General features: G+C 58.7%; 58 protein-coding genes (1 of these 58 only partly in view). 44 read left to right on the forward strand and 14 right to left on the reverse strand.

Features of this window, described 5'->3' with window-relative positions:
* From BMX75_RS15295 to BMX75_RS15345, 11 genes are all read left to right on the forward strand, one after another.
* Positions 1–1,082: phage protease (locus BMX75_RS15295; protein ID WP_092829397.1), on the forward strand; the 1,082-nt coding region annotated here is incomplete at its 5' end.
* Positions 1,083–1,118: 36 nt separating this feature from the next.
* Positions 1,119–1,556 (forward strand): hypothetical protein, encoded by a 438-nt coding sequence (locus BMX75_RS15300; protein WP_092829399.1) that lies wholly within the window; start codon positions 1,119–1,121, stop codon positions 1,554–1,556.
* Between the two features lie 15 nt (positions 1,557–1,571).
* Positions 1,572–2,474 (forward strand): Mu-like prophage major head subunit gpT family protein, encoded by a 903-nt coding sequence (locus tag BMX75_RS15305; RefSeq protein WP_092829401.1) that lies wholly within the window; start codon positions 1,572–1,574, stop codon positions 2,472–2,474.
* Between the two features lie 68 nt (positions 2,475–2,542).
* Positions 2,543–3,007 carry an HI1506-related protein gene (locus tag BMX75_RS15310; RefSeq protein WP_092829403.1) on the forward strand — a complete coding sequence of 155 codons (465 nt, stop codon included), beginning with the start codon at positions 2,543–2,545 and terminating at the stop codon, positions 3,005–3,007.
* A gap of 3 nt (positions 3,008–3,010) precedes the next feature.
* Entirely contained in the window at positions 3,011–3,424 is a 414-nt protein-coding gene (locus BMX75_RS15315) for a gp436 family protein (RefSeq protein WP_092829405.1), read from the forward strand.
* Positions 3,424–3,987 carry a phage protein Gp37 gene (locus tag BMX75_RS15320; RefSeq protein ID WP_092829407.1) on the forward strand — a complete coding sequence of 188 codons (564 nt, stop codon included), beginning with the start codon at positions 3,424–3,426 and terminating at the stop codon, positions 3,985–3,987. The genes BMX75_RS15315 and BMX75_RS15320 overlap by 1 nt, the downstream gene beginning before the upstream one ends.
* A 2-nt stretch (positions 3,988–3,989) precedes the next feature.
* Positions 3,990–4,232, forward strand: a complete 243-nt coding sequence (locus BMX75_RS15325; protein WP_092829409.1) for a DUF2635 domain-containing protein — start codon at positions 3,990–3,992, stop codon at positions 4,230–4,232.
* 3 nt (positions 4,233–4,235) lie between these two features.
* On the forward strand, positions 4,236–5,717 hold the full coding sequence (locus tag BMX75_RS15330; RefSeq protein WP_092829411.1) for a phage tail sheath subtilisin-like domain-containing protein: 1,482 nt from the start codon (positions 4,236–4,238) through the stop codon (positions 5,715–5,717).
* A gap of 36 nt (positions 5,718–5,753) precedes the next feature.
* Positions 5,754–6,104: a phage tail tube protein gene (locus BMX75_RS15335; protein WP_092829412.1), complete on the forward strand. Its 351-nt coding sequence runs from the start codon at positions 5,754–5,756 to the stop codon at positions 6,102–6,104.
* Positions 6,104–6,544 (forward strand): phage tail assembly protein, encoded by a 441-nt coding sequence (locus tag BMX75_RS15340; protein ID WP_092829413.1) that lies wholly within the window; start codon positions 6,104–6,106, stop codon positions 6,542–6,544. Before BMX75_RS15335 ends, BMX75_RS15340 begins: the two co-directional genes overlap by 1 nt.
* A 65-nt stretch (positions 6,545–6,609) precedes the next feature.
* The gene (locus BMX75_RS15345; protein WP_092829414.1) at positions 6,610–8,460 is read left to right on the forward strand and encodes a phage tail tape measure protein; all 1,851 of its coding nucleotides are present in this window, start codon (positions 6,610–6,612) and stop codon (positions 8,458–8,460) included.
* A 2-nt stretch (positions 8,461–8,462) separates the two neighbouring features.
* Here BMX75_RS15345 and BMX75_RS15350 read toward each other — a convergent pair whose 3' ends face one another.
* Entirely contained in the window at positions 8,463–8,936 is a 474-nt protein-coding gene (locus BMX75_RS15350; protein ID WP_092829415.1) for a hypothetical protein, read from the reverse strand.
* 35 nt (positions 8,937–8,971) lie between these two features.
* Here BMX75_RS15350 and BMX75_RS15355 point away from each other — a divergent pair, with 35 nt between their 5' ends.
* The 16 genes from BMX75_RS15355 (at position 8,972) to BMX75_RS15430 (ending at position 22,837) form a co-directional block, all read left to right on the forward strand.
* Entirely contained in the window at positions 8,972–10,129 is a 1,158-nt protein-coding gene (locus tag BMX75_RS15355; RefSeq protein ID WP_092829416.1) for a DNA circularization protein, read from the forward strand.
* Positions 10,122–11,174, forward strand: coding sequence for a phage baseplate assembly protein (locus tag BMX75_RS15360; protein ID WP_092829417.1), 1,053 nt, complete (start codon positions 10,122–10,124; stop codon positions 11,172–11,174). Before BMX75_RS15355 ends, BMX75_RS15360 begins: the two co-directional genes overlap by 8 nt.
* Positions 11,168–11,758 (forward strand): phage baseplate assembly protein V, encoded by a 591-nt coding sequence (locus BMX75_RS15365; RefSeq protein ID WP_092829418.1) that lies wholly within the window; start codon positions 11,168–11,170, stop codon positions 11,756–11,758. Before BMX75_RS15360 ends, BMX75_RS15365 begins: the two co-directional genes overlap by 7 nt.
* A complete protein-coding gene (locus BMX75_RS15370; protein ID WP_092829419.1) occupies positions 11,758–12,195 on the forward strand; it encodes a phage GP46 family protein in 438 nt (145 codons plus the stop codon). Before BMX75_RS15365 ends, BMX75_RS15370 begins: the two co-directional genes overlap by 1 nt.
* Before the next feature lies 1 nt (position 12,196).
* The gene (locus BMX75_RS15375) at positions 12,197–13,258 is read left to right on the forward strand and encodes a baseplate J/gp47 family protein (protein ID WP_092829420.1); all 1,062 of its coding nucleotides are present in this window, start codon (positions 12,197–12,199) and stop codon (positions 13,256–13,258) included.
* The gene (locus tag BMX75_RS15380; protein ID WP_092829421.1) at positions 13,249–13,848 is read left to right on the forward strand and encodes a YmfQ family protein; all 600 of its coding nucleotides are present in this window, start codon (positions 13,249–13,251) and stop codon (positions 13,846–13,848) included. The genes BMX75_RS15375 and BMX75_RS15380 overlap by 10 nt, the downstream gene beginning before the upstream one ends.
* Positions 13,849–13,975: 127 nt before the next feature.
* Positions 13,976–14,776: a gp53-like domain-containing protein gene (locus BMX75_RS15385; RefSeq protein ID WP_139197173.1), complete on the forward strand. Its 801-nt coding sequence runs from the start codon at positions 13,976–13,978 to the stop codon at positions 14,774–14,776.
* A gap of 121 nt (positions 14,777–14,897) precedes the next feature.
* Positions 14,898–15,350 carry a DUF4376 domain-containing protein gene (locus BMX75_RS15390; RefSeq protein WP_175474755.1) on the forward strand — a complete coding sequence of 151 codons (453 nt, stop codon included), beginning with the start codon at positions 14,898–14,900 and terminating at the stop codon, positions 15,348–15,350.
* Between the two features lie 156 nt (positions 15,351–15,506).
* The gene (locus tag BMX75_RS18445; RefSeq protein WP_422822079.1) at positions 15,507–15,695 is read left to right on the forward strand and encodes a Com family DNA-binding transcriptional regulator; all 189 of its coding nucleotides are present in this window, start codon (positions 15,507–15,509) and stop codon (positions 15,693–15,695) included.
* On the forward strand, positions 15,646–16,437 hold the full coding sequence (locus BMX75_RS15400; RefSeq protein ID WP_092829424.1) for a DNA adenine methylase: 792 nt from the start codon (positions 15,646–15,648) through the stop codon (positions 16,435–16,437). The genes BMX75_RS18445 and BMX75_RS15400 overlap by 50 nt, the downstream gene beginning before the upstream one ends.
* Before the next feature lie 725 nt (positions 16,438–17,162).
* Positions 17,163–18,920 carry a type IV-A pilus assembly ATPase PilB gene (gene pilB, locus BMX75_RS15405; RefSeq protein ID WP_092829425.1) on the forward strand — a complete coding sequence of 586 codons (1,758 nt, stop codon included), beginning with the start codon at positions 17,163–17,165 and terminating at the stop codon, positions 18,918–18,920.
* 3 nt (positions 18,921–18,923) lie between these two features.
* Positions 18,924–20,156, forward strand: coding sequence for a type II secretion system F family protein (locus BMX75_RS15410; RefSeq protein WP_092829426.1), 1,233 nt, complete (start codon positions 18,924–18,926; stop codon positions 20,154–20,156).
* 21 nt (positions 20,157–20,177) lie between these two features.
* Entirely contained in the window at positions 20,178–21,023 is an 846-nt protein-coding gene (locus tag BMX75_RS15415; protein ID WP_092829427.1) for a prepilin peptidase, read from the forward strand.
* Positions 21,024–21,062: 39 nt separating this feature from the next.
* Positions 21,063–21,665 (forward strand): dephospho-CoA kinase, encoded by a 603-nt coding sequence (gene coaE, locus BMX75_RS15420; protein WP_092829428.1) that lies wholly within the window; start codon positions 21,063–21,065, stop codon positions 21,663–21,665.
* 62 nt (positions 21,666–21,727) lie between these two features.
* Positions 21,728–21,961, forward strand: a complete 234-nt coding sequence (gene yacG, locus BMX75_RS15425) for a DNA gyrase inhibitor YacG (protein WP_092829429.1) — start codon at positions 21,728–21,730, stop codon at positions 21,959–21,961.
* Positions 21,962–22,837: a ubiquitin family protein gene (locus BMX75_RS15430; protein ID WP_092829430.1), complete on the forward strand. Its 876-nt coding sequence runs from the start codon at positions 21,962–21,964 to the stop codon at positions 22,835–22,837.
* A 39-nt stretch (positions 22,838–22,876) separates the two neighbouring features.
* Here BMX75_RS15430 and BMX75_RS15435 read toward each other — a convergent pair whose 3' ends face one another.
* Positions 22,877–23,203 (reverse strand): hypothetical protein, encoded by a 327-nt coding sequence (locus BMX75_RS15435; RefSeq protein WP_092829431.1) that lies wholly within the window; start codon positions 23,201–23,203, stop codon positions 22,877–22,879.
* A 374-nt stretch (positions 23,204–23,577) separates the two neighbouring features.
* On the opposite strand from BMX75_RS15435, the gene BMX75_RS15440 reads away from it, so the two are divergent.
* Entirely contained in the window at positions 23,578–24,408 is an 831-nt protein-coding gene (locus BMX75_RS15440) for a helix-turn-helix transcriptional regulator (protein WP_092829432.1), read from the forward strand.
* A gap of 65 nt (positions 24,409–24,473) precedes the next feature.
* Here the strand turns inward: BMX75_RS15440 and BMX75_RS15445 are convergent, their stop codons facing one another.
* The 8 genes from BMX75_RS15445 to BMX75_RS15480 form a co-directional block, all read right to left on the reverse strand.
* Entirely contained in the window at positions 24,474–24,848 is a 375-nt protein-coding gene (locus BMX75_RS15445) for a histone-like nucleoid-structuring protein, MvaT/MvaU family (RefSeq protein ID WP_092829435.1), read from the reverse strand.
* Positions 24,849–25,124: 276 nt separating this feature from the next.
* Positions 25,125–26,804, reverse strand: a complete 1,680-nt coding sequence (gene rpsA / locus BMX75_RS15450; RefSeq protein ID WP_066320448.1) for a 30S ribosomal protein S1 — start codon at positions 26,802–26,804, stop codon at positions 25,125–25,127.
* 183 nt (positions 26,805–26,987) lie between these two features.
* The gene (gene cmk, locus BMX75_RS15455) at positions 26,988–27,677 is read right to left on the reverse strand and encodes a (d)CMP kinase (RefSeq protein WP_092829437.1); all 690 of its coding nucleotides are present in this window, start codon (positions 27,675–27,677) and stop codon (positions 26,988–26,990) included.
* On the reverse strand, positions 27,670–29,937 hold the full coding sequence (locus tag BMX75_RS15460; protein WP_092829439.1) for a bifunctional prephenate dehydrogenase/3-phosphoshikimate 1-carboxyvinyltransferase: 2,268 nt from the start codon (positions 29,935–29,937) through the stop codon (positions 27,670–27,672). Before BMX75_RS15460 ends, cmk begins: the two co-directional genes overlap by 8 nt.
* A gap of 17 nt (positions 29,938–29,954) precedes the next feature.
* A complete protein-coding gene (pheA, locus tag BMX75_RS15465; protein WP_066320446.1) occupies positions 29,955–31,046 on the reverse strand; it encodes a prephenate dehydratase in 1,092 nt (363 codons plus the stop codon).
* Between the two features lie 5 nt (positions 31,047–31,051).
* Complete coding sequence (gene serC / locus BMX75_RS15470) at positions 31,052–32,155, reverse strand: 3-phosphoserine/phosphohydroxythreonine transaminase (RefSeq protein WP_092829441.1); 1,104 nt, start codon at positions 32,153–32,155, stop codon at positions 31,052–31,054.
* Positions 32,139–34,832, reverse strand: coding sequence for a DNA gyrase subunit A (gyrA, locus tag BMX75_RS15475; RefSeq protein ID WP_092829443.1), 2,694 nt, complete (start codon positions 34,830–34,832; stop codon positions 32,139–32,141). Before gyrA ends, serC begins: the two co-directional genes overlap by 17 nt.
* Before the next feature lie 153 nt (positions 34,833–34,985).
* Complete coding sequence (locus tag BMX75_RS15480) at positions 34,986–35,423, reverse strand: acyl-CoA thioesterase (RefSeq protein WP_092829445.1); 438 nt, start codon at positions 35,421–35,423, stop codon at positions 34,986–34,988.
* Between the two features lie 179 nt (positions 35,424–35,602).
* Here BMX75_RS15480 and BMX75_RS15485 point away from each other — a divergent pair, with 179 nt between their 5' ends.
* The 12 genes from BMX75_RS15485 to nth all read left to right on the forward strand — a co-directional run bounded on the left by BMX75_RS15485 (position 35,603) and on the right by nth (position 47,830).
* Positions 35,603–36,547 carry a recombination-associated protein RdgC gene (locus BMX75_RS15485; protein WP_092829447.1) on the forward strand — a complete coding sequence of 315 codons (945 nt, stop codon included), beginning with the start codon at positions 35,603–35,605 and terminating at the stop codon, positions 36,545–36,547.
* A gap of 71 nt (positions 36,548–36,618) precedes the next feature.
* The gene (locus BMX75_RS15490; RefSeq protein WP_066320438.1) at positions 36,619–37,800 is read left to right on the forward strand and encodes a 1-acyl-sn-glycerol-3-phosphate acyltransferase; all 1,182 of its coding nucleotides are present in this window, start codon (positions 36,619–36,621) and stop codon (positions 37,798–37,800) included.
* 98 nt (positions 37,801–37,898) lie between these two features.
* The gene (locus tag BMX75_RS15495) at positions 37,899–38,180 is read left to right on the forward strand and encodes a hypothetical protein (RefSeq protein ID WP_066320437.1); all 282 of its coding nucleotides are present in this window, start codon (positions 37,899–37,901) and stop codon (positions 38,178–38,180) included.
* A 66-nt stretch (positions 38,181–38,246) separates the two neighbouring features.
* The gene (gene metG / locus BMX75_RS15500; protein WP_092829449.1) at positions 38,247–40,283 is read left to right on the forward strand and encodes a methionine--tRNA ligase; all 2,037 of its coding nucleotides are present in this window, start codon (positions 38,247–38,249) and stop codon (positions 40,281–40,283) included.
* Between the two features lie 92 nt (positions 40,284–40,375).
* Complete coding sequence (locus tag BMX75_RS15505) at positions 40,376–41,977, forward strand: sensor domain-containing diguanylate cyclase (RefSeq protein ID WP_092829451.1); 1,602 nt, start codon at positions 40,376–40,378, stop codon at positions 41,975–41,977.
* On the forward strand, positions 41,974–42,555 hold the full coding sequence (gene rsxA, locus BMX75_RS15510) for an electron transport complex subunit RsxA (RefSeq protein ID WP_066320431.1): 582 nt from the start codon (positions 41,974–41,976) through the stop codon (positions 42,553–42,555). Before BMX75_RS15505 ends, rsxA begins: the two co-directional genes overlap by 4 nt.
* A 9-nt stretch (positions 42,556–42,564) precedes the next feature.
* Complete coding sequence (gene rsxB / locus BMX75_RS15515) at positions 42,565–43,173, forward strand: electron transport complex subunit RsxB (RefSeq protein WP_092829453.1); 609 nt, start codon at positions 42,565–42,567, stop codon at positions 43,171–43,173.
* Positions 43,157–44,809 carry an electron transport complex subunit RsxC gene (gene rsxC, locus BMX75_RS15520; protein WP_092829455.1) on the forward strand — a complete coding sequence of 551 codons (1,653 nt, stop codon included), beginning with the start codon at positions 43,157–43,159 and terminating at the stop codon, positions 44,807–44,809. Before rsxB ends, rsxC begins: the two co-directional genes overlap by 17 nt.
* The gene (locus tag BMX75_RS15525; RefSeq protein ID WP_092829457.1) at positions 44,806–45,843 is read left to right on the forward strand and encodes an RnfABCDGE type electron transport complex subunit D; all 1,038 of its coding nucleotides are present in this window, start codon (positions 44,806–44,808) and stop codon (positions 45,841–45,843) included. The genes rsxC and BMX75_RS15525 overlap by 4 nt, the downstream gene beginning before the upstream one ends.
* Positions 45,840–46,478 carry an electron transport complex subunit RsxG gene (gene rsxG, locus BMX75_RS15530; RefSeq protein WP_092829459.1) on the forward strand — a complete coding sequence of 213 codons (639 nt, stop codon included), beginning with the start codon at positions 45,840–45,842 and terminating at the stop codon, positions 46,476–46,478. Before BMX75_RS15525 ends, rsxG begins: the two co-directional genes overlap by 4 nt.
* Positions 46,475–47,176, forward strand: a complete 702-nt coding sequence (locus BMX75_RS15535) for an electron transport complex subunit E (protein ID WP_092829461.1) — start codon at positions 46,475–46,477, stop codon at positions 47,174–47,176. The genes rsxG and BMX75_RS15535 overlap by 4 nt, the downstream gene beginning before the upstream one ends.
* A gap of 15 nt (positions 47,177–47,191) precedes the next feature.
* Positions 47,192–47,830 (forward strand): endonuclease III, encoded by a 639-nt coding sequence (gene nth / locus BMX75_RS15540; RefSeq protein ID WP_092829463.1) that lies wholly within the window; start codon positions 47,192–47,194, stop codon positions 47,828–47,830.
* On the opposite strand, the gene BMX75_RS15545 is transcribed toward nth, so the two are convergent.
* A complete protein-coding gene (locus BMX75_RS15545) occupies positions 47,831–48,922 on the reverse strand; it encodes a tRNA-queuosine alpha-mannosyltransferase domain-containing protein (protein WP_092829465.1) in 1,092 nt (363 codons plus the stop codon). It lies immediately after the preceding gene.
* A 202-nt stretch (positions 48,923–49,124) separates the two neighbouring features.
* Here BMX75_RS15545 and BMX75_RS15550 point away from each other — a divergent pair, with 202 nt between their 5' ends.
* The 4 genes from BMX75_RS15550 to BMX75_RS15565 are packed head-to-tail and all read left to right on the forward strand — an operon-like array spanning position 49,125 to position 54,539.
* A complete protein-coding gene (locus tag BMX75_RS15550; protein WP_092829467.1) occupies positions 49,125–49,499 on the forward strand; it encodes a response regulator transcription factor in 375 nt (124 codons plus the stop codon).
* Positions 49,496–51,559, forward strand: a complete 2,064-nt coding sequence (locus tag BMX75_RS15555; RefSeq protein ID WP_092829469.1) for a 3'-5' exonuclease — start codon at positions 49,496–49,498, stop codon at positions 51,557–51,559. The genes BMX75_RS15550 and BMX75_RS15555 overlap by 4 nt, the downstream gene beginning before the upstream one ends.
* Positions 51,556–51,765 carry a hypothetical protein gene (locus BMX75_RS15560; protein WP_092829471.1) on the forward strand — a complete coding sequence of 70 codons (210 nt, stop codon included), beginning with the start codon at positions 51,556–51,558 and terminating at the stop codon, positions 51,763–51,765. Before BMX75_RS15555 ends, BMX75_RS15560 begins: the two co-directional genes overlap by 4 nt.
* A 2-nt stretch (positions 51,766–51,767) precedes the next feature.
* Complete coding sequence (locus BMX75_RS15565; protein ID WP_092829473.1) at positions 51,768–54,539, forward strand: sensor histidine kinase; 2,772 nt, start codon at positions 51,768–51,770, stop codon at positions 54,537–54,539.
* A 13-nt stretch (positions 54,540–54,552) separates the two neighbouring features.
* Here BMX75_RS15565 and BMX75_RS15570 read toward each other — a convergent pair whose 3' ends face one another.
* The 3 genes in view from BMX75_RS15570 to BMX75_RS15580 are tightly spaced (at most 55 nt apart) and all read right to left on the reverse strand, a layout consistent with a single transcriptional unit that may run on beyond the window.
* The gene (locus BMX75_RS15570) at positions 54,553–55,677 is read right to left on the reverse strand and encodes a DUF294 nucleotidyltransferase-like domain-containing protein (RefSeq protein ID WP_092829475.1); all 1,125 of its coding nucleotides are present in this window, start codon (positions 55,675–55,677) and stop codon (positions 54,553–54,555) included.
* A gap of 33 nt (positions 55,678–55,710) precedes the next feature.
* Positions 55,711–56,034 (reverse strand): HlyU family transcriptional regulator, encoded by a 324-nt coding sequence (locus BMX75_RS15575; RefSeq protein ID WP_092829477.1) that lies wholly within the window; start codon positions 56,032–56,034, stop codon positions 55,711–55,713.
* Positions 56,035–56,089: 55 nt separating this feature from the next.
* On the reverse strand, positions 56,090–57,162 hold the 3' portion of the coding sequence (locus BMX75_RS15580) for an argininosuccinate synthase (protein ID WP_066320407.1). Its footprint extends 148 nt past the window's final position; only the last 1,073 of its 1,221 coding nucleotides appear in the window; its start codon lies beyond the right edge, outside the window; the stop codon is at positions 56,090–56,092.

Genomic DNA, 57,162 nt, shown 5'->3' on the forward strand with positions numbered 1-57,162 from the left:
TCGCCGTCTGCGCCCTCCGCGTGCAGATCACCGACGACAAAACGCGCCTGATGCCCGCTGGCACCTTTCACGCACCGCGTGGGGCTGCTGAGGGCTCTGGACCGTGGCACCTGTCTGCCGAAGCTGCTCAAGCGATCATCCGCTTGGCCGCTGCGCGCAGTACTGACATCGCCATCGACTACGAACACCAAACCCTTTACAGCGAACAGAACGGCAAGCCTGCGCCTGCCGCTGGCTGGGTCGACCCGCGCTCGCTTGAGTTTCGAGACGACGGCCTTTACGGCGCGATTGCCTGGACCGCCAAAGCCCGCGCGGCTATCACACCGGGGCCAAACGGCGAGCCGCCTGAATATCTCTATCTCTCCCCTGTTTTCCCGTACGACGCCAACGGTGTGCCGCTCGACCTCCTGCACCTGGCGTTAACCAACACCCCCGCCATCGACGAAGGTGCCGCGCAGCTTGCCGCTGCGCGCATGTCGGTAACGCACGAACCCCCCGAGGAGACTGACACCGTGGACCGTGAACAACTGATTGCTGCGCTCGGCCTAGCTGCCGATACCACCGACGAACAGATCAACAGCGCCATTGCCGCGCTGAAAGCCGCCGCTGCTGATGCCGAGGCGTTCCGCCAGGCGTTGGGTGCCAAAGACGACGCAAAGCCGGATGAAGCCGTAGCCGCACTGAAGGCAAAAAGCGGTACTGCCCCGCCGTACATGACCCAGTACGTGCCCATTGCGGTGTTCAAAGAGACCACCGAACAGCTGGCCGCGCTGAAAGCCAACAGCAACTCCGCCGAGCTGGACGCGCTGATCAAGGAAGGCCTGGACGATGGCCGAATTCCTGGAAAGGCCACCGCCGATTGGCTGCGCGAGCAAGGCATTGCCGCGTGCAAAGCCCACCTGGAAGGCGCGCCGAGCATCGCCGCGCTGAAAACCGGCCAGACCCAAACCCAGGGCAAACCGCCCGAGGGTCGCAAGGGCGGCGATGAAGACAAGCTCAACGAATCAGAGCTTGCCGTCTGCAAAGCCATGGGCCTTACGCCTGAACAGTACCGCAAGGCGAACCCGGCCACGGCTGAATAAGCCAGCGCCTAACCCACCAGGAGAGAGGATCACACCGTGACCGCTGCCACCAAGAACCGAAACACACCGCATCGCCTGGGCTTGTCTCGCGGCCTGTTAGTCGCCGCCGCTGCCGAGTGCTTTGCGGGCACCATCGCCGTCATCAACGGCGATGGCTATACCGAACCCGGCACCACCGCCACTGGCTTAACCGCTGCGGGTGTGTTCAGCCACTACCAGGACAACACCGACGGAGCCGATGGCGATGAAGTCGTCGAGGTCGAGCGCGGCAACTTCGCGTTTGAAAACTCCAGCGGTGCCGATGAGATCACCCGCGCCGATATCGGCAAGGTTTGTTACATCGTCGATGACCAGACGGTGGCCAAAACCGCCGACACCGATACCCGCTCCCCCGCTGGCATTGTCGACGATGTCGACGACGCCGGTGTGTGGGTCAACATCGACCCGACTAACGGCGTTGCCGCTAGCGCCTGATAAAGGACTGCCTACATGAATCTTACTCAAGCCAATTTGAAGGTGCTGTTTCAGGCCTACAACGCTGCCTTTCAGCAGGGCTTTAGCTCGATGGGGGAACAGGCAGCGCTCTATGAGCTGTTCTGTACCACAGTGCCCAGCACTACTGCCGTTGAGGTGTACCCGTTCCTCAAGAGCCTGCCGCGCATTCGTGAATGGCTGGGTGATCGCGTTGTTCACTCGCTGGAAGGTGCCGCGTTCAGCATCAAAAACCGTAAGTTCGAGCTGACCGAAGGCGTCTCACGTGATGCTATCGACGACGATACCTACGGCCTATGGTCGCCTGTTTTCCAAGAGTTTGGCCGCTCAAGCCGTGAGCATCCCAACGAACTCGCTGTGGAAGTACTGGAAGCCAACCCGGAATGCTACGACGGGCAGCCGCTGTTTGATGCCGACCATCCCGTGCTCGATGAAAAGGGGCAAGAGATCTCGGTGACCAACGACATGGGCGGCTCGGGCGACGCCTGGTACGTCATGGACAACACCCGCGTGATCAAGCCCGTCGTGTTCCAGAAACGCCGTGACTACAACTTCCGCTCGATCACCGACTTGAACGATACCCAAGTCTTTATGACCGACAAGTTCCTGTTCGGCGTGGATGCTCGCGTTAACGCCGGTGCCGGGCTATGGCAGTTGGCCGTGCGCTCTCGTCAGGCGTTCACCCCAGAGAACTACGAAGCCGCACGCCAGGCCTTGACGAAGATGAAAGGCGACTATGGGCGCCCCCTGGCGCTGCGTCACTCGCACACCATGGTGCCCAACTCAATGGAAGGCGCTGCCCGTGCCGTGCTGCAAAGCCAGCTCGCCGCTGGTGGTGAGACCAACAAATGGGCCAACACCTCAACGCTGGTGCTCAACCCCTGGTTAGCCAGCGCCTAACAGCCCGTTAACCCGTAACGACACGCAGTGCCTGCCCCGGCGGGCACTGCGCAACGGAGAGCACCACCATGGCAACACGTAAAACCACCACGACCAAGGCGAAGCAGTCCACCCAGGCGAAAGCGACTGAGCCAAAAGCCGAGCAGGTAGCGGTAACACCAGCCGATGAAGTAGCGCCGGACGCCGAGCAGGAAGCCCAGGCAAATACACAGACGGCAACACCAGCGGAAACGATTGAGCCGAAGGCCGACCAGGACGCTCAGGCTGAGACCAAGTCACCGGCCCCGCAAGCCACTCAGCAAGCGCCATCAGCCAGCAAGCCCAAAGCCCCTGAAAAGGAAATGCCAGGTGTTTTCGTGCGTACCAAGCGCAGTGTGAAAAGCCGCCGCCGTGCGGGCTTTCGCTTCAATCGCAAGGGTGTCGGCATTGCGCTGGAGCTACTCAGCGAAGAGCAGCTAAAGCAGCTGCGAGACGACCCCGCGTTGGAGGTGGAGGACTGCACCTTACCGATTGAAGCGGAAAGCGAGGAGTAACCCATGCCCTACTGCACGAAAGACGACCTGGTCGAGCGCTTTGGCGAGAACGAGCTGCTCGACCTGGCCGCCGACGATACCGGCCTGGACGTTGACGCCAACAAGGTTGATGGCGCTATCGCCGACGCCAGCGGCGAGATCGACGGCTACGTGAGTGCAGCGGGGTACACCGTGCCGCTTTCCAAGGTGCCGCGCATCATCACCGCCTACGCCTGTGATATCGCCCGTTACCGCTTATACGACGACCGAGCAACCGAGCAAGTCACCAAACGCTACAACGACGCGGTGAAGTTCCTGCGCAGCGTGGCCAAGGGCGAGGTGCGGCTGGGCATTGATTCATCGGAAAGCGCAGCAGGCAGCGCCGGTAGCGTGATGATGGAGACCGGCCGCCGCGTGTTTAACGGGGGTGGCTTCTAATGCTGGCCAAAATTGAAGACGCCATTATCGAGCGCTGCAAACTGGTGTTAGCCGACCGCGTTAAAACCGTCGAAGACCTGCCAGGCAAGTGGAACCAAAAGACCCTGCGCGCGGCGCTACGCAAAGTGCCCGGCGTGTTTGTCGCCTGGGGCGGCGCGCGCGGTGACGGCGACCTGGCCCAGCCCGCGACCCAGAACCGCTATGTGGTGTACGTGGTGACCGGCCACGCCAGCGGCGAGCGCGAACGCCGCCGGGGCAATACCCGCCAAGTGGGTGCCTATGAACTGCTCGAACGCGTGGTGCCCGCTGTGCATGCCCTATCTGTACCGGATGTGGGCAGCCTGACGCTGGAGAGCATCGACAACCTCTACGCCGATCACTTCGACAAGGAAGGCGTGGTGGTTTACGCCGCTGCCTTCCGGCTGAAAGTGCTATGGCCAGCAGCATTGAGCGTTAACGACCTCGCCCCGTTCGAGCTTTACACCGGCACTCACCGCATCGGCGGCAATGACGATCCCGATGCCGAAAGCCGCGTCGAGCTACCCCAACCCCAGGAGGACTAACCGTGCCATCCATTTACGTTAAACCGCGCCTGCGCGATGCCAAAAAACCCGATCAAGGCGTGCTGCTGGTACGCCGCGAAAGCGACGGCAAGCCGATCCCCGCCGAGGGCGCGCTGGTTGAGCATACCCCCTACATCCGCCGCCGCCTGCGCGATGGCGACCTGGTGCGCGCTACGGCCCCGGCCAAAACCAGCCGTGCCAAAACTGCCGCAAAAGACGCCAATGCTGGCGAGAAGGAGGCGTAAACCATGACCATAACCGCCGGTGTCTTTAACGACATCCCCAGCGACCTGCGCATTCCGAGCGTTTCTATCGAGTTCGATTCTCGTTTGGCCAACAGCGGCGTATGGCAGACCCGCCTGCTGGTCATCGGTCAGCGCCTGGAAAGCGGCGAGAAAAACGCCCTAACCGCCGACCGCGTCACCAGCGGCGAGCAAGCCGACCGCTACTACGGTCGCGGCTCAATGCTGGCCGAGATGGTACGTACGGCGTTAGAGATCGACCCTTACATGGAAACACTCGGACTGGCGATGGATGACCTGGAAGCGGGTACCAACGCTGAGGGTTCCATTGGCGTCGTCGGTACCGCCCTGCGTGGTGGCACTGTTTCGCTGTATATCGGCGGCTACCGCGTGCGCGCCGGAGTTGAAGCAAGCGATAGCGCCGAGACGATTGCCGAGGCCCTGGTCGACGCCATCAACGCCGAAGGCCGGGTACCCGTGACGGCTACCATCGACGGCACCGATGCCACGCTGGTCAACCTGAACTGCAAGTGGTCAGGTGAAACTGGCAATGACATCCACCTGGTGTTTAACGCCAAGGGTGAGCGGAGCATTGACGGCGTAACTTTCGATATCACACAGCTCAGCGGTGGAGACGGCAACCCGGATATTGGGGACGCAATCGCAGCCATGGGTGATGAGTGGTACCACTACATCGCCTGCCCGTATACCGACACCGCCAACATTGATGAATTGAAAACCGAGCTTACTCGCCGTTTTGGGCCAATGGTGCAGACGGGCAGTCGAGCTTTCGGTGCGTTTCGGGGCACCTTCAGCGAGACCAGCACCTTTGGCAGCGCTCTAAATGGCGAGCATATGACAGTGATGGGGACCGGCAAGTCTGTTGGTCCCACCTACCTATGGGCCGTCACCTACGCGATGATCGCCGGCGGTTCGCTAACAAATGATCCGGCACGCCCGCTGCAATACCTCGCACTGCCTGGTCTTATCGGCCCGCTCAAGGAAGACCAGTGGACCAAAGCTGAACGCAACCTGCTGCTGTACGACGGCATTGCTACGTTCACGGTCGCAGACGACGGGACGGTGCAGATCAACCGCGAGATCACGACATACCAGACCAATGAAGCGGGTGTCGAAAGCGACGCCTACCTCGACATCCAGGTGCCCGAAACCCTGGAACGCATCCGCTACGAGCAGATCTCGCGGATTCTCTCAAAATATCCGCGCCACAAATTGGCCACCGATGAAGACGCCGCACTCTTTGGCGCTGGTCAGCCGATCATGACCCCCAACGTCTGCAAGGCCGAGCTGCTCGACCTATATCTCGATTTTATCGAGAACGGCTGGGTGCAGGACTACGAAGGATACGCCGAAAGCCTGACCGTCAACATCGACCCAGACAACCCGGCTCGCCTCAATGTGATCGACTCGCCGAAGCTCGTTGGCCAGTACCGTATTCACGCGATGCAGACACAATTCCGCCGCTAAGCGGCCAGTAAACCGCCGTTTAAGGAGTGCGTAAACATGACCCAATTGACTGGCAAGTCCACCGTCAAGGTCGATGGATCGGAGTTGCTTACCGATCTCGATACAACCATCAATGTTGGCGGCGTCAGCCGGGAGGCAGTGGTGGGTCCAAACGGTGTCCAAGGCCACCGGGAGACCCCTGAGGCACCGACAGTGAGCACTACCGTCCGCCACACCCGCGACACTGACTTGATCGCGCTAGGACGCATTAAGAACGCCAGTGTTATCACCCGGACGGATACCGGCGACTCCTACTTGCTGCGCAAGGCATTCGTCACCGACACCGTCGAAATGTCCGGCGGTAACATTCGCCTCAACTGGTCCGGCATGGGCCTGGAGAGACTCTAATGGCAGGCACAAAACTACCCGTCACACTTATCCACGGCCTCAAGATCGGCGAGACCGAATGTAAGGACGTGGTGCTACGTGAGGCAACCGCTGGCGACGTGCTCGACGCTCAAGAAGCTGCCGAGCGTCTGATGATGGTGCCCAACGGCGACGGTGGCTTCGAGCCGATGCTGGTGGTCAGCCCGTCCCGCGTCGGTGTTGAAGTCCTACGCCGCCAGATCGTCAGCATCGGCGACGTCTCCGGCCCTCTCGATCTCAAGCTGATGCACCGGCTGCACCCTGAAGACCTCAACCGGCTGCTGGCTAAGAGCGAGCAGCTCGATGGTGCCGCCGTTGCCCAGACACAGGAGGGTGCGACGCAGCGGGGGCGAGGCGATAGCGATCGCCCAGCATCTAACGAAGCTGATGTGGGTGATCGCGACACGCACGGGGTGGAGTGAAGCCGAACAACGCGGCATGACGATGCGTCGGCTGCTCGGCTATTTGAACCAGGCCAGGAGATAACATGAGCGAATTGCGCGCTTCGGTGGTGATGGACCTGCGCGGCAACCTCGAACGGCAATCACGCCGCTACGAGGGTGCCATGCGCAACATGGCAAACAACGGCCAGCGCCACATGACCCGCTTGCAGCGCGTCACCGGCGGCGTCGGCCGCCAGCTCGACCGCGTGGGCAACCGCTGGGTAGCGCTCGCCACTGGTGCGGCGGGATTCGGCACGGTGCGCAACCTGGTTAACCTGGAGGAGAGATTCACGCGCCTGGGCATCCAGTCCCAACGCAGCGCAGAAGATATGGAAGCACTGCGCCAGCAGATCTTCGAGACCGCCCGCGAGCCTGACATCCGTGTCGACCCTTCGCAGATCACCGGGGCCATTGAGGCAATCGTAGAGAAAACCGGCGACCTGGAATTTGCTCAAGAGAACATCCGCAATATAGCCGCCGCTATTTCCGCGACCGGCGCTGAAGGCACCAACATCGGCGAGATCCTCGCCGAGTTCCAGAAGATGGACATTCGCGGCATGGATGAGGTGCTGCAATCCATTGACACGCTCAATGTGCAGGGCAAGGAAGGTGCCTTTACGTTGCAGAACTTGGCGTCGCTCGGCCCGCGTGTTGTGACCGCCTATACCGCATTAGGCCGTCAGGGGCCGGAAGCGATTCGTGAGATGGGCGCGGCGCTGCAGGTCATCCGCCAGGGTACGGGCAGCTCAGAACAGGCCGCCACCGCGTTCGAAGCGTTGCTGCGCACCTTCCAGGACGCTGAAAAGGCCAAGGACTTGGCCAGCAAAAGTGGCGTGCAGATCTTCGACGCGGATGAACTGGAGCGCGGCCGCGAAGTGCTACGACCCATCAATGAGCTAATGGTCGAGATCGTCGAGGCAGCCGACGGTCGTACATCGCGTCTCTCCGAAATATTCGATGCGGAAGCCATGCGCGCCTTCAACGCCGCGCTGGGTGAGTACAACCGCAACGGCACGGTCGAGTCGATGGACCGTTTCTTCCAAGTTCAGGGCGACGGCACCACCACCATGGGTGACTCCGCCCGCGCCGCTGAAACCGCTGCCGGGGCAATGCGTAATCTCTCAAGCGCCTGGCAGGACTTCGCGGACACGAACCTGAGCGAGCATATCCAGGCAGCCGCCGATGCGCTTAATAGCTTGGACCCTGAAACTGTCGACCTATGGTTGAAAGTGGCGGGTGGTGTGGCCGGAGCCACCGCTGCGCTTTATGCCGGGCGCTCCTTGATGAAGCTGGGTAGCTTTTACGGGGGTATGGGTCGTCGATCTACCTCCGGCGGCATAGCCGGTGGACTGGGCGCAGCCAGCAGCATGGCCCCGGTACCGGTGTTTGTGACCAACCTGGGTGCCCTGGGCGGCGGTGGTTCGCCTGGGCGCACCGGTGGTACCCGCAAAGGTGGGGGCTACACCCCGCCGACTACGCGCACAGGTGGCAGTACCTCAGCGCCAACCACATCACAGAAGCCCCGGCTTTCCAGTCAGGCGCTTAGCGCTGCCTCAAGAGTCGGTAACAGTTCCGCCGTAGCAGTTGGCCGCTCCCTACCGGCGATCAGTACCGTGCTGGCGGCTCAGGGAATCGGCGGGCTGATTGAGGACGCCGTCGAGCGTACCGAAACCGGCGGAAAGATGGGCAACTACGTGGAGCTGGCCAGGGAATCGGCCAAACAAACCGTGATGGAATACGGGCGTAACTCAGTCGATACCTTCCGCGACGCTGGCGAAAGCGTGCTGCGCATCTTCGTTGACCAGGATGGCCGAGTGAAAGACGCCCGCGCTGAGCGGGGTCAGGGTGGGCCAGAGATCGATGTAGATCTGGGTAACTGGAGGACGTGGCAGTGAGTTTAGCTCTCGTGGATATCCGGCTGGCGGCCCTCGGCAAGCTTGAGAAGCTTAACGCGAGTATGCCCGTCGTCATCTTTATTCTGAAACTTGGTAAGCAACGTCACATCTTGCTCGGTCAAGTAAACGGTTTCAAAAAACGGGCCTTCACCTTTCATGTCGCAATTATCGGTGATGTCTTTTCCATGGGAGCAATAGAGCAATTCAAGGCCACCATAGCCTGCATTCTGCTCGCAATCTTTAGGCTCATCCCAGGTACCACAGTCGCCAATTTCCGGGATGCTGAACTGGAACTGCTCAAGCACTTCCAGCCGCCAATCGCGGTAACTGTACTCCCCTTCATATTCCAAACCCAATTCACTGGCCAGGTTTTGCTGGACAGCAACGGTGTCGCTATCGGCATGAAGCGCACCGGCCATCAGGCCCAGTGCCAAACCGCCTGCAATAGCGGTGATATGAAGTATGCGTTTAACCATTTTTCTTCTCCCTGTATCCAACGGAGTGTAGCCCAATGAGCTGGCGTGATCGAATCGGCGACGGCACGGCCGAGTTCCGGGGCGTCACCCTGTACCTGGAACGCGGCTCCATTTCGCCTGGCCGCCGCGTCCAGGTACACGAGTACCCGCTGCGCGATGATCCATATGTTGAAGACCTCGGCCGCAAGTTGCGTGAATGGCAGGTCATCGGCTATTTGCTGGGCGAAGATTACGATATCCAGCGCAACCAGCTAGCCGATGCTCTGGAACTGCCTGGCGCGTTCGAGATGCGCCACAGCTACTACGACACCCATCGCGTGGTGATTACCGGCGACCCGCGCATTACGGAAAGCACCCGCGAAGGCGGCATGGCGCGTGTGAGCTTCACCGTTGTACGCGCCGACGACTCCCCGCGCTACCCCACCGCGGTTGCGGATACCCAGCAGGTCGTGGCGTCTACCGCCGAGTCGTCACGCCTGGCGATTCTTGATGAGTTTATCGATGCTTTTGAGATCGTTGAGCTTGCTGTCGACCGCGTCGAGGCCGTAGAAGCGACGATCCTGGGCGCGATCAGCGAGATTGAAGGCATCGTTGGCGATGTCACCGGCACTATCGCGCGGCTGATTCGTACCCCCGCTGAACTGGGCGCGGCAATTCTATCCAGCATCGGCCAGATCAAGAACATGTTCGGCGAGCCAGGCAGAGCCCTCGGCGTTTATAGCGCCCTGTTTGGCACTGGCGAGGTGCGCTCAACCAGCTTTAGCGCCCCCCAGCAAACGCGGCTTGAGACTCAGGCACAGAATGCCGCCGTGGCGCTGATTCGCCGTGGCGCAGCGGTTGAAGCCGCCGAAGCATCTGCCGAGTGGCAGTACGAAACCCGGCAGCAAGCGGTCGAAACGCTGGAAGTTATCCACCAAGGCATTACCGAGCAGCTTAGCGGCAGCGTGCCGCCCTTGCCGCAAACCACCCAACGCCTGGTGAGCTTGCGCGCTGCGGCCGTACAGGATCTTCGCCGTCGCGGCACCGCACTGCCCGAGCTAACCCGCTACACACCCAACGCCCGTATGCCAGCGCTGGTGCTCGCTCACCGGTTATATGGCGATGCCCGACGCGATACCGACATCATCCGCCGCAACAACGTGCGCCACCCCGGCAGCGTGCCCGCTGACACCCTGGAGGTGCTGAGTGAGTGAACTCGCGCTTGTCGTCGACGGCGACCGTCACCTGGGCTGGAAAGAAATCCAGATCCGCCGCAGCTTGGACGCCATGGCGGATAGCTTCGAGCTGGTGCTCTCCGAGAAGTGGGCCGACCGTGACGGCACCACCGTCGAGCCGCGCCGCTTGCGCACCGGCGCGCCGGTCGTGGTAGAGATCGACGGCGAGCCAGTGATTACGGGCCATATTGACGACGTGCTGCCCAGCTACGACGCCCGCTCGCACAGCCTTGTCGTCTCTGGCCGTTCCAAAACCGCCGACCTGGTTGACTCATCCAGCACCGCCCAGCCCTGGGAGACCGGCCAGACCGTGCTCCAGGTGGCCCGCCGTGTCGCTGAGCCGTTCGGTATTGAAGTGGTGGCCGAAGTCGATGTGGGCGCACCGCTGCGCGCCTTGGAAGTCGAGCCAGGCCAGACCTTCGGTGAAGCGCTGGGCCAGCTCGCAAGCTACCGCGCCTTGCTGCTAGTGGCCGACGAACAAGGCCGCCTGGTGCTCACCCGCCCACCCCGCGCCACGCTCAAAACCGAATTGGCGCTGGGCGAGAACATCCGCGTAGCCCGTGGCCGCTTTAGCGATCGTGACCGCTTTGGCGAAGTCATCGTGCAAGGACAAGGCGCGGCCGACGATACCTGGTTTGGCCGCCCGGCCAGCGGTGCGTCAGGCCGCGCGAAAGATGACGGCATCAAACGCCACCGCCCGACCTTGGTGCTCTGCGATACCAGCACTGACTCTTCATCGTGCCGCCAGCGCGCCGAATGGGAAGTGCGCCGCCGCTGGGGCCAGTCGCGCGGCATCACGTACACCGTCGCGGGCTGGCGGCATCAAGACGGCCTCTGGCGGCCCGGTGACCTGGTGCCCATCCGCGACAAATGGATGTTCGACGAACCCGTCGAGTGGCTGATTACCGAGGTGCAACTGCTCCTCGATGAGCGCGGCGAACGCTCGGAGATCCGTGTCGCCCCGCAAAGCAGCTACGACCTTGAAGCCGAGCCGGAACCGGAACGGGAGAGCGACGTATGGTAGGCCGCGAGACAACCAAGCTATTGAGCCCGCTATGGCGGCGGCTGCGCCTGCTGATCAGCCGCGCCGTTGTGGCTCGTACCGACAGTGCCAAAGGGCTGCAAATTCTCCAGCTGGATCTGCTGCGCGATGAGACAAAACGCGTCGAGCATATCGAACCTTATGGATACACCGCACGCCCGCTGAAAGGTGCCGAAGCCATAGCAGCATCGGTCGGCGGTGCCCGTGGCCACCTTGTGGCGCTGCTGGCCACCGACCGCCGCTACCGCAAGCGCAATCTCGCCGAGGGTGAGGTCGCGCTGTACACAGACGAAGGCGATGAACTTGTGTTTAACCGGGGCCGGATCGTGCGCTTAAACGCCGGTTCAGCGGTGGAGGTCACTGCACCGAAGGTCACGATTACCGCAAGCACATCAATCACGCTGGACACCCCGGACGTGTTCGCCACCGGCAACATCAAGGCCCAGGGCCAGGTCAGTGACGGCACCGGCTCCATGCAGGGCATGCGCGATACATACAACGGCCACAATCACGACGAAAACGACAACGGCGGCCCGACTGACGCGCCCAATCAAGGGATGAACTGATGGACATTACGCTCGACGACGTCGACGGGCTGTTAGATGTCGCGCTCCTGGACGGCGACCTTGTCACAGATGACGGCCTGCGCACCGCTGTCGCATTCTCACTGCTCTGCGATCGCCGGGCAGAGGAAGACGACATCATCCCCGACGGCACCGACAACCGGCGCGGCTGGTGGGCCGATGCCATTGCCGATCAAGACGGCGACAAGTGGGGCTCTCGCCTCTGGCTGTTGAGCCGCGAGAAGGAACTACCCGAGGTACGACGCCGCGCCGAAGCCTACGCCGAGGAAGCGCTGGATTGGCTGCTCGCTGACGGCGTAGTCAGCGAAATAGTCGTCACCGCCGAGACGCTAAACCGCTCGGTGCTGTGGCTACGTGTCGATATCCAGCGCGGCGACGGCACCCGCATTTCCGACCGCTATCAATACGTGTGGAGCTAACATGCCCTGGCAATCCCCAACGCTAAACGAGCTTGCCGAACAGATCCGCGCCGACCTGCGCGGCCGCCTGCCCAACGCTAACCCGGCGCTACGCCGGGCCATGCTGCGCGTAATTGCCGATGTTGATGCCGGGGCAGTACATGGCCTGTACGGCTACCTGGCGTGGCTCTCAAAGCAGCTGATTATCGACACCGCCGAGGGCGAATGGCTGGAGCGCTGGGCCAGTATCTGGCGCATTTATCGCACCGGGGCGGTGGCCGCTGCCGGGCCGATATCCATGACCGGCGACCCCGGCGCTCAGCTGCTCGACGGCACTGAGCTTGAGCACGAAAACGGCACCACCTACACCGTGGATGAAACCGTCACGTTCGACGCCGAAGGCGTGGCCAACGTCGATGTTACGGCGGTTGATGCAGGCACCGATGGCAACCTGGAAGCCGGTGAAACGCTACGCCTGGTGTTGTCGATCAGCGGTATCGACGGCGAAGCCACAGTGGGCGATGAAGGCATTACGGGTGGTGCCGGGCGCGAGAGCGACGACCGACTGCGTGAGCGCCTATTGGAGCGCATTCAGAACCCACCTCACGGCGGCAACGAAGCCGACTACCGCGCATGGGTACGCGAAGCCCATCCGGACATCACCCGCGTATGGATCGCCCGCCACAAGCCCGACATCGGTGAAGTCACAGCGCGCTTTGTGTGTGACGACCTCGACGACATTATCCCGGAGTCTGAAGTCGTGGAAGCGGTCGAGACGTATATCGATGACGTCCGACCGGTGACCGCTAGAGGGTTCTACGCCGTCGCCCCAGAGCCTGCACCGATCCCGTTCGAGATCCGTTTAACGCCGGATACCGCCGAGGCGCGCGGGCGGATCGCGGAAGCGCTCGATGACTTCCTCGGCCAAACTGCTGAGCCCGGCGGTACCAGCTACCGCGAGCAGCTCTCCGGCGTGATCTACATCGCGGCGGGCAGTAGCCGCCACGAGCTGGAAGCGCCCGCCGCAAACGTCACTCACAGTGCCAATCAAATCCCCACGCGGGGTGAAATCACATGGCTCTAACACGCGACGATTATCACGGCATCCTGCACACCCTCGGCCCGCCGGGCCAGGCGCTCCCCCGGGAGCCAGAAAGCTTCTGGCAGCGGCTCCTGGAAGCCCGCGCCGGAGCGTTCCAGCGTGTCGATGCCCGCGCGGATACGTTGATCGAAGAGGCCGACCCTCGCACGGCCTCGGACCTGCTACCCGACTGGGAGCGCGTCACCGCGCTGCCTGACCCCTGCGTGACAGGCGAGCAAACCCTAAACGCCAGGCGCGACGGCGTTGTGCGTGTGCTCACCACCACTGGCGGTGCCAGCCGACCGTATTTCAAGGGCCTCGCGGCAGACCTCGGCTACGACATCGAGATCGAGGACTACCTCGCCCACACGGTCGGCAGTGACGTCAGCGAGCCGATTCGCGGTATCGACTGGCGCTGGGCGTGGACCGTCCGCGCCCCCAGCGACACCGTTGAGTACTTCGCCGTGAACAGCGGCGTCAACGAACCCTTAGCGAGCTGGGGCAATGAACGCCTGGAGTGCGTGATATCCAGGCTCGCCCCCGCCCATTCCCTTGTACTGTTTGCCTACGGAGAAGACGAAAATGGTGGATAGAGTTTACAAACGCAACGCCACAGAGACGGCCCCCCAGCCGCCCGCAGATCCAAGCGAGGGGTACCCAACCGACGGCAACCCCGCCCAAAGTATCCCCGCGACGGCGCCGGGTGCTTACTGGTTCCACATGATTACCGAATCGCTGAGGCGGGTGGTGGTCGAGGCAGGGCTAACGCCGGATCATGAGGATCTGGGGCAGGTGCTGGGAGCACTAAACCGCATAGCAGCCCGAGGCGTAACAACCGTCACAGATGCTGACTCACCAAAAGCCCTCACGATAGAAGACGCGGGGCTAGTACTGGTCGATGCGAGCAGCGGGTCAGTAGAACTAACGCTACCCAGTGTCAGCAACAACCAGGGCGTTTCGTACCGAATCGTCCGCACCGATACGGAGACAGGCAACACAGTCACACTCACTCCTGACGGCGATGACACTGTCGATGGGGAGGAAAGTCTAAGCGTAGCTGTAGAAGGTCGGGCGGAAATTGAGACTGGTGCAGCCCCCGCTGGAGTTGGCGACTGGCAAGCATCGGCATTACGTGATGCAAGCGAGACAAAAAAAGGCATCCTGCGGCTTTCAACTTCGGCCCAGGCCCAAGAGTTGGCTGATGACAATACAGCACTGACTCCGGCGAAGTTGGCCGACGCATTTAAAAATTTAAATCATTCACTTGGTCCCAGTGGCTATCAAATTTTTCCAGGAGGTCTAATCATCCAATGGGGAGAAACAGAAGGGTATGCGGCCACGGGTAACGGGGTAACGACGACTACGTTCCCAATATCGTTTACGAGTGAGTGCTATATAGTTCTAAACACAGACAATGATCTAACCTCGACTTCATATGTTCGTGTAGGGAATCTCACTACAACTTCCTTCGATGCGTTTGTGGACTCGAACGGCTGCTATTTTTTAGCTATAGGTGTTTAAAATGAATTATTACTACAGTCCTTCCACTAATGCGTTTTACCCTTTATCTCTTCGACCAGGATACGAGCGTTCAGATAATTGGCCTGCCGACGCTATACAAGTCACTGAAGAAGAATTCTCAATGTATGGACGCCGCGTACCCCCTCATGGCATGCGTCGCGGTTCCGATGATGAAGGCCGCCCCGTCTGGGTGCCAATACCGCCGCCGGAACTCGCTGACATCGCTGCGCGTAAGCTCGCCAGCATCGAGTCATCACGCAAAGCCGCTGAGTCTGAAGGCGTCGAAATCAGTGGCATTCGCTATGCGGGTGACCCAGGCAACCGCCAAGCCATTCGGGAGGCGCTAGAGAACGCCCAGGATAAGGGCATAGACACATTCAAGCGCTGGAAAGACAGCGACGACCAGTTCCATTTAGACCACCCAGTCGCCGACGTCTGGGCAGCACTACGCGCAATCGCAGAACGCCGCAGCGAACTCATCGACCGCGAAGGCGAGCTAGCAAAACAGATCGATGACGCTCTGGAGGCTGAGGATCGGGAAGCGTTGGAAGCTATCGAGTGGTCTGAGGGGTAAAGAAGAGAGGAGCGACCAGCGACGGTGCGGACACACCGTCGCTGGCCACCAACAAGCAGCACACACCTGCCCGTCGGCCTAAGACTCCCCCGCCTAGCTAGGCGTCAGAGAGTCTAAGCCAAACGTTAGAACGTTAGAAGGCTTGGCATGGTGTTAATGGAAATTCGTTGTAAGCAGTGCAATCGCAAGCTGGCCAACGTCAGCGACTATCAGTTCATTGAAATCAAGTGCCCGCGTTGCAGGCACCTAAACCAACAGAGAGCCACGAGCTCCAAACCACCAAAGGAGACGCATCGTGGCTACCCCAATCATTCCCTGGATGGGCGGCAAGCGCCGCCTAGCTGACCGTATCTTTCCGCTGATGCCACCGCACCAGTGCTACGTAGAGCCCTTCGCAGGCGGGGCCGCGCTGTTCTTCCTGCGCCCAGCACCTGCCGAGGTGGAAGTGCTAAACGACGTCAACGGAGACCTGGTCAATCTATACCGCGTGGTGCAGAACCACCTTGAGGAGTTCGTCAGGCAGTTCAAATGGGCGCTTTCTAGCCGCCAGGTGTTCGAATGGCTCAAGATGACACGACCAGAAACCCTAACGGACATACAGCGCGCAGCACGCTTCTATTACCTCCAGCAAAATGCCTTCGGTGCCCGCATCGAAGGACGGAGCTTTGGCACAGCGACCACAGCACCACCAGGCTTAAACCTTCTGCGCCTGGAGGAGTCGCTGTCCGCCGCTCACCTGCGGTTGGCCAGCACCTTTATAGAGCACCTAAGCTGGCAAGAGTGCATCGAGCGATATGACCGTTCACACACCCTCTTTTATATGGACCCACCCTACTGGCAGACAGAAGGATATGGGGTACCCTTTGGCATAGAACAGTACGAGGAGATGGCGAGCATGTTGGCCAAGCTCAAAGGCAAGGCCATCATCAGCCTCAACGACCACCCAGACATCCGCCGGATCTTCGCGGACTACCACATCGAAACCACCGACATACGCTACACCGTCGGCGGCGGCAAAGGCTCAGACGCCAAAGAGGTGCTGATCTTCAGCTGGGATGTGGATGAAGAACCGGCGGGGTTGTTTTAGGAAAACGGTCTTATGAGGACAATGCCTTCTCAAGGAACTCTCGTATTGCTTGCCTCTGTTCTAACTCACCACGAATCGTGTGATTCCAGTGCCCGTCGTAACCGCAAAGGGGGCAGTCAGGGTAACTGTCGTCTTTGTCGGGCATTACCCGGTCTATCATTTCTTCAGTTACTTCAATGGCCATGCTGCGTACTCCGTAGCTCGCTCATCCTAACCAGGCGCGGTATCTCAGCCAAGTATACCGCAAAATGTAAATTCTGGAGGGAGCGGAGACTGTGCCGCAGGCTGCGATGTTCAGGTTTTTGCGATTAGCTCAGGGCCTACCTTCTGTGATTCGTGGCCATCAATTTGATATGCCAAAGGTGCCGCAAATTCAGAACTTAATAGGCTATTACGCTAATGCCAAAGCAAGCGCGAGGCTGTGCCAAATCTGGCGCGCGTTTACAGCTTCTTGTTACGGATTGCCGGTTCTGCAGATTGCTGCATGGAGACGTCTCCTTGGGGAATGCTACCCAGCGTTACCGCCGAGTATTGCTTTGGGCAAATATGTAATGACATTAACTGACAGTCTATGGTTTATCAATATTACGCATCAACGCTTGAGTATGAGCCATATCGGCCGCAGGATGCCCGGCTTGAACCTTTCGGCTTAAAAAGCCGCTAATGTCTTGTGTTGCCAAGTATGGTAAAAGTAATGCGCAGCGCACTTCATCAACGAGTCACGCATGAGCGAACCCAATTTCGAGTCAACCCTAAGCCATGCCGCCGCCCGGGGCGGGCTGCGCGGCATCGCCCAGCGTCTGGTCAAGCACGGGTTGCTGACTGAAGCTCAGGCGGCCACCGCCGAGGCGACGGCGTTCGACCTGGATATTTCACTACTCCAGCACGTTGTTGACAGCGGCCTGGTCGATCCCAGGCAATCAGCGATAGCCGCTGGCTGGGAGTATGGCTTGCCGGTGATCGATCTCAACGCCGTGCGTTTATCGTCACTGCCACCAGCGGCTGACTATCCAATTAAAGTCCTTCAGCACTTGACGGTGTTGCCGTTAGCGCGCCACGGCCACCGACTTACCGTTGCCGTCCCTTATCCGGCGACACTTACCCAACTGGATGAACTGCAATTTGCCACCGGACTGAGCGTTGAAGGTGTGCTCGCGCCTGTTGACCAACTGAGCACGGCGTTGAACCAGTATCTCACCCAGAATGAACGCAGCATGCTGGAGGAACTTGATGACATCGACGACGCCGTCAGTTCCTTGAATGTTGTCCAGGGGGCATCCGGTGAAGACGCTCCCCTCGAGGAAGCGCCCCAGAACAGCGACGACGCCCCGATCGTCAAATTCGTCAATAAACTGTTGCTGGATGCGATTCGCCGGGGCGCCTCGGATATCCATTTCGAGCCCTATGAAACCCAGTACCGGGTTCGCTTCCGGATTGATGGCATGCTGATCGAGGTGGCACGGCCGCCTTTTGCCATGCGTAACCGTATCGCCGCGCGTTTGAAGATCATGGCCCGGCTGGATATCTCCGAGCGCCGCCTGCCCCAGGACGGGGCGATCAAACTCAAGCTGTCACGCACCCGCTCTCTCGACTTCAGGGTCAATTCACTGCCGACGGTGTATGGTGAAAAGCTCGTGCTGAGGATTCTTGACCCCACCGCCACCCAACTGGGCATTGAGCAGTTAGGCTTCACCGATGACCAGCGCGGTCATTACGAACGGGCGCTGGCGCAGCCGCAAGGCATGATTCTTGTGACCGGCCCGACGGGCAGCGGTAAAACCGTATCGCTGTATACCGGCATCAATATTCTTAATCAGATAGAGCGCAATATCTGCACCGCCGAAGACCCAGTGGAAATCAAGGTTCCCGGCGTCAACCAGGTCAACGTACTGCCGAAGATCGGTCTGGATTTTGCCAGCGCGTTAAGGGCGTTCCTGCGCCAGGACCCTGACGTGGTCATGGTCGGTGAAATACGCGACCTGGAAACCGCCGAGATCTCCGTCAAAGCGGCCCAGACCGGCCACCTGGTGCTGTCGACGGTACATACCAACTCGGCGGCCGAAACCCTTACTCGCCTGTCCAATATGGGGGTGTCTTCCTTCAATATTGCAAGCGCGGTCAGCCTGATCATTGCCCAGCGCCTGGCGCGCAAGCTTTGCCCTCACTGCAAGGAACCGGCTGACATTCCCCACGAAGCACTGAGACGCGAAGGGTTCAGCCAACAGGCGATTCAGCAGTCCACCCTATTTCGCCCGGTCGGTTGCAAGCAGTGTACCCACGGCTACAAGGGGCGCGTGGGTGTCTACGAAGTCGTGCCGATTACCGATGCGATGCGCCAGTTGATCATGCGCGATGCCAACTCTCTGGATATCGACCAGCTGGCCCGCCGTGAGGGGTATCCGAGCCTGCATCAGAGCGGTCTTTTAAAAGTGATGCAAGGGATCACGAGCCTCGAGGAAGTCAACCGTGTCAGCAAGGAGTAAACCATGGCCAAGTCGCCTCGGGCTCGTCGTCAGCCAAGCATTCAGCTTTACCGCTGGAAGTGGGAAGGCACTGGGCCTCAGAATCGCACGCTCAGCGGTGAAATAATTGGCCGCAGCAAGGCAGACGTTGCCAGCGAGCTCGCCAATCAGCAGATCAACGTCAAGCGGTTACGCAAGAAAGGCGGCCTCAGTGGTCGCGGGCGAATCAGCCCACACGACATCATGGTGTTTGCCCGCCAGATGGCGACCATGATTCGGGCCGGTATTCCGCTACTCCAGGCGTTTCAGGTGGTCGCCGAGAGCCTCAAAAAGCCGGCGATGGTAGCGCTGGTGCAGCAAATGATGAGCGATGTGTCCGCTGGGGCCAGCTTCTCCGATGCACTACGCCGTCACCCCAAGCACTTTGACCGTCTGTTTGTGAACCTTGTTGAAGCAGGCGAGCAATCCGGCGCACTTGACCAGATGCTTGAACGCATCGCCACTTACAAGGAAAAAGTCGAGTCGCTTAAGAGTCGCGTCAAGAAGGCCATGTGGTATCCCTCCGCAGTGCTCCTGATCGGTGTCGGGGTCACCCTTCTGCTACTTATCAAAGTGGTGCCCGAATTCGACAGCATGTTTGACAGTTTTGGCGCGGAACTGCCTGCCTTGACGCAGATGACAGTCAACCTGTCAGGCCTTGCCCAGCGTTATTGGCCCCACGCACTGGGGGGCACCATCGCGGGGGTATTGCTGCTCAAGCAGGCGATTAACCGTTCTCCCCGCGTTGCTTACCGCGCACACAGCATTCTATTACGCCTGCCCATCATCGGGGACATCCTGCATAAATCGGCAGTGGCGCGGTTTGCCCGAACCCTTGCGACCACCTTTGCGTCGGGCGTGCCGCTGGTCGAGGGACTGGATACGGCATCCGGGGCAACCGGCAATAGAGTCTACGAACGCGCCGTCACCCGGACACGCCATGACGTGGCCACCGGTCAACAGTTACACTTTGCCATGCGCATGACCAATCAGTTCCCGCCCCTGGCGGTGCAGATGGTCAGCATCGGTGAAGAAGCAGGCTCGCTGGATGCCATGTTAAACCGCGTCGCGGACTACTACGAAGAAGAAGTCGACAACAAGGTGGATGCCTTAACCTCGCTGATGGAACCGCTCATTATCGTGGTATTGGGTCTGCTGGTCGGCGGTGTCGTGGTGTCGATGTACTTACCCATTTTCAACTTAGGCTCGGCCCTGTAAGGCGTCGTGCAAAGGCATGTCATGCAGCATTTTTCGACCATTTTCTGGCCACTGATTTTTTTATTGGGGCTATGCCTGGGCAGCTTTCTCAATGTGGTGATTACCCGTCTGCCCGTCATACTGATGCGGCAGTGGCGTCAGGAAGCTCGCGCCCAGCTCGCGCTGACTGAAGAGCCATCGCCGCGCTTCAATCTGGCCCAGCCACGCTCAATGTGCCCCCGCTGCGAATACTCTATCGCCTGGCACGATAATCTGCCGTTGATCGGCTGGCTCAAACGACGTGGGCGCTGCGCGCACTGCAATGCCCGTATCAGCTTGCAATATCCGCTCATCGAGCTTGCGGGTGGCATCCTGGCCATCAGCATCGCCCTGCTTTATGGCATCAGTTGGCAGGCGCTATGGCTTTATGGCGCCTGCTTGACGCTACTCGCCCTGGCCGTCATTGACTGGCGTGTACAGCTACTGCCCGATATTTTGACACTGCCGCTGCTGTGGGCCGGTCTGATCTATCAATGGCTGTTTCAACCCGCTTTTCTGGCCGATGCCGTTATCGGTGCCGTGGTCGGCTATATGAGCCTCTGGAGTTTTTACTGGTTGTTCAAGCTGACTACCGGCAAGGAAGGCATGGGCTTTGGTGACTTCAAGCTGCTCGCTGCATTGGGGGCCTGGCTGGGTTGGCTATCACTTCCACTGGTCGTGCTGTTTTCGGCGGGTTTGGGCGCCATACTCGGCCTGGCCTATCAAGCGTCATCACCCCAGGCGCGCGGCACCCCCATGCCGTTCGGACCTTTTTTAGCCCTCGCCGGTTGGATGATGCTGCTAGCTGGCAACGATATATTAGCGGTATACCTTAATATCGTCAGTTAAGCCTGACGGTCCAAATGACATATCACAGGTAGATGCACCATGATTATTGGCCTTACAGGCGGCATCGGCTCAGGCAAGTCAACCGTCGCCCGCGCCTTTGGCGAACGCGGTATCGGATGGGTCGACGCCGATGATGTGGCCCGTGAGGTTGTCGCACCCGGCGAGCCCGCGCTTGACGCTATCGGTGAGCATTTTGGACCCGAGGTGATTGATCAGGACGGGGCACTCGACCGTGCCGCTTTGCGCAAGATCATTTTTGAAGCTCCCGAACAACGCCAATGGCTTGAGCAACTTACCCACCCTCTGATTCGCGAGCGAATTATCGCCCGGCTAGAGAATATTCAGTCGGGGCCCTCTCCGTATGCGCTGCTGGTATCGCCTTTACTGTTCGAATCGGGCCAAGCGGTATTAGTGGATCGTACCCTGGTGATCGATATTCCCATCGACATGCAGCTATCCCGAACACTTGAGCGCGATGGTGTCAGTGAAGCAAATGTGCGTGCTATTCTGGACGCACAGATGTCGCGCGAGGAACGCTGTGCCCGTGCCGATGACATCATCGACAACAGTCGCGATATTGCGCATATGCAGCACCAGGTCGCCCAACTTGATCAACACTATCGAGAGCGACTATCGTCGTGACCCGTTGACGGCCTTTGAGGCTTCCTCCTTCACTGATCACGTTTTACATTTGCGGATATTTTATGTCTCAACCTGCTAATGACAGCCCATTTGAAGTCGCCTGCCCTCAATGCTCACGAACCGTTGCATGGAGTAGCGAGAGTCCTTTCCGTCCGTTTTGCAGTAAACGCTGCCAGCAGCTCGATCTGGGAGCCTGGGCGGAAGAATCCCACCGAATAGCCGGTGAAAATGCCATGGACGAAGCCGATATCGACGCCCTGCTGGCGCGGGCTGACCGCGATGCACCACTTTCCTGAATGACCGCACCTGACTACCCTGCCTACCATCTTATGCAGCACCTTGAACGGTGCTTTGATGATCTGATGGCCGCGCTGAACGTACTCGCCACGCAATACGCAGCGCAGTGTCCGCCTACCTGGATGCTGTCGCCCACAGCCGATTCCTCACCGGAAGGGTTCAGAGCGGCACTTTTCGATGTCTGGCATCAGACGGGGCAGGATGGTCGGGAAACGCGCAATTATCTGGGTATCGTTGTCGCCAACGATGAGCTTATCGACGCTGCTCGCCATGTAAATATAGCCAAAGACGCATTCCATGCGGGCTTGCAGAAGATTAAAAGCACTACCCCCAAAGCACTGAGTGACGCTAAGGCGAAGCTAACCACTCGCCACCCGGATGTTAATCATGTCTTACGTAAAGAAGGGTTGGCGCGGTTACATTTAAAACAATGCTGGCGTCATTTGCCTATCGCCGATGCCGAAGTCGCAAAAGTGCGCTTTGCCTGGTATCAAAGCGGACGTTCGATTAAACGTATCACCGTCAGAGACGCCGAACAAAAGCTACTTCGGCTGGATACTGATGCGCCTCATATAAAAGTGCAATTGCGTCGTCTTGCAGGCTTGCCCAGCGAAGAACCGCTTGCCCAGGCTCAAGCCCAGGCACCGCTAATGCGTGCCAATCTCTTTTTTAACCACCCGTTAGCGGATGGCCACACGCGACGGGCGCTGAACGTCTCCATGCCCCTTTTCGTTCCCAATGAGCGCTTGGGAATGCCCGATATCAAGGCACCGCCAACTCACCCCCAGCCACAACGTACACGCGCGACTCGGCGCGATGAAAAGCTGGAGTCCGATGTTTTCCTACCCAGCCTGCGCGTGTATCGCTACCGCTAAGCTTATTTAAACAGCGGGTTAACAACCAGGTTTAATCAATCAGGCAGGCGCCTGCTCCTCTGTCCAACGCCCGGACGCCAGCAGCGTCTCGATCAGCTCGCGCAGCTCGTGCGAGGCAATGTGGTATTCCGTCAGCAATGCTTCGAATTGCTGCTTAAACGCCTCCTCTCGTAATTGAGCCTGCTTTTCGGCGTCTTCCTCTTCAAGCGCCTCCAGGGAACGCACTGGCGGCCCGGTGGGAATCTCCATCGCCTTGCCAGGGTCCTCTAGCTGACGAAGCGCTTGCGCAAACGCATCATCCAGTTCGCGAAATTTACGAAGCTTGTCGCGCTCATCCATCGGTTTCTGAACTTTTTGATATTTCATTGATATGTCATTCACACCCTTTTGATTGAGGGATACGCCTGTCTATAAGGCTATTTTCCCCAAAAACTGTGCCCAAACGCGTAAAAAGCCAAAGCCAACTTGCCTTCGAGAGCTGTTACTAGCATAAAGAGAGCATCACTATGTACCGGTGCATATAGTAAATAATACTTACGTATCGCTGCATATTTTGCGACCACTGCAATACAACGCTGCAATGTCATCACTGGGCGCTAGTGTCAACATTGAGGCAGCAAAAGCCGCCGCCGCGTTGTACTGACGTTGGGGCAACTTCGAGACACCAAGGCACCGGGAGGGTGCACATTACCGCCGGCAACACCATCTGGCGGTGACACTCATGCATGGGAGGCCAGATAATGTTCAATGCTATGACACGAGCTGAGATCTGGCTGCAAGACACACTTGAAAAGCCATTGAGTATTGACGATCTTGCTCAACATCTAGGGTATTCAGCGTCTCAAGTACGACGCCAATTCCGTCATTACTTTCACACATCGCCGAGTGCTTATCGAGAAAAACGTCGGCTAGAGCGTGCGGCGGTTTTACTCGTCTTCACTCCCCGTAATATAGCGCAGATCGCGCTACATTGCGGTTATCAAAACCACTCGTCTTTTTCACGAGCGTTTCTGAGACATTTCCAGCTATCCCCACGACACTACCGTCAGGCCATGGGCCATGTGATGCATCAGCAAATACCGCCTTACGGTTACACGACTCAAATCAAGCAGACGCCTGCACGGCAGGCCGTTCTCATGCGACTCTATAAAGCGCCAGAGCACCTTCAAGGGCTTGGAGATAGCAATTACCATGGTCACCAGCTGGAAAGCCTGCAAGCAAGGCTGGCAGACTCAACACCCGCAATTTCACTGCCTGATTTACTCAGCGAAAAAGTCGATGCTCTAAGCGATCAAGCTGCGCACCCGGTACGTACCGATATCGGGCTCTACCTTGAAACGCTTCACAACATGAAGAGCATTCCGCTGCCCGCGCCCTACCGCCGTATTAATATTGCAGCACGCCACTATGCGAGCACCTGCTTCGAGGAATTTTCACAACTTTCACGCGCGCTGACCAGCATGCTGCTGGAACTCTTGCATAAACAAAAAGGCTATTACATCAGCGGCGAGGCGCCCATGGTACTGTGGAAACCCGATTATTTGGAATTGAGGGTACCGCTGAATCAATGAGGAAATGCCTGACCGGGGAAATAATAAAGTCGGCATTACCACTGGGCATGCCGACTTGGCGATACTTAGTCTTCCATACGCACAAGCCAGGACTCAACGGTCTCATCGCCGTGTTCGTCTTTCCAGCTACGCAGCCCCTTGTGGTTGCCTCCACGCGTTTCGATAACCTCACCTGTATGAGGGTTTTTATAAATCTTTAAGCGGCGCTTGCGGCGGCCTGCATTGCTACTGGCGGGTTTTGAACCACGCTGATCGGCAGCAGGGTCTAGCAACGCCACTACATCAGTTGGGCGCTTGCCAAATTCATTCATGAGCGCCTCAAGCTTTGATTTAAACTCTAGTTCGCTCTTTAGGCGCTGATCACCCTCTAGTCGCTGAAGATCTTCTTGAAGCTGCTTCAGCTGCTGTTCTTTTTGGATGTATTCGTTAAGTAGTGACATGGGGAATCCTTTAACATCAGGTCAAACCAGATAAGATACCGAACGGACATTGTCAGTATCCATTAGTTCAGAATGCGCATTCATTATTGCTGTAAAAAAGCCAACTGACAACAGTCTAGTTGATTTTTAGTCAATTACGAAAGATATTTTAAAGATTGGCTTAGCAATGAATAACTTTTTAGTGGCTTAATCACCAAGTTATACAGGCAGGAAGTCACTGACAAAAAAACGCCGCCCTAAAGGCGGCGTTTTATGAAACCAGTACTAATGGCGATTTTAGTCTTGGCCCATTTGCTGCTTAATCAAGTCACCGATAGTGGTTGCACCACCTGCTGCTTCCGGCTCTTGTTCACGCAACTTCTTGAGGTTCTGACGCGTGTCATCTTGCTCTTTCGCTTTCACCGACAGGTTAATCTGACGGCTCTTGCGATCAACGCTCACGATGCGCGCTTCGACACTGTCACCCTCACTGAGAACGTTACGTGCATCTTCAACGCGATCAGCCGCGATTTCAGACGCCTTGAGGACAGCCACTACATCGGTAGCCAGCTCGACGTGAGCTTCTTTGGCGTCCACTTCAACGACACGACCAGTAACGATGCTGCCCTTGTCATTGACCGACAGGTATTCAGCAACAGGATCGGAATCCATTTGCTTGATACCCAGGGAAATCCGCTCACGCTCAGGGTCGATAGACAGAATAACCGCTTCAGCCTCGTCGCCTTTCTTGAAGTTACGAACCGCTTCTTCGCCAGTATCTGTCCAGGAGATGTCGGACAGGTGAACCAAGCCGTCGATACCGCCTTCCAGGCCGATGAAGATACCAAAGTCAGTGATTGACTTGATAGTACCCGAGACGCGATCGCCCTTGTTGTACTCGGCATTGAAGGTTTCCCACGGATTAGCAGTACACTGCTTGATACCCAGGGAAATACGACGACGCTCTTCGTCGATATCCAATACCATGACATCAACATCATCGCCCACTTGAACCACTTTGGACGGATGGATGTTCTTGTTGGTCCAGTCCATTTCAGAAACGTGAACCAGGCCTTCGACGCCTTCTTCCAGTTCAGCAAAGCAGCCGTAATCCGTCAGGTTGGTAACCACGGCATGAACCTTGGTGCCTTCCGGATAGCGCTCTTTAATACGGACCCACGGATCTTCGCCAAGCTGCTTGAGACCCAGAGAAACGCGATTGCGTTCACGGTCAAACTTCAGCACTTTAACGTTGACTTCGTCGCCGACGGCCACGATTTCAGACGGGTGCTTGATGCGCTTCCACGCCATATCGGTGATATGCAGCAGGCCATCAACGCCACCCAGATCAACGAAGGCACCGTAATCAGTCAGGTTCTTGACGATACCCTTGATTTGCTGGCCTTCCTGCAGTGTTGCCAGCAGTGCTTCACGTTCCGCACTGTTTTCGGCTTCCAGAACCGCGCGACGTGATACCACGACGTTGTTGCGTTTCGGGTCGAGCTTGATGACCTTGAAGTCCAGCTCTTTGTGCTCCAGGTGCGCTGTGTCGCGAACCGGGCGGACGTCAACCAGAGAGCCCGGCAGGAAGGCACGGATAGAATCGACATCGACGGTGAAGCCGCCTTTGACCTTACCGTTGATCACGCCTTTGACGACTTCATCTTTCTCGAAGGCGGCTTCCAGAATCTTCCAAGCTTCTGCGCGCTTGGCTTTTTCACGGGACAGACGCGTTTCACCGAAGCCATCTTCTACGGCTTCCAGTGCAACGTGAACGTCGTCACCGATCGCAATGTTCAGTTCGCCGTTCTCGTCGCGGAATTGCGCCGCGGGGATCTGACCTTCAGATTTCAGACCGGCGTTGACGGTAACCCAGTCACCGTCAATATCGACAACCTGGGCCGCGACGATAGCGCCTGGCTCCATGTTGATGTCGTTAAGAGACTGTTCAAACAGTTCAGCAAAGCTTTCGCTCATGGTGTTCCTACGTGATCAACGTTGTTGAGGCATAAATGCCTTCTCCGTACCACCAGCGAGCACGGGCCTAATGTCACTCTGCTTTTGGAGGTGTTAGCGCTGGTTAGACCTGACCGGGCTCCCAATGTGAGTTTTACGCCCTGCCATGTCGTGACACCTGTCCAAAAACGCCGCAAGGGAGAGTCAATTGCCGGAAACCAGCCCCTGTTGGGCCAGCAGCTCGGTCAACTGATCAACCACTTCCGGTATGCTCAGGCACGTGGTATCAAGCGTAATGGCATCATCTGCCGGCCTGAGTGGCGCCACGTTGCGATGCATATCGCGTGCATCGCGCGCCTGAATCTCCTTTAGAAGACTCGAAAGACTAGCATCCACGCCCGCTTCCTGCAACTGCTGATGGCGACGGCGGGCTCTCTCCGCTGCTGATGCGGTCAGAAATATCTTCAGGGAAGCGTCAGGAAAAACGACCGTGCCCATGTCTCGACCATCAGCCACCAGGCCAGGCGCCTGGCAAAAATCGCGCTGGCGCTCTAGCAACGCCTGCCGAACAGCCGGAAGCGCCGCCACCTGAGACGCGCGCTCGCCAGCCTGTTCAGTGCGGATCGCCCGGCTGACGTCTTCGCCTTCCAACAACGTTCGTGGCTGACCATTTTCGACGGGAAAGGCAACGTCCAATGCCTGGGCCAATTGTGCCAAGGCCGCCTCGTCATCAAGCGCCACCTGATGCTTGACGGCGGCCTGCGCCGTCAACCGATACAAGGCCCCACTATCCAGCAGATGCCAGTTCAGGCGATCAGCGATGAGCCCACTGATCGTGCCTTTACCTGCGCCGCCAGGGCCATCAATGGTCAATACGGGGGGATGTTCAGCCATGCACTCCCTCCACCGATAGCGTCATCCCCACGCGTGTCACCAGGTCCACGAACCCCGGGAACGAGGTCGCCACATTGGCGCAATCATCGATCACGATATCGTCGCTTGCCCGCAGCCCGGCAATGGCAAAGGCCATCGCAATTCGGTGGTCACCCAGGCTATCGATCCGCCCGCCGCCATAACTGGCCACTTGGTCGTCACCATTACCAACGATGTCGATACCGTCAGCCACAACCCTGTTCTCGACGCCCAGAACGGCCAGGCCATCAGCCATCGCCTGAATGCGATCAGACTCCTTGACGCGCAACTCTTCGGCGCCGCGTAAACGCGTCGTCCCTTTGGCGTTGGCGGCGGCAATGAATAAGGCTGGAAATTCGTCTATCGCCAATGGCACCTGGTCGACGGGAATCTCGATACCGCTGAGCGGTGCATAGCGAATACGAATATCCGCAACGGGTTCGCCACCCACTTCACGCTGATTTTCCAGGGCCAGATTGGCGCCCATCAGGTTAAGAATATTAATCACACCGATGCGGGTCGGGTTGATGCCCACGTGTTCGAGCGTTATGTCCGAACCTGGAGTAATGGCCGCGGCTACCAGGAAAAACGTCGCTGATGAAATATCCGACGGCACATCGATCGGCCCTGCTGTCAGCTTTCCACCACCCTGCAGCCAGCAGGTATCACCATCACGGGACACCGGATAGCCAAAGCCGTTGAGCATGCGCTCAGTGTGGTCGCGGGTAGGCGCTGGCTCACGCACGCGGGTTTCACCCTCGGCATAAAGGCCTGCCAGCAGCAAGCAGGATTTCACCTGGGCACTGGCCATGGGCATGTCGTAATCAATGCCTTTTAAAGCGGCGCCGCCCTTGATATTCAACGGAGGCCGCCCACCTTCCGCGGTATCGATGGTCGCTCCCATCAGGCGCAGCGGGTCGGCAACGCGGGCCATGGGACGTTTGTTCAGCGACTCGTCGCCGGTCAATTCGCTGTCGAATGCCTGCCCGGCCAGCAAGCCAGCAAACAGACGCATCGCGGTGCCAGAGTTACCCACATAAAGCGGGCCAGAAGGCGCTTTCAGTCCATGCATGCCCACACCATGGATGGTCACGCGTCCCTGATGCGGTCCCTCGATAGCCACGCCCATTTCGCGAAACGCCTGTAGCGTGGCAAGACTGTCCTCGCCTTCCAGAAAACCCTTGACCTCGGTAACACCGTCAGCCAGTGCCCCCAGCATGATCGAGCGATGCGACATGGATTTGTCACCGGGCACGCGCAGTCGGCCCTGCGCCTGACCGCCTGGCCGCACCCGGTAAGTCACCTTACCTTCTGGTTGCATATGATATTCCGCCTGATAAGTGGTTTTGTTCAATAATGTATCAAAATAGTGGCGTGCATGACTGGCCCGATCAAATGTCGCAATCAGGGCATCGCTATCGCCTTGCTCAACGGCCTTGCGCAATCGGGCAAGGCCCGCTTCAAAATCATCCAGCGACGACAGCACCGCCTGGCGATTGGCGATGAAGATATCGCGCCACATCACCGGGTCACTGCCCGCAATGCGGGTAAAGTCACGGAACCCGCCAGCGGCGTAACGAAAAATATCCAGCCGATCATCCTGACGCGCCAGGGTGTCGACCAATGAAAATGCCAACAGATGCGGCAAGTGGCTGGTACGCGCCAGCACATGGTCGTGGTGCTCAACGCTCATTTCCAACACATCGGCACCACAAGCCGTCCATAGTGCCGAAACCCGCGTCAGGGCGGCCGCATCAACGTCAGGCTCCGGGGTCAAGATCACCTTGTGATGACGATAGAGATCGGGGTTGGCTGCCGACACACCACTTTTTTCTGAACCGGCAATCGGGTGCCCCAGCACCATATTGACGGGCACGCCACCAAAAACACGCTCGGCACAGGCGCGAATCGCCGCCTTGGTGCTGCCCACATCGGTGATCACCACATCGGGAGCGGCCTTGGGCAATGCGCCAACCAGCGTTCTCATGACCGTTTCCATCGCCAGCACAGGCACGGCGAGCACGATAAGCGACGCATCAGTCACCTGATCGCCAAGCTCAGTGCCGCCGCTGTCAATCAAGCCCATCTCGATGCCCCGGGCAATTTCATCGGGGTTGGGATCGCAGCCGACTATCTGACCCTCAAACCCGGCAACGCGCAGTGCCGAGGCCAGTGATCCGCCAATCAGGCCGAGTCCGACAATCAACAACCGCGACTCATCGATACCAGCCCCGGCGGGCATCTTCTCCCCCACTGACGTCACAATACGCCCTGAGGGTAGGACCCCAGCACGCGCAATTCCGCTGCCCGTAGCTGGACTTCCTCCAGCACGGCGGTGACGCGCGGCTCATCACGGTGGCCTTTAAAGTCGATGAAGAAGACATAATTCCACACCCCGGTACGCGAAGGGCGCGTCTCCAGGCGTGTCATATCGATCTGATGACGGTGAAACGGCTCGAGCAGATCGTGGAGGGCACCCGGCTGGTTGCGCATGGCCACCACAATCGACGTCTTGTCTTCTCCCGACATGGGGACATCTTGATTGCCGATGATTAAAAACCGTGTGGAGTTGTCCGGACGGTCTTCAATCTTTTCTGCCACGTGCTCAAGGTTGTAGAGTTTGGCCGCCATGTCACCGGCAATCGCTGCACTGTGCCATTCGGTTTTCACCAGCTTGGCGGCTTCGGCATTGGAAGCAACCGGGACTCTTTCCGCATGAGGAAAGTGGGCGTCAAGCCATTTGCGACACTGGGCAAAGGACTGAGGGTGGGAGTAAATACGCGAGACTTTATCCCGCCGGGTCGTTTCGCTGACCAGCAGATGATGGTGGATACGCAGGACCACTTCACCGCAAATGCGAATCGAGGAATCCATGAAGGTGTCGAGCGTATGGTTGACCACCCCTTCGGTGGAGTTTTCGACCGGCACGACGCCATAGTTGACGGCACCGGCCTCAACCTCGCGGAACACCTCATCAATGGCGGCCATGGGCAGGCTGATGGCGCTTTCGCCGAAGTGCTTCAATGCCGCCTGCTGGGTAAAGGTCCCTTCCGGGCCCAGGTAGGACACCTTGATGGGCTTTTCCAGCGCCAGGCAGGCGGACATGATCTCGCGAAACAGACGCGCCATTTCCTCGGCGTCCAGGGGGCCTTTGTTCAACGCCATGATACGGCGTAACACCTGGGCTTCGCGCTCGGGTCGGTAGAACACCGCCTCTTCATCCTCGGCAAGCTTGATATGCGCAACCTGCTGAGCGCAGTCAGCCCGCTCGCTGATCAAGCGCAGAATATCATCATCCAGTTGGTCAATACGCTGGCGCAATGCGTCCAGATTGATCGACGTGTCGGCCATGGTGATCAGCCCCTTCGTTGTTCGAAATCTGCCATGAAGGCAATCAAAGCGTCCACCGCTTCCTCTGGCACGGCGTTGTACAGGCTGGCGCGCATGCCCCCCACGCTGCGGTGCCCTTTCAGGTTCAGGAGTCCCGCCTCATCGGCCTCTTTCAAGAAGGCGCCATCAAGCCTGGCGTCTTCCAGCACAAAGGGTACGTTCATGCGCGAGCGGTTATGACGCGCAATCGGGTTGCTGTACAAGTCGCTGGCGTCGATGGCGGCATACAGCTTTTGGGCCTTGCGCTGGTTAATCGCATCCATCGCCTCCAGGCCACCGACATCCGCTTTCAACCACTTAAAGACAAGCCCCGCCAGATACCAGGCATAGGTCGGCGGCGTGTTGACCATCGACCCCGCCTCGGCAAGCAACTGATAGTCAAACAGCGAGGGAATGGTGGGCTGAGCGTTACCCAGCAGGTCATCGCGCACAACAACCAGGGTCAATCCCGCCGGGCCAATGTTTTTCTGCGCGCCTGCATAAATCACCCCGAACTGACTGACATCCCGCGGCCCGGAAAGGATGTTGGATGACATATCACAGACCAGCGGTACGCTGGCGCCATCGTTACGCTGCACCTGTGGCGTGTAATCAAACTCCAGTCCGCCAATCGTTTCATTGGCGGTATAGTGCAGATAAGCCGCGTCGTCACTGATCGTCAATGCGTCTGCCGCAGGCACCGCCGTATGGCCATTCGGCTCACTACTTGCTGCCACATGGCAGTCAAAGCCCAGCCGCTTGGCCTCGTTGAGCGCCTTCTTGCCCCAGATACCGGTTTGAATGAAGTTGCCTCGCCCCCCCTGGCCCAAGAGGTTCATCGGCAGCATGGCAAACTGAAGGCTGGCGCCCCCCTGCAAAAACAGCACCTTGTAGTTGCTGGGAACCCCCAGCAGCTCACGAAAATCGGCTTCCGCCTCTTCGGCGATTGCCACAAACTCATCGCTGCGATGGCTCATTTCCATCACCGACAAGCCGCGACCCTGGTAATCGAGCAGTTCGTCGCGGGCTCTCGCCAGCACGGCTTCGGGCAGGGCTGCTGGCCCCGCACAAAAATTATAACGACGTGTCATCGGCTCCGGCATCCTGTGCGTCATTATGGTTGGCGTCGTCTGTCTGCGCCTCTTCCAGCGTCTCAAAATCGCCTTCTTCGGGCTCTTCGACACGCACGGTTTTAACCAGCTTTTCTTCTTTACCGAGACGAATCAGCATGACCCCCTGGGTATTACGCGACGTGGTCGAGACTTCTTCCACGCGTGTGCGGACCAGCGTGCCGCGGTCGGTGATCAGCATCATTTCGTCACTGTCATAGACCTGCATGGCCGCCACCAGCGAGCCGTTACGCTCGCTGGTCTGCATGGCAATCACACCCTGGCCGCCACGACCGCGAAGCGGGAAGGCTTCGAGACGGGTACGTTTTCCATAGCCGTTCTCGCTCGCGGTGAGAATATAGATATGGCCCGCGTCGGATTGACCGTCGACAACACTGTCTGAGGTATCGTCTTCACCGTCATCTATCTGCTGCGTCTTGGGAATGATCAGGCTGATCACTTCCGCATTGTCTGTCAGGCGCATACCGCGAACGCCTCGGGCCGTTCGACCCATCGCCCGCACATTACTTTCCTCGAAGCGGATCGCTTTGCCGTTGGAAGACAGCAGCATGGCATGGTCGGAACCCGACGTGATCGCTGCGCCCACCAAGCGATCACCCTCTTCCAGGTCAATCGCAATCAGGCCGACGCTACGCGGACGCGAGAACTGTTCAAGGCTGGTACGTTTGACCGTCCCCTGGGCGGTGGCAAAGAAGATGTAGTGTTCAGGGTCATAGTCGCGCACTGGCAGGATGGCGTTGACCGCCTCACCTTCCTCGAGAGGCAGCATGTTGACCAGCGGCTTGCCACGTGAGCCACGGCTCGCATTAGGCATTTCGTAGACTTTAAGCCAGTACACCTTGCCACGGTTGGAGAACAGCAGCACCGTATCGTGGGTCGACGCCACCAGCAGGTGCTCGATCACGTCTTCGTCTTTCATGGCCGTGGCAGACTTGCCGCGACCGCCGCGACGCTGGGCCTGGTAATCGGAAAGCGGCTGCGTCTTGGCGTAGCCTGAACGCGAGACCGTCACCACCATGTCTTCTTCGGCAATCAGGTCTTCGATCGACAGATCGAGATGACTGGCCTGAATTTCGGTACGTCGGTCGTCGCCAAACTGGTCGCGCACGGCATGCAGCTCTTCACGGATCACTTCCATGAGACGATCCGGCGAGGCAAGAATCTCGGTCAGCTCGGCAATTCTTTCCAGGATGGAAAGGTATTCATCCAGCAGCTTCTCGGTTTCAAGGCCGGTCAGTCGGTGCAGACGCAGTTCCAGGATGGCCTGAGCCTGGGCCGGGGATAACCGGTACTCGGTCGCGCTGGGATTAAGACCAAAACCTTCTTCAAGGTCTTCAGGCTTGCACGAGGTGGCCCCTGCGCGCTCCAGCATGCTGGTCACCTGACCTGGCTGCCAGACGTTGGCCAGCAGCTTATCCTTCGCCTCGGACGCGTTGGGCGATGCCTTGATGAGCTCAATCACCTCATCAATATTGGAAATCGCCACCGCCAGGCCTTCAAGGATGTGACCGCGCTCACGGGCCTTTTTGAGTTCAAACAGCGTTCGCCGAGTCACCACTTCGCGGCGGTGGCGGATAAACGCTTCGAGCATCTGCTTGAGGTTCAACGTGCGTGGCTGGCCGTTTTCAAGCGCCACCATGTTGATACCGAAGACGTTCTGCAGCTGCGTCTGGGCGAAGAGGTTATTCACCACGACATCGCCGGACTCACCGCGCTTGATTTCGATCACCACCCGCAGGCCGTCCTTGTCGGACTCATCGCGCAGCTCGGCGATGCCTTCGATCTTTTTCTCTTTGACCAGCTCAGCGATCTTCTCGATCAAACGCGCCTTGTTAACCTGATAAGGCAACTCGGTAATGATAATGTGATCACGGCCGGTTTTATCGTCATGCTCGATGGTGTGGCAGGCGCGTACATAAACACGCCCGCGCCCGGTACGGTAGGCATCCAGGATGCCCGCACGGCCGTTGATGATGCCACCGGTGGGGAAGTCCGGCCCGGGGATATACTGCATCAGGTCATCGACGCTGAGCGTGTAGTCATCGATTAACGCCAGACAGCCGTCGATCACCTCGCGCATGTTGTGAGGCGGAATATTGGTCGCCATCCCCACGGCAATCCCTGACGACCCATTGATCAACAGGTTGGGCACCTTGGTAGGCAGAACGTCGGGGATTCGCTCGGTACCGTCATAGTTATCGACCCAGTCGACGGTATCCTTTTCCAGGTCGGCAAGCAGCTCATGGGCCAGGCGCGCCATGCGCACCTCTGTGTAACGCATGGCGGCCGCATTGTCGCCATCGATCGAACCGAAGTTGCCTTGACCGTCGACCAGCACATGGCGCATGGAAAAATGCTGCGCCATGCGAACGATGGTGTCGTATACCGCACTGTCACCGTGCGGGTGATATTTACCGATCACATCGCCGACGACACGCGCCGACTTCTTGTACGGTTTATTCCAGTCATTGTTCAGCTCATGCATGGCAAAAAGCACACGCCGATGAACAGGTTTCAGACCGTCGCGCACGTCAGGTAACGCGCGGCCGATAATGACACTCATCGCATAGTCGAGATACGACTGTTTGAGCTCGTCTTCAATATTGACGGGCAAGATTTCTCTGGCGATGTCACCCATGAAAGTCAGATCCTTTGCACTGCATTGGCACTGCGAGAGTTGAAAGCGCTTATAAATACGGCCTGAAAAGACACAGCATAGCGGCGCCCAAATAATTCCCCATCATACCACTGCATTTGCATCAAGGGCAGTCAGTCGCCATGCCGAGACGTTTCAATCGGCGAATATCGACTTGTCGACGGTTAACGCATCGAGTGTCTCGCGGACATTGCCGTCGATGGGGCTCGCCCTGTTGGCCCGCACGTCCAGCAACACAAAGGTAAGATCCGCCTGGGCCACCACACGGCCATCTTTTCGACGAATCTGGTGGTGGCATACCGCACTTCGATCACCGACATCGACAATCCCTGTCATCACCACCAGATCATCGCCTTGAACGGCGGCGGCACGGTAATCAATATTTAAATTCACCACTACAAACGCCCGCCCCGCGGCGTGCAGTTCGTTCATGAGCGCGGGATGTTCATCGAAAAATGCCCAGCGCCCTTCTTCCATGAACTCCAGATAGCGGGCATTGTTTACGTGCCCATAGCCATCCAGATGATACCCCCGCACACGAAGCTGGGTACGCGACACTGATTCGATCGACATGGATCCTCCTAAAATTGTCTCGGTTGATGACGATGGGGCTGACCGGCTTGATATAATCAGCACGAGCTTAATCAAACACAGGTTTGAAACAACCGCAACAACGAACCACTTGGCGACGATGCTGGTAGGAAAGCGTCGCTTTCGACATAATGTGCCACCTTTTACACAGGACAGGCGACATGTGGTTTAAACACCTGCACTTATATCGCGTACACAGCGCTCCTGAACTCAGTCATGAAGCGTTCAGTGAGGCACTGGATGCTCACGCAGCCGCCCCCCTGGGCAATGCCGACGCCCGCCGTCTTGGCTGGACGGCGCCTGCCGGACGGCTGGGCAGCGGCCAGCGTCTGCATGAAATCCAGGGGCACCGACTGTTCTCGGCCTTGCGTCAGGAACGCCTGCTACCTGCTTCGGTGGTCAAGGAAGATGTCGACGAGCAGGTGGCAAGCATTGAGGCCAGCGAAGGCCGCAAGGTGACCCGCAAGGAAAAAACCGCCCTCAAGGAACAAGTCACCGAGGAGCTGTTGCCGCGCGCTTTCGTGCGCAGTCAGAAAATTGATGTCTGGTGGGATACTCGCCGCCAGCTAATCGGCGTCAATGCCAGTTCACGGACCCGGGCGGAAGATATTCTCGATCTGTTGCGCGAATCCCTGGGCACCTTGAGCGTTACGCCCCTCGCCTCCCAGACGCTGCCCATGCGAGCCATGACGACCTGGCTTGGCGACCCCGCCAGTCGACCCGCCGATCTCCAACTGGGCGATCAGGTGGAACTGAAGGCCAAAGGCGACGATGGCGTACTGCGTGCCCGGCAAGTCGACCTGGACAGCGATGAAATCCAGCAACTCCTCGAGAGTGGTCGGCAAGCCAGTAAACTCGCCATTCACATCGAAGGTCGCCTAAGCTTGGTATTACACGATGACCTGGCACTCAAATCGCTACGCTTTGGTGATGCGCTGATTGAAGAAGCCGACCAGGCCGACGACGGGTACGACGCGCTTGCGCGGCTTGAGACCGACTTCATTCTCATGGCAAATGCCCTGTCTGACGACATCGTCCGCTTGATGGAATGGCTTGGCGGTGAAGTACAGCGAGAACCAGCACAGCAAGAACCAGCACCGGCTTGATAAAGTGCCGTTACACGGTCAACGGCCATTGCTCACACATTTGATTTTATTGAAGAAATCTTACGGATCGCATGACACATCACAATAACGCTTCGACTGACCCGATGCCCTCAGACCCTTGGGCGGATATTCGTCCTTATATGGATCATGAAGTGGCGGACGTGCTCGCCAAGCTTTCGCGGGATAACGAGCTGCTGAATGCGCTTACCCGCTTTCGGCTACCCCGCCTGGCGCGCTGGGCACCGCCGCTGGCGCGTGCCATCGCCAGTCACGCGGTGCGCCGGGAAGTCAAGGACGTCACCAGCGTGCGTGAATTCCAGATGCGCATTGCCAGCTATATGGTGCGCATGATTCGCACTACCACCGATGCCTTCGAGGTGACGGGGCTGGACAAGCTCGACCCCGCCAGCGCCTATTTATTTATCGGTAATCATCGGGATATTTCGCTGGACCCGGCTTTCGTCAACTATGCCCTTTACCAGGCAGACCGAGACACTGTACGTATTGCGATTGGCGACAACTTATTGAAAAAGCCCTATGTCACTGACCTCATGCGGCTCAACAAAAGCTTTATCGTCCCCCGCAGCGCACGCGGCAAACGCGCCATGCTGGCCGCTTACCAGAAGCTCTCGGCCTATATCCGCCATTCGGTTACCGAAGATCAACACTCGATCTGGATGGCGCAGCGGGAAGGTCGGGCCAAGAACGGTATCGACCGGACCGATCCTGCGATTATCAAGATGCTGACCATCGCCAGTCGTACCAGCAACCGTGACGTTCAATTTGGCGATGCCATTGCCGAGCTCAAGCTTGTGCCCGTGTCGATCAGTTACGAGTACGACCCTTGCGATCTGCAAAAAGCCCAGGAACTTCACGATATCGACACCAAGGGCCACTACGCGAAAAGCGAATTCGAAGACATCAGTTCCATTGTGGCGGGCATCACCGGCACCAAGGGCCGTGTTCAACTGCGCTTCGGCACGCCTGTGGGGGCCGATATGGCCACACCTGATGAAGTCGCTGCTGAGATTGACCGCCAGGTGATTGGCGGTTACCGGCTTTTCCCCAGCCATTACCTGGCACTTGAAGCCCTGGGAGACGCCCCCGAGCTGGTGGCCCGTCGCACCATTACCCGGGAAGACAGGGATCGCTTCAACGAGCGGCTGGCAAGCGTACCGGAAGCCCTGCGCCCCTACTGGCTGGCACAATATGCCAACCCGGTAAAACACAAGGCCGGACGTTTGACCCACTAAGATCACACGCCATGCTCATTGGCTGAAAAAATGCTATTGTCGGGATAGTTAGTGGTCTCGCTCGACGCCCTGCTCGTCGCGATTTAAAGGAGAACCCCATGTCCGCTTCAGAAATTCAGAAAACACGTATCATCAATGAGCTACGCGGCTTTATCCGCAAGCTGCTGCAAGACCCCAAGATTCTTGAGCAGTCACTGGCCATCGCCCGGGAAGAGTTGGTTGAAGGCAACAGTCCTGCCGTCATGGCGCGCATTGCCAACCAAATATCGGATACCACCAGCGTGCATATCCCGGAAGACCCCGCCGAACATTCAGAAGCGGATAAATTGTTTCTAGAGCTCCTGCGCGAAGTGGTTCAAGAGGAACAGGCACTCTATTAGTCAGTCGCCTGAATCACCTCGCTGTTATATCTTTTTGTTAATGCCTGATCGGGATCTTCGTTCATCATGTCAACTACCTCCTCGCGCCGCATTCTGGTTACCAGCGCGCTACCTTACGCCAATGGCGCTATCCATCTGGGCCATTTGCTTGAATATATCCAAACCGACATTTGGGTGCGCTTTCAGAAAAGTCGTGGTCAGGAATGCTATTACGTCTGTGCCGACGATGCGCACGGCACCGCAATCATGCTGCGTGCCGAGCAGGAGGGCATTTCCCCTGAAGCCTTAATCGACCGGGTGTCACACGACCACCAAGCCGACTTTGCCCGTTTCGGCGTAGCCTTTGATAACTACCACTCCACGCATTCCGATGAAAACCGCCATTACAGCGAACTGATCTATCAACGCTTACGCGATAAAGGCCATATCGCCACGCGGGAAATCGAGCAGATGTTCGACCCGCAAAAGGGGCTGTTTCTCGCCGACCGGTTTATTAAAGGCACCTGCCCCAAATGCGGCGCGGACGATCAGTACGGTGACAACTGCGAAAAATGCGGTGCCACCTATACGCCAGCCGAGTTGATAAATCCGGTCTCGGCGATTTCCGGGGCCACGCCCGAAGTCCGCAGCTCCACGCACTACTTCTTCAAGCTGCCGGACTTTGCCGATTTCCTGCAGCGCTGGATTAACGACGGCCATGTGCAGCCGCAGATCCGCAACAAGCTGATGGAATGGTTTGAATCGGGCTTTAACGAGTGGGACATCTCCCGCGACGCCCCCTATTTCGGTTTTGAAATTCCCGATGCCCCCGGCAAATACTTTTACGTATGGCTGGACGCGCCGATCGGTTACCTGGCGAGCTTCAAGAACCTCTGCGAGCGTGAGGGCATTGACTTCGATAGCTACTGGGAAAAAGATTCGGACGCCGAGATCTATCACTTTATCGGCAAGGATATTGTCTATTTCCATGCGCTGTTCTGGCCGGCGATGCTCGAGGGCGCAGACCTGCGAACGCCCACCGCCGTTAACTGCCACGGTTTTGTCACCGTGGACGGCGCCAAGATGTCGAAGTCACGGGGGACCTTTATCAAGGCGGCCACCTACGCCGACTACCTGAACCCTGAATACCTGCGCTACTACTTCGCCGCCAAGCTGACGTCAAAGGTCGATGACCTTGACCTGAACCTCGACGACTTTGCCGCCCGGGTTAACGCCGATCTGGTGGGCAAAGTGGTCAACATTGCCAGCCGTTGCGCCGGTTTTGTCAAAAAGCTGGGGGGCGGTCGCTTGTCAGGCCATTGCAGCGAGCCGCAAATGGTCGCCCGCTTTATTGCTGCTGGCGAAAGCATTGCCCAGGACTTTGAAGCGCGCGAATTCAGCCGCGCGATGCGCCACATCATGGAACTGGCCGACGAGGCCAATACCTATATTGCTGAAAAAGAGCCCTGGGTGCTCGCCAAGCAGGAAGGCCGCGATGCCGAGGTGCTCGACATCTGTTCGGTGGGTATCAACCTGTTCCGTCAACTGATGGTTTACCTTGCACCGGTCGTTCCCAGCATGGCCGAGCAGGCCAGAGTCTTCCTGAATGTCGAGTCACTGGACTGGGAGAGCCGTCAAACGGTGCTTGTCGACCATGACATCAACAAATTCAAACCCCTCATGCAGCGCATCGAGCGCGACAAGATCGACGCCATGATCGATGCCTCAAAGGAGGATATCGTGGAAGAGCAAAAGCTTAAGGAAACCCCCAAAGGCCCCTTGACAGACGACCCCATCGCGGCGGAAATCAGTTTCGATGAGTTTGCCAAGGTTGACCTGCGCATCGCGCGGATCGCTAGCGCTCAATACGTCGAGGGCGCGGACAAACTGCTTCAACTGACGCTCGACCTGGGCGGCGAAACACGCAATGTCTTTTCGGGTATCCGCTCCGCCTATTCCCCGGAAGCGCTGGAAGGCCGCCTAACCGTCATGGTCGCCAACCTCGCCCCGCGCAAAATGCGCTTTGGTGTATCAGAAGGCATGGTGCTGGCGTCGGCCAATCAAGATGGCATCTATCTTCTCTCGCCGGACTCTGGTGCGGAACCGGGTCAGCGGGTCACCTAACTAGGTATCGTGCAGTTAAAGGGGCAAGGCACTAGCCTTCGCCCCTTTTTTATAAGCGCTTATTTAATACCCATACACTTTTGGTTCGCTCTATGCATCTGCATATTCCACGCTCTTTGCGTTTCCGCTTTTTCGCTGCTCTTGGCGGATTACTTATCTGTGCAATCGTTGCGTTGGCCGCTATCAGTGCATTGGTCATCTTTCCGGTATTGCAGGCTGAAGAACGTGGGGCCGTAAAACGAGAATTAGATCGCGTTGAGCGCAGCTTTCAGCTTGAACAGCAGCAGCTTCTTGCCCAGGTACGTGACTGGGCTCATTGGGATGATACCTATCAGTTTGTCCAGGGCGACTACCCTCGTTACAAAGACGTCAACTTCAGTCAAGAAATGTTCGAGGATATGCGCTATCAGTTGATGGCGTTTTTCAATAAGGCGGGAGAAGTATACTTTTTAGCCGGTATTAACCCGACGACTGGAAATTACCAAACATGTACCACCCCTAACGATGAGTGCGCCTGGATGGAGTCGTGGGTTAACCGCATGCAGGCAGCCATTGAAGAGGATAAAGCAGATCAAAGCGCTATCTACGCTGACCAGGAGCCTGTAATGGTGAGCTCCACCCCCATTTTGCGTACCGATAGAAGTGGCTCACCGGCGGGATGGCTATTTAAGACACGCAACTTGGACGACGAATGGCTGAGCTTCATGGAAGAATACACGGGGCTACCTATCAACCTGAGCCTTATCCAGGGGGCAGCCTCAAGCAGTGATGCTTTCAGCTTCTCTGGCAACACCGTTCACGCCGAACGTTACTTACCCATCTATAGCCCACTTACCCCCGCTTCATTAGGAATAGGCATAGAGCTCAATCGCACCAGCTATTTAACTAATTTGACCACCTTTCGCTATGTGCTGTTGTGGACGGCTGTCCTAATGGTTCTGGTCATTGCCGTGGTCCTACTGCTGCTTGAGAAAATTGTACTTAAGCCGTTGCGCTTACTCACCCAATTTACTCAGCAGCTGGATATACACGAGACGGATGTACACAAGCTCACCAGACGAAACGACGAAATAGGCTTGCTGTCACGAGCATTTCAGGAGCATCTTACCTGCCAGCAGCAACTCAATGAGGAACTTTTGACACTCTCCACCCATGATGCATTGACCGGACTACCCAATCGGCGGCTGTTTGACCAGCGCCTTGAAACTGCCTTTAACGAAGCCGATGCCACTTCAGGTTCGCTTGCCGTGATGATGCTGGATATTGATCACTTCAAACTCTACAATGACCATTACGGGCATCCCGAAGGGGACGTTTGCTTGCAACGTATTGCCGACGCCATGCACAGCCTCGCCCAAACGAGAGACTTTTTCATTGCCCGTACCGGCGGAGAAGAATTCTGCGCCCTACTCCCCCACACCTCGCCCGATAAGGCCAGGGACATCGGGGAACAGCTCTCGGCGGCGATCGACGACTTACAGATTCCCCATTCAACCTCGCCAGTTAAACCGTTCGTCACAATAAGCGCTGGCATTGCCATGCTCCAAGACGCTAAATCCCAATCGCCGAGTGCGGTGGTCAGTTGCGCCGACCAGGCCCTCTATCTTGCAAAGGAAGCCGGTCGACATCAGGTTGTATTATTTAGACAGCCGCTAGCCAGCACCGAGATTTCTCCGCACAATACGTCACCATGAATGAACTCTTTGTGATCTTGGTCAGCACGGCACTGGTCAACAACTTCGTGCTGGTGCAGTTTCTTGGTTTATGTCCGTTTATGGGTGTTTCCAATAAACTTGAATCAGCGATGGGCATGTCGCTGGCCACCACCTTTGTACTGACCCTGGCCTCCGCCGCCAGTTTCGTGGTCTACCATGGCCTGCTGGTGCCCCTGAACGTTACCTATTTACGCACCATCAGCTTTATCGTGGTGATTGCCGCCGTGGTCCAGTTCACCGACATTATGGTGCGCCAGCTAAGTCCCTTGCTGCACCGTGTGCTGGGTATTTTTTTACCCTTGATCACCACCAACTGCGCGGTACTTGGCGTTGCCCTGCTGTCGCTTAATCGTGATCTGAGTTTTATTGCCACCACCCTTTATGGGCTGGGCGCCGCGGTCGGGTTTTCCCTGGTGCTGGTACTCTTTGCCGCCATGCGTGAACGCCTCGCCGCCGCGGATACACCCAGGCCTTTCAAGGGGGCTGCCATCGCCATGATCACGGCCAGTTTGATGTCACTTGCCTTCATGGGCTTTTCTGGCCTGGTCCAAGGATAGGTGCCGTCAATGAGTGATGCCTTTTCGATCATCAGCCTGCTCAGCGCTGTCGCTGTGCTCACCGCGCTAGGCGTGGGGTTTGGTGCCCTGCTGGGCGCCGTTAGCGAGCGCTTCAAGGGGGATGAATCCAGCCTGGTCGAGCAGATCGATACCCTGCTGCCGCAGACGCAGTGCGGGCAGTGTGGCTATCCTGGCTGCCGCCCCTACGCCGAAGCCATCAACCAGGGTGATGCCATCAACAAGTGCCCGCCCGGCGGCGACGCCACCATTACTGCCCTCGCCGATCTGTTGGGCCGCACACCCGAACCGCTGGATGGTGAAGCGCCAAGTGAGGATCTGGTGGCCTTCATCCGCGAGGATGAGTGCATTGGCTGTACCAAATGTATCCAGGCCTGCCCGGTGGACGCGATCATTGGCGCCGCGAAACAGATGCACACCGTTATCGAAGATGAGTGTACAGGCTGCGATCTATGCCTTGAGCCTTGCCCGGTCGATTGCATTGACATGCTGCCGCGGAGCACACCGTTGGCCCAATGGCAGCCCGTCACCTATCCCCACCAGATGATTGCCAGCGACCGCCGCGCGTCAATGGAGATGCCTCATGGCACGCACCTTTGAGTTTCATGGCGGCGTCTATCCGCCCGAACGCAAACAGCGCTCCCAGGGTCCGGTGCGCCACGCAATGTTGCCCGGTCGCGTCGTGCTGCACTTGGACCAGCATGCCGGTCGCCCTGCCTTCGCGACCGTCGCCGTGGGGGATAGCGTCAAGGTCGGCACACCAATCGCCCGGTGCGACGGCATGATCTCAGCCGCTTTGCATGCCAGCATCAGCGGCCAGGTCACCCAGGTGGATCGCCATACCATCACCATCGACAGCGACGGCCTAGATGCCTGGCAACGCTTGACGCCGCTTGAATGGCGTACTGCAAGCGCTGAGGAACGGCTGACGCGCCTGGAACACAGCGGGGTGGTAGGGCTTGGCGGCGCGGGCTTTCCTACCCATATCAAGGCGCGCGTTAGCGAGCGCCAGCGTATCGATACCCTGGTGGTCAACGCTGCCGAATGTGAACCCTATATCACCGTGGATGACCTTACGCTGCGGCAATACACCTCGGATGTGCTGGAAGGCGCCCAGCTCATCGCCTCGCTTTGTGGCGCCAAGCAGATCGTGGTCGGCATTGAAGATAACAAGCCCGAGGCGATAAGCGCCCTGCGTCAAGCGATGGCAGAAAGCCAACCGCTCAGCGTTACCGTCAGCGTCATCGCCACCCGTTACCCCAGCGGGGGCGAGCGTCAATTGATTAAGACGCTGCTCGACCGCGACGTGCCCGACAAGGGGCTGCCCGCTGACATAGGTGTGCTCTGCCAAAACCCCGGCACCCTGCTGGCAGCCTTGCGCTCGGTTCGCGATGGCGAACCGCTGGTTGAACGACTGGTGACCCTGACCGGTGAGGCCATCGCCGACCCGGGCAATCGTTGGGTGCGGATCGGCACGCCCATGGCCGCCCTGCTCGACGAGGCGGGCCTGAATCGCGCAGCGCTTCATCAACTGATCGAGGGCGGCCCCATGATGGGCACGCCGCTTGCCGACCTTGAAGGCGTGGTGACCAAAACCACCAACTGCTTGATTGCTGCCACGCGCAAGGAACTACCGCCTGCGCCGCCCGAATCGCCCTGCATCCGTTGCGGCGCGTGTGAAGAGGCCTGCCCGGCCAATTTATTGCCTCAGCAGCTGCATTGGTACGCGCGTGCCAAGGACGATGCCAAGCTGGCGCACTACCGGCTGTTCGACTGCATCGAGTGCAATGCCTGTAGCTACGTTTGCCCGAGCCATATCCCCCTGGTCGCCGATTATCGCCACGCTAAAACCCGGCTCCGCCACCAGCAGTTGGAAACCGCCAAGGCTGAACATGCCAAGCACCGCTTTGAGTGGCGCCAGGCGCGGCTCGACCGCGAGGAAGCAGAAAAGCAGGCGCGCCGACAGGCACGCCTTGCCAGGCAGTCGACTCAGCAGACCGATTCTCAGGGCGCCTCACCTCAAGCCGACCTGCGCAGTTTGCGGATCGCCCAAACCGCCGCCAAAGCCGCCGTCAGGAAGGCCGAGAAAAACCTTGCGCGGGCCGCCCAGCAAGACCCGCAACAGTCCCATGACGACCTCGAGACTCAACTGGCCACTGCCAAGGAAAATCTGCAGGCAGCCGAGGCACGCCTCGCCGAGGCTCGTAGCGCAGGCGAACCCCAAGAGACCCCATAAGTATGCTGCACGCGTCCCAGGTAGACGACCAACCCCGCTTAACGACAATGCCCAGCACCGGGGGCATCATGCGCTGGGTGATCATGGCCACCCTGCCCGGCCTTGCCACCATGACGTTTTTTTTCGGCCTGGGCGTGGTCAGCAATGTCGTCATCGCCGCCGCTTTCGGGCTGGGCCTGGAAGCCCTTGTCTTGCGGCTGCGTCAGCGCAATTGGCGGCCGCTCAATGATGCCAGCGCGCTGCTCACTGGCGTACTGCTCGGCGCATCGTTACCCCCGGCCAGCCCCTGGTGGCTGATCGGTATCGGCATGGTCGCGGCCATCGTGGTCGCCAAGCACCTTTACGGCGGGCTGGGACACAACCCCTTCAATCCCGCCATGGTGGGCTATGCCCTGTTACTGGTGTCGTTTCCCACCTACATGACCCTATGGCCAACGCCCCAGTCGCTATGGCCCGCTACGCTTGGCAGCCAAATCATGGGTAGCATTTCGCTGGAGCAGATCGACAGTTTAAGCGGCGCCACACCGCTGGACGCGTTCAAGCATAAAGCCGATGAGGTAACCGCCAGCCAATTCTGGGCTAACCCGCCGCTACCCCGTGGCACCCTCACTGCCTGGCAGTGGATCTCGGCAGCCTGGGCAGTCGGCGGTGCACTGCTGCTTGCCAGACGCCTGATCAGTTGGCATATCCCCGTGGCCATGCTTGGCAGCATGACGGCCATTGCCACACTGCTTTACTGGTTGAATCCCGATGACGCCGCCTCGCCCTGGCTGCACCTGGTTACCGGCGCGACCCTGTTTGGCGCATTTTTCATTGCCACCGACCCGGTGTCCGCGGCCACCAGCCAGCGCGGCAAACTGATCTACGGCGCGGGGATCGGCCTGCTTGTCATCGTGATTCGCACCTGGGGCGGCTACCCCGATGCGGTGGCCTTTGCCGTGCTGCTGATGAACCTGTGCGTACCCTTGCTGGATATTTACACGGTGCCCGCCGCGACGGACCCGCAATCCGCCACTGGCAGAACACGCCCATGAGTACACTGAACGCCATGCAGCGCGGTGCGCTGACGTTAGGCCTGTTTGCCTTGATCACGGCGGGCAGTATCGCCTCGCTGCGAGCATTGACGGCCGAGCAGATCGACGCACACCAGCAAGCCTATGAGCAACGCCAGCGCCAGGCCGTTCTGCCCGAGGCGCTGACCCAGCAGGCAACGGTATCGCCCATTTCGCTGCCCGACGCTGACCTGCTTGGCTACCCCGACGGGACGACCGGCTGGCAAGTGGCCAACGACCAGCAACGTGCCGTCGTATTGCCGGTCGTCACCCGGCGCGGCTATAACGGCGACATCCACCTACTTGTGGGTCTCGACGAGCAACAGCGTATCAGTGGAGTTCGCGTTACCCGGCATCAGGAAACCCCAGGCCTCGGCGACGACATCGAGCGTCGCCGTAGCGATTGGATCACTCACTTCGATGGCTTACGCCTGGACTCGCTAGCCGCCGAAGACTGGGCGGTACGAAAGGATGGCGGTCATTTTGATGCCTTTACCGGCGCCACCATTACACCCCGCGCAGTGGTCGATGCTGTACACAGTGCCCTACAATATGCAGCCAGCCATCCACCCCTTGAAAACACCCACAAGCGGCAGGCAGAGGAGCCAGAGCGATGAGCCAACTTGGCCAGCTTTCGCGTGACGGACTGTGGTCAAACAACCCGGCGCTGGTCCAACTGCTGGGGCTATGTCCGTTATTGGCGGTCAGCGCCAGCGTGGTCAACGCGTTGGGGCTGGCCATTGCCACCCTGGTCGTCATGGTCGGCGCCAGCACCACGGTATCGCTGATTCGTCATCAGGTACCCAGCGCCGTCCGCCTGCCTGCCTTCGTGATGATTATTGCCGCCTTTGTCACCTGTGCTGAGCTCCTCATGGCCGCCTACGCCTACCCGCTTTACCAGGTGCTGGGGATTTTTATTCCGCTGATTGTGACCAACTGCGCCATTCTGGGCCGGGCCGAGGCCTTTGCCTCGCGCCAGCCAGTATTACCTGCCGCCATTGATGGCCTGATGATGGGGCTCGGTTTTGGCGCTGTACTGGTGGTGTTAGGGGCATTACGCGAGCTGCTGGGCCAGGGGACGCTGTTCAGGGAAATGACGCTGTTGTTCGGCCCGATGGCCGACGGCTGGCGATTGACATTGGTCGACGACTATCAGTTTCTGTTTTTCGTGCTTCCCCCCGGCGCGTTTTTCGTCGCTGGGCTGCTGATCGCGCTGAAAAACAGCATTGACCAACGCCTTGAGGCAACTTCACAGCCCAAGACCGTTACACCCCGTGAACAGCGCCGCGTCCGCGTCACCGGTACGATTAAATAACCCAGAGACTGACCCATGAATGCCCAAAAGCGTCATGAAATTTTCGCCCGATTGCAGGCAGAAAACCCTCACCCAACGACTGAACTCAACTGGCATACGCCTTTTGAGTTGCTCGCCGCGGTACTACTCTCCGCTCAGGCCACCGATGTCGGTGTCAACAAGGCAACGGCCCGCCTGTTTCCAGTCGCCAATACCCCGCAGGGTATTATCGATCTGGGTATCGATGGCCTGAAAACCCACATCAAGACCATCGGCTTGTACAACACCAAGGCCGAAAACCTGATGAAAACCTGCCATCAACTGGTTGAAAAGCATAATGGTGAAGTGCCCCAAACCCGCACCGAGCTCGAGGCCTTGCCTGGCGTGGGACGTAAGACGGCCAACGTCATTTTGAATACGGCCTTCGGCCAACCGACCATGGCGGTGGATACCCACATTTTCCGGGTCGCCAACCGAACGGGCATTGCCAAGGGTAAAAACGTCGTCGAAGTAGAGCAAAAGCTATTGCGCCACGTCCCCAAGGATTTTCTGCAGGATGCCCACCACTGGCTGATCCTGCACGGCCGTTATACGTGCATTGCCCGCAAGCCGCGATGCGGCAGCTGCATCATTGAAGATTTATGCGACTATAAAGACAAAACCGAGATTGCTTGATCAATCCAGCACGCCTTCCGTCAGCAGGGACGAATAGGCCGCCTGCCATGCTGGCCACTCCCATTGGGCCGTATTCAACGGCTCGGGCTGGTCTGTCGGTGTGGTGAGCCAGCGGTACAACTGATCGTATAGCCCACCTCGAGTGCCATCGTAACGATAGGCCTTGGGGTAAAGCGCCGGGAAGCAAAGGCGGTCAGGTACCAACGGTCGCGCCCCCCGCTGGGCCGCCTCCATGATCGCCAGCCCTTGAAATTCATGCCAGGTAGTCGACACCACGATACCGGCTTTATCCAGCTCAGCCCGATAGCGCCCTTCCGGCAGCGGCCCCCAGGCGGTGATATGTGACGCAAGACGCTGCTCGGCCTCGGCAAAAATCGGCGGGACATGACGAAAGCGCTGCCCCACCACCGCAAGCTCGAAGGCCACCCCCTGGCCGCTCAGTTCAAAAAGCACTTCGAAAAAGTCCTCGGGGTTCTTGTCGTACTCCCAGCGGTGGTTCCACAGAATCCGCCGGGGATGACGCTGGCCGTGATGCCTGCCATCAAGGGGCATGATCGGGACAGGCAGTACTCTGGCGCGTTTGCGCAGCGCTTCAAGGGGTTTTACTGCTGGCAGATTCTCGGGCATTTTTTTCAAAAAGGCCCGGGCGCCATCGACGAAGGAATCGCGGTTATAGGCGGTATTAAAAATCACTGTGTCAGCCGCCAGGGCCGCATACAGATTGACCATTTTGCTTTCCACCGAAGAGTGCTGCGCCTCCGACGCAGGGTAGGCAAACTGGTTCTCATGGAAATAGATGATCTTGTGTGCCTGGCCAAGCGAAGGGAACAAACCGATTAACGTTGCCAGGTCCACCATTGAGGTTACCAGCACCACATCATACGGCCGACTCAGCGTTTCGTGCTCTTTAAACAGCCAGGTCAATGGGTTACCGCGAACGCGCCAGAGGAAATGGCGCGCTGGCAAGCGCAGTTGCGTCCACTCGACAGACTCGACGTGACGAATGACACTGTCAGCCCAGTAACGATGGCTGACAGCATCATAGGCGGATAGCAGTAAAACCCGCTTCCGGCGATTCAAGGGAGCGTTCATTAGGGTCTCGTTGAGAAGCGTGGGGGCAATTGTGTAATAACCGGGCGTTGCTTGTCATCACAGCCGCAGACTACCTATTGATAACCCACAGTGATCGCTTTGTTACCAAGGTCGTCTTGGCGCAGCAGGCTTGCCTACCTACACTCTGGCTAATAATGGGGCAATAAGACGGCCCCAACACCTTTAATCCAGGGAGAGCACAATGGCCAGAGTGCTTGTGGTCGATGACGAACCCAATATCCTCATCTCGCTTGAGTTTCTGATGCAGCAAGGGGGCTTCGAGGTCTTGACGGCAGAAGACGGCGAGCAAGCGCTTGCGCATGTGCAACAAAGCAAGCCGGATCTCATCTTGCTGGACATCAGCTTGCCGGGTATCAGCGGGTTCGATGTACTGGAGCAGTTACGCCAGGCCCCCGACACCGCAACACTCCCCATCATTATGCTGACCGCCCATGGCCGCGAGGTGGAGCGGGAAAAGGGCATGGCGCTGGGGGCCGATGATTACATCACCAAGCCCTTCTCTACCCAGTCGCTGGTCGAAAAAGTCAACGCACTGCTAGAGGAAAATTCCCCATGACAAAAGGCGGGCTGCCTAAACGCCAGCGACTGATTGGCCTGTGGCTTCTGCTTAGCGGCGTCAGCCTGCTGGGCGGAGCTATTTTTGCTGCGTGGCTGGATGCCCAACTGGCGCCAAGTGGGGCGACACGGGTCGCCTTATGGCTGGGCAGTTTCGCTGGTGGCGTCACGCTTTTCCTTTCGGGGTTGCTGCTTGAACGCATGCTGTTTACCCCGCTGCGTCATTTACAGGTCCAACTGGCACGCCTGGTGGCCAACCCTGATGCCCGCGATGAGTACCCGCCGGAAGGGTGGCTGAAAGGCTTGGGGCCAGACCTGCAGCGGGTTCGCGAGAGCTGGCGGGACGATCGCAGCCGACTGGCCACGGCACACACGGAGGGCGCACGCAGCGCCGCCAAGATTCGCCAGGAGCTTGAAACCTTGCTGCAGGTACTCGAGACGCCGCTGCTGCTGTGTGACCATCATCGCCGTGTCATGCTGTTCAATCAGGCCGCCGAGGATTTTTTTGTCGACCATACCGGCCTCGGCCTGGGCAAGCGTCTCGAAGCGCTTATCCCGGTCGCCAGCTTGCAGCAGGCGATCCGTCAGCTACCCGGCGACGGGGCTCCCCGGGAGCTACTGGCCCCCTGCGAGAACCGCTGGCTCAAGGTCATTTTACGTCGCGTTCCCGGCAGCGAAGGCGAAACGCTGTTGACGTTCAGCGACGCCACCGCCTCCTGGTCGAGCGAAATGGGCGTTAGAGCGGAGCTCGCCGGCATGCTGACGCCGCTGCGCCAGCATACCGCCAGCCTGACCAGTGCCGCCGACGCGCTGATTCAGCTCAGGCATCAGGACGACGTCGACACCTCGGCGCTGCGCCAGCGGTTCGAGCGCGTCATCCAGGAAGAAGGCGCCACCCTGGGCGATAACGTCGCCAGGATCGGTCAGCTTCTGGATGACATGCAGCATCAGGGGGAACGCCTGACGCCCATGTGGTCCAACGATTTCTGGCAGGCGCTGGACGAGCGCCTCGACCCCGAGCACCGCCTGATAACCCCGGTGGGTATGCCCGCCTGGTTCAAGGGCGACGCGCCGGCACTGATCGCGCTGTTCGATTCGCTGGTCAAGCACCTCAATGCGCACCTGCCCGACAGCGGCTTCGAGGGCGAAATGTGCCTGGGCAACAAGCGCGTCTACCTGGACCTTATCTGGCACGGCAAGGCGCTGCCGGAACACGAGCTGGCCGAATGGCGGCAGCAGACGCTGCCGTCGCTGCCCCTAAGCCCGAGCGTCGCCGATGTGCTTCGCCAGCACGCCAGCGATATTTGGAGCCTGGGGGACGCAAACGGCACCCATGCCCGTTTGCGCCTTCCGCTACCCGCCATGGAGCGTGTAGGCGCCCCGCGGGAAACCGCTCCGCCGCGCCCTGAATTCCATGACTTCGGCATTGCCGACCTGCCGCCGCCCGACGAAGCCCTTGCCAGTCGTTCGCTGCGCAGCCTTGAGATCGTCGCCTTTGATACCGAAACCACCGGGCTTGAACTGCGTCGCGGCGACACGGTGATCAGTCTCGGTGCCTGCCGCGTGGTGAATGCAAAGCTGTTGGCAAGCGATGTCTTCGACCAGAAGGTCGATCCCAAACGGCCTATTCCGCTGGCCAGCACCGCCATCCACGGTCTTACCGATGCCGATGTGGCCGGTGCACCGCCGCTGGACATCGTCTTGTCCCGCTTTCGCGACTACGTGGGCGACGCCGTCATGCTGGCCCATAACGCCGCCTTTGACTTGCTGGCCATCAGCCATAAAGGTGTGACGTTCGACATCCCGGTAATCGATACCCTGCTGATTTCGCGCGCCCTGGACGAAGCGCTGGATGGCCACGATCTGGACAGCCTTGCCCAACGTTATGACCTGGCGTTTCCACCGGGCACGCGCCACACGGCACTTGGCGATGCACGCGTCACCGCCGAGCTATGGTTGGCGCTGCTGCCGCGGCTGGAGGCAAGGGGTATCAATACCCTGGAGCAGCTGCTTGCCCTCCAGACCAATGCCTTTGACCGAGAGGATGCCAGCGCCACATGAAATCGTCAGGCCTCAAATCACGTAAAACCGAACGGCTGATGGCCCTGGTGGCCATTGCACTGCTGCTGTTCTGCCCGCCCATGATCCTGGTGGTCGACCGCATCTCTGCTTCTCACATCGGCTGGCTGCCGCTGTACCTGTTCAGTGCCTGGGCGATCGTGATCGGCCTGGCGGCGTGGCTCATGGAACACCGTGCGGGCCGCTGACCATGCGCACTGATCCGATCATACTGGGCACCGCCTTTGGTTATCTGGCGCTGCTGTTTCTGGTCGCCGCCTGGGGCGACCGGCGCGCGGAACAAGGCCGCTCCCTGATTGGCTCGCCCACCGTCTATGCCCTTTCCATCGCCGTCTACTGCACCGCCTGGACCTTTTACGGCAGCGTCGGGCGCGCCGCCGAACATGGGCCCAGCTTTCTGCTCATTTATCTGGGGCCCACCCTTGCGATGCTGCTGTCGCCCTTTGTCATCCGCAAGATGGTGCGCATCGCCGCTCGCCAGCGAATCACGTCGATTGCCGATTTCATCAGTGCCCGCTACGGCAAAAGCAGCAGCCTCGGCGCCCTCGTCGCCTTGATGGCCCTGATCAGCATCACGCCCTACATTGCCCTGCAGTTAAAAGCGATCACCGTCAGCCATGCCGTGCTGATCAACTACCCCAATGCGGCAGATGCCACCCTGGTGGATGAACACTTCTGGATGGACAAGTCACTCTGGGTCGCCCTGGTGCTCGCGGTCTTCATCATCCTGTTTGGTACCCGCCACCTGGACGCCAGCGAACGCCACGAGGGCATGGTGGCCGCCATTGCGCTTGAATCGATCGTCAAGCTGGTAGCCTTCATGGCCGTGGGCGTCTTCGTTGTCTTTGTGATGTTTGAGGGGCCCGCTGCGCTGTTTGACGAGGTAGCCGCCACGCCGGGCCTCGCCGACAGCATGCGCCTGGACAGCGTGCCCGGCGGTGCCACCGGCTGGGTGGGCATGCTTGTACTGGCCTTTCTGGCGTTCTTAACCCTGCCGCGCCAGTTTCAGGTCCTGGTGGTCGAAAATGTCGACGAGCAGCACCTCACCCGGGCAAGCTGGCTGTTTCCGCTGTATATGCTGCTGATCAATCTGTTCGTGATCCCCATTGCGTTGGCGGGACTGCTACTGGGCGTGAGTGCCGGCGACCCCGACAGCTTTGTGTTGACGCTGCCGCTGTCAGCCGGGCTTGAGGGCTTGCCCCTGCTGGTGTTTATAGGCGGCCTCTCGGCCGCCACCGGCATGGTCATCGTCGAGACGATCGCGCTTTCCACCATGGTCAGCAACCAGCTGGTCATGCCACTGCTGTTGCGCTCACGGCGCCTGCACCTGAGCACCAAGGGCGAGCTGGCGGGCTGGCTGCTGGGCATCCGTCGGGTGGCCATTGTGCTCATTCTGCTTCTTGGCTACCTCTACCACGCGCTGATTGGCGATTCCTATAGCCTGGTCACCATTGGTCTGGTGTCCTTTGCGGGGGCCGCCCAGTTTGCGCCAGCACTGCTCATCGGCCTTTACTGGCGAGGCGCCACCCGCCAAGGCGCCGCTGCAGGGTTAATCGCAGGTTTCATGGTCTGGTGCTATACGCTGCTGCTGCCAGGCTTCGCCCAGTCCGGCTGGCTGGATGCCAGGCTGCTCACCGACGGGCCCTGGGGCATCGACTGGCTGATGCCCTACGCGCTGTTCGGTCTGGAAGGCTGGGATATTTACAGCCATTCACTGCTCTGGAGCATGCTGACCAACGTGGGGCTGCTGGTGGGTGTCTCGCTCTTTACCCGCCCCACACCGCTTGAACAGACCCAGGCCGCGCTTTTCACTGAAGCGATGCACCCTAACCTGCAATCGGCACCGCTATGGCGCGGGCAAACGACGCAAGGGGCGCTTAACGAATTGCTCATCCGCTACCTTGGCGACCAGGCAACACGGCGCGTCTTCCGTCAAAACCGCTTTGACAATGGCTTCGCAGCAGATGAGCCCGCCAACGCCGAGCTGATTACCCGCGCCGAACAGGCACTTGCCGGGTCGCTGGGCAGTGCCTCTGCCCGGGTGCTGATCAATTCGGTGGTACGCGGTGAAGCGCTGGATATCGAGTCGATTCTGAGCATTCTGGATACCACCTCGCAAACCCTCGAGTACAACCGCCGCCTGGAGCAGAAGTCCCAAGAGTTGGCGCAAATCGGCGAAGAGTTACGCGGTGCCAATGAACGGCTGCGCGAGCTGGACCGCTTGAAAGATGAGTTTGTCGCCATGGTCAGCCATGAACTGCGCACACCGCTCACCTCGATCCGCGCCTTTGCGGAAATTCTGCGTGATAACAGCGAGCTGCCCGACAAAAAGCGCCAACACTTTCTGGGTGTCATCGTTCATGAAAGCCAGCGGCTATCACGTCTGATAGAGGAGATTCTGGATCTTGCTCGATTGGAAAGCGGCCGCTTAACGCTCGACCCGGTGCCTCTTGACCTGGCTGCGCTGGCGCGGCGCAGCGTCGATGCCATTGCACACCTGCATCAGGAACGCGGGATCAAGCTTGAGATGAGTATCGAGGCTGACCCGGCCATGGTGATCGGCGACCAGGACCGCCTGGAACAGGTGATCATCAACCTGCTCGATAACGCGGGCAAATTTGCCGATCGCCATCAGCCCATGGTGCGCCTGAGCCTATACCGTCACCGCCATCATTTCCGCTTAAGCGTGGAAGATAACGGCGCAGGGATTAGCGTCGATGAGCGCGAGCGGGTATTCGAAAAATTTCACCAGATACAGCAGGACGGCGATATCCCTCACGGTCGCCCCAAGGGAAGCGGGCTCGGGCTGCCCATCAGCCGGGGCATTATTGCCCATCTGGGGGGACGCCTCTGGGTAGAAGACGCCCAGGCCCTGGGCGGCGCCTGCCTGACACTGGAGCTGCCGCCCGCCCCTGAGCATCCCACGACCACCGACTCATCCGCCCCACCATCGCTATCATAAGCAAGACGCTTGGCTAGGCGGCGCGTGCCTGTTGTACAAACGCCTTGATCTGCTGGAGGTCAAACTTTAAAAGCAACCGCTCATCTTCACGCAGACGTTGCACATCAACCCAACCGTCAGCGGCGTGGCCGCGGGCCTTGTTGTATCGCTGCTGATCCAGCAAGCGCTGCTGAAGACGCTCGAAGGCCGCCACCAGGAGCGCTGATTGCGCCGCTGACAGCTCGCCTGCCTGGTCAAGCGCCACCAGTCGCGCTCGGGTGGACATTTCAGGGCACCGGTGGCGCACACACAGCAGGCGTGCGGCGCTTATCAGTGGCAACAGCCCCTGCTGTTTCAGATTGACAGCCTGATGATGGGGGGCCGCAAGACCGGGACTTGACGTGACCCGCCCGAAGCGGTCCAGCGCCACCGGCAGCTCGTCAAGCAATGCGGCCATCTCGTGCATGAACAGGGACGCCTCGGGCAAGGTCGACGCAATGCTTTCAGCCAGTCGTTCCGCCAGCGCCGAATTGCCCGCAACCGGTGCAAAATCAAGCAGAATATTGGTCTGCTGTACCCGTTTTACCCGCCGGTCGGCACTCCAGATTGACAGCTGGGTGCGCCACTCGCTCAACCGCTTACGCCACATCGGCCAGCGTGCCATTACGTGACCTCGGCACAGTGGTATACCCGCCTCGTCCAGACGCCGGGTAAACCGCTCGCCTAATGCTTGAAAGTAGCCGTCGATCTCGACGTGGCGGTGATCGGGGTAGTCGTCAATGATCAGCGCATTGTCCTGGTCGGGACCCAGTAGACTCTCATAGCGCGCGGCAGAGCCTAACAGCAGTACGCAGTAGTCGACCGGCGGTTCCCCCCAGCCTTGGGCGCGCATTTCGTCGAGCGATAGCGCAATCGCCTGACGGTAAAGCATGGCGTTATGGTCACTGATCACCTCACTGATGCGCCAGGCTGGCAGGTCATAATGAACCAGTGATTCAGCCAGGGACAGCTGCCACGCATGCGCATCGGCTAACGAGGTAAACGGCGAAGAGAGATGGGTGGAAAGGTGACTCAACGGCGCGGTGAGCGCCGATAACTTGAGCGTCCCGTCATCAGTAAACAGGGAGCGCCAGGGTGAGGCTTGGTGGACAACCCGCATACGCCTCTCCTTAACGTTACAGCCGACTCTCCGTCACCGGTCGCCTTCGTGGCGTGGGTCGGGCTTGAACATGTCATCGCCCACTTCATCAATGTAGCGCTGGGCTTTGGTGATCATCATGGCGTCGCAGGCGTCACGGCTGGGCAGCATATCCGAGCGTTCAAAGCGGTGCTCAAGCGCTTCTCCCTCACCCTGGGGCCGAGTGATCAACCCGCTCACCCGATACTGGCCGCTCTGGTTATCGGGCTGAGAAGTGATCATGTAGCCTTTGTATTCGACGGGGTCGGCCGATTGAGTCTTGCCCTTGGCGCCTTCCTGGCCGCCACCCAGCAACCCCGAGAGTAGTTTTTTTAACATTTTGTCTCCTCGCGTCCGGCAGGCGGCAAGTCATGCTTGCCGCCCAACCAGCCCGTTAGCTCTGTTGACGCCCTTTACCCGCCGCAATCCGCAGACGCAGCGCGTTCAGCTTGATAAAGCCTTCGGCATCTTTCTGGTCGTAGGCACCGGCATCGTCTTCGAAGGTGGCAATCGACTCATCAAACAGCGACTGCTCTGACTGACGGCCCACCACGATGGCATTACCCTTGTAGAGCTTCATGCGCACGACGCCGGAGACGTTATGCTGGGTTTCATCGATCGCCGCCTGCAGCATGCGACGCTCGGGGCTCCACCAGTAGCCGTTGTAGATGACTTCGGCGTATTTCGGCATCAACTGGTCTTTAAGATGCGCTTCTTCGCGATCCAGGGTCAATGATTCAATCGCCCGGTGGGCGCGCAACATGATGCTGCCCCCTGGGGTTTCGTAGCAGCCACGCGACTTCATGCCCACATAGCGGTTCTCAACGATATCCAGACGGCCGATGCCGTTATCGCCACCCAGCTTATTGAGCTTTTCAAGCACTTCATGGGGTTTGAGGGCTTCACCGTCAATCGCCACGATATCGCCTTTCTCGAACGTGAGTTCCACGTAAGTCGGCTTATCGGGCGCCGCTTCCGGCGAGACGCTCCAGCGCCACATGTCTTCTTCGGCTTCCGCCCAAGGGTCTTCCAGAATGCCGCCTTCATAAGAAATATGCAGCAGGTTGGCATCCATGGAATAAGGCGATTTCTTCTTTTTACTGGAAAAGTCGACGGGGATGTTGTGCTCTTCGCAGTAGGCCATCAGTTTTTCGCGTGATGTCAGATCCCACTCGCGCCACGGCGCGATCACTTTCACACCTGGCTTCAAGGCATAGCCGCCCAGCTCAAAGCGAACCTGGTCGTTGCCTTTGCCGGTCGCACCGTGGGAAATGGCATCGGCACCGGTCTCGTTGGCGATATCGATCAAGCGCTTGGCAATCAACGGGCGGGCGATGGAAGTACCCAGCAGGTATTCGCCTTCGTAGATGGTGTTGGCACGGAACATCGGGTAGACGAAGTCACGCACAAACTCTTCGCGCAGGTCTTCGATATAGATTTCTTTGACGCCCAACGCCTCTGCCTTGG

Source organism: Vreelandella subterranea, from assembly GCF_900111305.1.
GTDB lineage: Bacteria > Pseudomonadota > Gammaproteobacteria > Pseudomonadales > Halomonadaceae > Vreelandella > Vreelandella subterranea.

Coding starts and splice junctions, on each gene's coding strand:
- BMX75_RS15340 (WP_092829413.1), top strand. CDS start 6,104: ATGGCAGGCACAAAACTACCCGTCACACTTATCCACGGCCTCAAGATC.
- BMX75_RS15310 (WP_092829403.1), top strand. CDS start 2,543: ATGGCAACACGTAAAACCACCACGACCAAGGCGAAGCAGTCCACCCAG.
- BMX75_RS15355 (WP_092829416.1), top strand. CDS start 8,972: ATGAGCTGGCGTGATCGAATCGGCGACGGCACGGCCGAGTTCCGGGGC.
- BMX75_RS15550 (WP_092829467.1), top strand. CDS start 49,125: ATGGCCAGAGTGCTTGTGGTCGATGACGAACCCAATATCCTCATCTCG.
- BMX75_RS15445 (WP_092829435.1), bottom strand. CDS start 24,848: ATGTCACTACTTAACGAATACATCCAAAAAGAACAGCAGCTGAAGCAG.
- BMX75_RS15560 (WP_092829471.1), top strand. CDS start 51,556: ATGAAATCGTCAGGCCTCAAATCACGTAAAACCGAACGGCTGATGGCC.
- rsxB (WP_092829453.1), top strand. CDS start 42,565: ATGAGTGATGCCTTTTCGATCATCAGCCTGCTCAGCGCTGTCGCTGTG.
- BMX75_RS15365 (WP_092829418.1), top strand. CDS start 11,168: ATGGTAGGCCGCGAGACAACCAAGCTATTGAGCCCGCTATGGCGGCGG.
- cmk (WP_092829437.1), bottom strand. CDS start 27,677: ATGGCTGAACATCCCCCCGTATTGACCATTGATGGCCCTGGCGGCGCA.
- serC (WP_092829441.1), bottom strand. CDS start 32,155: ATGACACGTCGTTATAATTTTTGTGCGGGGCCAGCAGCCCTGCCCGAA.
- rsxG (WP_092829459.1), top strand. CDS start 45,840: ATGAGTACACTGAACGCCATGCAGCGCGGTGCGCTGACGTTAGGCCTG.
- BMX75_RS15570 (WP_092829475.1), bottom strand. CDS start 55,677: ATGCGGGTTGTCCACCAAGCCTCACCCTGGCGCTCCCTGTTTACTGAT.
- metG (WP_092829449.1), top strand. CDS start 38,247: ATGTCAACTACCTCCTCGCGCCGCATTCTGGTTACCAGCGCGCTACCT.
- BMX75_RS15555 (WP_092829469.1), top strand. CDS start 49,496: ATGACAAAAGGCGGGCTGCCTAAACGCCAGCGACTGATTGGCCTGTGG.
- BMX75_RS15320 (WP_092829407.1), top strand. CDS start 3,424: ATGCTGGCCAAAATTGAAGACGCCATTATCGAGCGCTGCAAACTGGTG.
- BMX75_RS15350 (WP_092829415.1), bottom strand. CDS start 8,936: ATGGTTAAACGCATACTTCATATCACCGCTATTGCAGGCGGTTTGGCA.
- BMX75_RS15460 (WP_092829439.1), bottom strand. CDS start 29,937: ATGCCCGCCGGGGCTGGTATCGATGAGTCGCGGTTGTTGATTGTCGGA.
- BMX75_RS15385 (WP_139197173.1), top strand. CDS start 13,976: ATGATTACCGAATCGCTGAGGCGGGTGGTGGTCGAGGCAGGGCTAACG.
- gyrA (WP_092829443.1), bottom strand. CDS start 34,832: ATGGGTGACATCGCCAGAGAAATCTTGCCCGTCAATATTGAAGACGAG.
- BMX75_RS15495 (WP_066320437.1), top strand. CDS start 37,899: ATGTCCGCTTCAGAAATTCAGAAAACACGTATCATCAATGAGCTACGC.
- pheA (WP_066320446.1), bottom strand. CDS start 31,046: ATGGCCGACACGTCGATCAATCTGGACGCATTGCGCCAGCGTATTGAC.
- BMX75_RS15490 (WP_066320438.1), top strand. CDS start 36,619: ATGACACATCACAATAACGCTTCGACTGACCCGATGCCCTCAGACCCT.
- BMX75_RS15505 (WP_092829451.1), top strand. CDS start 40,376: ATGCATCTGCATATTCCACGCTCTTTGCGTTTCCGCTTTTTCGCTGCT.
- BMX75_RS15430 (WP_092829430.1), top strand. CDS start 21,962: ATGACCGCACCTGACTACCCTGCCTACCATCTTATGCAGCACCTTGAA.
- BMX75_RS15435 (WP_092829431.1), bottom strand. CDS start 23,203: ATGAAATATCAAAAAGTTCAGAAACCGATGGATGAGCGCGACAAGCTT.
- BMX75_RS18445 (WP_422822079.1), top strand. CDS start 15,507: ATGGAAATTCGTTGTAAGCAGTGCAATCGCAAGCTGGCCAACGTCAGC.
- BMX75_RS15380 (WP_092829421.1), top strand. CDS start 13,249: ATGGCTCTAACACGCGACGATTATCACGGCATCCTGCACACCCTCGGC.
- rsxA (WP_066320431.1), top strand. CDS start 41,974: ATGAATGAACTCTTTGTGATCTTGGTCAGCACGGCACTGGTCAACAAC.
- yacG (WP_092829429.1), top strand. CDS start 21,728: ATGTCTCAACCTGCTAATGACAGCCCATTTGAAGTCGCCTGCCCTCAA.
- BMX75_RS15575 (WP_092829477.1), bottom strand. CDS start 56,034: ATGTTAAAAAAACTACTCTCGGGGTTGCTGGGTGGCGGCCAGGAAGGC.
- rpsA (WP_066320448.1), bottom strand. CDS start 26,804: ATGAGCGAAAGCTTTGCTGAACTGTTTGAACAGTCTCTTAACGACATC.
- BMX75_RS15545 (WP_092829465.1), bottom strand. CDS start 48,922: ATGAACGCTCCCTTGAATCGCCGGAAGCGGGTTTTACTGCTATCCGCC.
- BMX75_RS15345 (WP_092829414.1), top strand. CDS start 6,610: ATGAGCGAATTGCGCGCTTCGGTGGTGATGGACCTGCGCGGCAACCTC.
- BMX75_RS15315 (WP_092829405.1), top strand. CDS start 3,011: ATGCCCTACTGCACGAAAGACGACCTGGTCGAGCGCTTTGGCGAGAAC.
- BMX75_RS15330 (WP_092829411.1), top strand. CDS start 4,236: ATGACCATAACCGCCGGTGTCTTTAACGACATCCCCAGCGACCTGCGC.
- nth (WP_092829463.1), top strand. CDS start 47,192: ATGAATGCCCAAAAGCGTCATGAAATTTTCGCCCGATTGCAGGCAGAA.
- BMX75_RS15390 (WP_175474755.1), top strand. CDS start 14,898: ATGTATGGACGCCGCGTACCCCCTCATGGCATGCGTCGCGGTTCCGAT.
- pilB (WP_092829425.1), top strand. CDS start 17,163: ATGAGCGAACCCAATTTCGAGTCAACCCTAAGCCATGCCGCCGCCCGG.
- coaE (WP_092829428.1), top strand. CDS start 21,063: ATGATTATTGGCCTTACAGGCGGCATCGGCTCAGGCAAGTCAACCGTC.
- BMX75_RS15375 (WP_092829420.1), top strand. CDS start 12,197: ATGCCCTGGCAATCCCCAACGCTAAACGAGCTTGCCGAACAGATCCGC.
- BMX75_RS15480 (WP_092829445.1), bottom strand. CDS start 35,423: ATGTCGATCGAATCAGTGTCGCGTACCCAGCTTCGTGTGCGGGGGTAT.
- BMX75_RS15565 (WP_092829473.1), top strand. CDS start 51,768: ATGCGCACTGATCCGATCATACTGGGCACCGCCTTTGGTTATCTGGCG.
- BMX75_RS15415 (WP_092829427.1), top strand. CDS start 20,178: ATGCAGCATTTTTCGACCATTTTCTGGCCACTGATTTTTTTATTGGGG.
- BMX75_RS15335 (WP_092829412.1), top strand. CDS start 5,754: ATGACCCAATTGACTGGCAAGTCCACCGTCAAGGTCGATGGATCGGAG.
- BMX75_RS15410 (WP_092829426.1), top strand. CDS start 18,924: ATGGCCAAGTCGCCTCGGGCTCGTCGTCAGCCAAGCATTCAGCTTTAC.
- rsxC (WP_092829455.1), top strand. CDS start 43,157: ATGGCACGCACCTTTGAGTTTCATGGCGGCGTCTATCCGCCCGAACGC.
- BMX75_RS15305 (WP_092829401.1), top strand. CDS start 1,572: ATGAATCTTACTCAAGCCAATTTGAAGGTGCTGTTTCAGGCCTACAAC.
- BMX75_RS15535 (WP_092829461.1), top strand. CDS start 46,475: ATGAGCCAACTTGGCCAGCTTTCGCGTGACGGACTGTGGTCAAACAAC.
- BMX75_RS15370 (WP_092829419.1), top strand. CDS start 11,758: ATGGACATTACGCTCGACGACGTCGACGGGCTGTTAGATGTCGCGCTC.
- BMX75_RS15485 (WP_092829447.1), top strand. CDS start 35,603: ATGTGGTTTAAACACCTGCACTTATATCGCGTACACAGCGCTCCTGAA.
- BMX75_RS15440 (WP_092829432.1), top strand. CDS start 23,578: ATGTTCAATGCTATGACACGAGCTGAGATCTGGCTGCAAGACACACTT.